Source organism: Streptomyces nojiriensis, from assembly GCF_017639205.1.
Classification (GTDB): domain Bacteria; phylum Actinomycetota; class Actinomycetes; order Streptomycetales; family Streptomycetaceae; genus Streptomyces; species Streptomyces nojiriensis.
Map to the genome: position 1 here is coordinate 6,283,551 of NZ_CP071139.1, position 57,443 is coordinate 6,340,993.

At 70.3% G+C, this 57,443-nt stretch carries 50 protein-coding genes, 5 tRNA genes and 2 pseudogenes (2 of these 57 cut by a window edge); 36 read left to right on the forward strand and 21 right to left on the reverse strand.

Going from position 1 to position 57,443, the window contains the following annotated elements; translation table 11 throughout:
* From JYK04_RS29370 to serA, 4 genes are all read left to right on the forward strand, one after another.
* Positions 1-1,136, forward strand: the 3' portion of a protein-coding gene (locus JYK04_RS29370; RefSeq protein ID WP_189742850.1) for an acetolactate synthase large subunit. It extends 751 nt beyond the left edge of the window; only the last 1,136 of its 1,887 coding nucleotides appear in the window; its start codon lies off the left edge, out of view; the stop codon is at positions 1,134-1,136.
* Positions 1,137-1,168: 32 nt separating this feature from the next.
* The gene (gene ilvN, locus JYK04_RS29375) at positions 1,169-1,693 is read left to right on the forward strand and encodes an acetolactate synthase small subunit (RefSeq protein ID WP_030010002.1); all 525 of its coding nucleotides are present in this window, start codon (positions 1,169-1,171) and stop codon (positions 1,691-1,693) included.
* Positions 1,694-1,825: 132 nt separating this feature from the next.
* Positions 1,826-2,827, forward strand: coding sequence for a ketol-acid reductoisomerase (gene ilvC / locus JYK04_RS29380; protein ID WP_189742848.1), 1,002 nt, complete (start codon positions 1,826-1,828; stop codon positions 2,825-2,827).
* A gap of 327 nt (positions 2,828-3,154) precedes the next feature.
* The gene (gene serA, locus JYK04_RS29385; RefSeq protein ID WP_189742846.1) at positions 3,155-4,744 is read left to right on the forward strand and encodes a phosphoglycerate dehydrogenase; all 1,590 of its coding nucleotides are present in this window, start codon (positions 3,155-3,157) and stop codon (positions 4,742-4,744) included.
* Between the two features lie 433 nt (positions 4,745-5,177).
* Here serA and JYK04_RS29390 read toward each other — a convergent pair whose 3' ends face one another.
* From JYK04_RS29390 to JYK04_RS29400, 4 genes and pseudogenes are all read right to left on the reverse strand, one after another.
* The gene (locus JYK04_RS29390; RefSeq protein WP_189742844.1) at positions 5,178-5,399 is read right to left on the reverse strand and encodes a hypothetical protein; all 222 of its coding nucleotides are present in this window, start codon (positions 5,397-5,399) and stop codon (positions 5,178-5,180) included.
* Between the two features lie 371 nt (positions 5,400-5,770).
* Positions 5,771-6,037: pseudogene (locus JYK04_RS41470) on the reverse strand (IS30 family transposase); the annotation flags it as partial.
* Between the two features lie 218 nt (positions 6,038-6,255).
* Positions 6,256-6,522 (reverse strand): annotated as a pseudogene (locus JYK04_RS42185) (IS30 family transposase); the annotation flags it as partial.
* Positions 6,523-6,699: 177 nt separating this feature from the next.
* Positions 6,700-8,256: an MFS transporter gene (locus tag JYK04_RS29400; RefSeq protein ID WP_189742842.1), complete on the reverse strand. Its 1,557-nt coding sequence runs from the start codon at positions 8,254-8,256 to the stop codon at positions 6,700-6,702.
* An 89-nt stretch (positions 8,257-8,345) separates the two neighbouring features.
* Between JYK04_RS29400 and JYK04_RS29405 the strand changes: the two genes are divergently transcribed.
* Complete coding sequence (locus JYK04_RS29405) at positions 8,346-8,924, forward strand: TetR/AcrR family transcriptional regulator (protein ID WP_189742840.1); 579 nt, start codon at positions 8,346-8,348, stop codon at positions 8,922-8,924.
* A 47-nt stretch (positions 8,925-8,971) separates the two neighbouring features.
* On the opposite strand, the gene JYK04_RS29410 is transcribed toward JYK04_RS29405, so the two are convergent.
* Positions 8,972-10,339 (reverse strand): PucR family transcriptional regulator, encoded by a 1,368-nt coding sequence (locus JYK04_RS29410; protein ID WP_189742838.1) that lies wholly within the window; start codon positions 10,337-10,339, stop codon positions 8,972-8,974.
* Positions 10,340-10,499: 160 nt separating this feature from the next.
* On the opposite strand from JYK04_RS29410, the gene JYK04_RS29415 reads away from it, so the two are divergent.
* The 4 genes from JYK04_RS29415 (at position 10,500) to JYK04_RS29430 (ending at position 14,453) form a co-directional block, all read left to right on the forward strand.
* Entirely contained in the window at positions 10,500-11,426 is a 927-nt protein-coding gene (locus JYK04_RS29415; RefSeq protein ID WP_189742836.1) for a proline dehydrogenase family protein, read from the forward strand.
* 32 nt (positions 11,427-11,458) lie between these two features.
* The gene (gene pruA / locus JYK04_RS29420; RefSeq protein ID WP_189742834.1) at positions 11,459-13,090 is read left to right on the forward strand and encodes an L-glutamate gamma-semialdehyde dehydrogenase; all 1,632 of its coding nucleotides are present in this window, start codon (positions 11,459-11,461) and stop codon (positions 13,088-13,090) included.
* A 251-nt stretch (positions 13,091-13,341) separates the two neighbouring features.
* Positions 13,342-14,235 carry a hypothetical protein gene (locus JYK04_RS29425; protein ID WP_189742832.1) on the forward strand — a complete coding sequence of 298 codons (894 nt, stop codon included), beginning with the start codon at positions 13,342-13,344 and terminating at the stop codon, positions 14,233-14,235.
* Positions 14,232-14,453 carry a hypothetical protein gene (locus tag JYK04_RS29430; RefSeq protein WP_189742830.1) on the forward strand — a complete coding sequence of 74 codons (222 nt, stop codon included), beginning with the start codon at positions 14,232-14,234 and terminating at the stop codon, positions 14,451-14,453. Before JYK04_RS29425 ends, JYK04_RS29430 begins: the two co-directional genes overlap by 4 nt.
* Here JYK04_RS29430 and JYK04_RS29435 read toward each other — a convergent pair.
* A complete protein-coding gene (locus tag JYK04_RS29435) occupies positions 14,437-15,138 on the reverse strand; it encodes a nitroreductase family protein (RefSeq protein WP_189742828.1) in 702 nt (233 codons plus the stop codon). The two genes, JYK04_RS29430 and JYK04_RS29435, sit on opposite strands and share 17 nt — an antisense overlap.
* Positions 15,139-15,222: 84 nt before the next feature.
* Between JYK04_RS29435 and JYK04_RS29440 the strand changes: the two genes are divergently transcribed.
* The gene (locus tag JYK04_RS29440) at positions 15,223-15,807 is read left to right on the forward strand and encodes a GNAT family N-acetyltransferase (RefSeq protein WP_373297474.1); all 585 of its coding nucleotides are present in this window, start codon (positions 15,223-15,225) and stop codon (positions 15,805-15,807) included.
* Positions 15,808-15,824: 17 nt separating this feature from the next.
* Here the strand turns inward: JYK04_RS29440 and JYK04_RS29445 are convergent, their stop codons facing one another.
* Both JYK04_RS29445 and JYK04_RS29450 read right to left on the reverse strand, forming a co-directional pair.
* Positions 15,825-17,855: a phosphocholine-specific phospholipase C gene (locus JYK04_RS29445; protein WP_189742824.1), complete on the reverse strand. Its 2,031-nt coding sequence runs from the start codon at positions 17,853-17,855 to the stop codon at positions 15,825-15,827.
* 119 nt (positions 17,856-17,974) lie between these two features.
* The gene (locus tag JYK04_RS29450; protein WP_189742822.1) at positions 17,975-18,988 is read right to left on the reverse strand and encodes an NADP-dependent oxidoreductase; all 1,014 of its coding nucleotides are present in this window, start codon (positions 18,986-18,988) and stop codon (positions 17,975-17,977) included.
* Between the two features lie 101 nt (positions 18,989-19,089).
* Between JYK04_RS29450 and JYK04_RS29455 the strand changes: the two genes are divergently transcribed.
* The 4 genes from JYK04_RS29455 (at position 19,090) to JYK04_RS29465 (ending at position 22,802) form a co-directional block, all read left to right on the forward strand.
* On the forward strand, positions 19,090-19,971 hold the full coding sequence (locus JYK04_RS29455; RefSeq protein ID WP_189742820.1) for a LysR family transcriptional regulator: 882 nt from the start codon (positions 19,090-19,092) through the stop codon (positions 19,969-19,971).
* A gap of 260 nt (positions 19,972-20,231) precedes the next feature.
* On the forward strand, positions 20,232-20,360 hold the full coding sequence (locus JYK04_RS41980; protein ID WP_266379422.1) for a hypothetical protein: 129 nt from the start codon (positions 20,232-20,234) through the stop codon (positions 20,358-20,360).
* Positions 20,361-20,450: 90 nt separating this feature from the next.
* Positions 20,451-21,491, forward strand: a complete 1,041-nt coding sequence (locus JYK04_RS29460) for a 3-isopropylmalate dehydrogenase (protein WP_189742818.1) — start codon at positions 20,451-20,453, stop codon at positions 21,489-21,491.
* 225 nt (positions 21,492-21,716) lie between these two features.
* Positions 21,717-22,802 (forward strand): branched-chain amino acid aminotransferase, encoded by a 1,086-nt coding sequence (locus JYK04_RS29465; protein ID WP_052872307.1) that lies wholly within the window; start codon positions 21,717-21,719, stop codon positions 22,800-22,802.
* A gap of 166 nt (positions 22,803-22,968) precedes the next feature.
* Here the strand turns inward: JYK04_RS29465 and JYK04_RS29470 are convergent, their stop codons facing one another.
* Together JYK04_RS29470 and JYK04_RS29475 are read right to left on the reverse strand one after the other, a co-directional pair.
* Complete coding sequence (locus JYK04_RS29470) at positions 22,969-23,739, reverse strand: cytochrome c biogenesis CcdA family protein (RefSeq protein WP_229876361.1); 771 nt, start codon at positions 23,737-23,739, stop codon at positions 22,969-22,971.
* 528 nt (positions 23,740-24,267) lie between these two features.
* Positions 24,268-25,707, reverse strand: a complete 1,440-nt coding sequence (locus tag JYK04_RS29475; RefSeq protein ID WP_189742816.1) for a cytosine permease — start codon at positions 25,705-25,707, stop codon at positions 24,268-24,270.
* A gap of 156 nt (positions 25,708-25,863) precedes the next feature.
* On the opposite strand from JYK04_RS29475, the gene ureA reads away from it, so the two are divergent.
* The 5 genes from ureA to JYK04_RS29500 all read left to right on the forward strand — a co-directional run bounded on the left by ureA (position 25,864) and on the right by JYK04_RS29500 (position 31,272).
* Positions 25,864-26,574, forward strand: coding sequence for an urease subunit gamma (ureA, locus tag JYK04_RS29480; protein WP_189742813.1), 711 nt, complete (start codon positions 25,864-25,866; stop codon positions 26,572-26,574).
* Between the two features lie 47 nt (positions 26,575-26,621).
* Entirely contained in the window at positions 26,622-28,304 is a 1,683-nt protein-coding gene (locus JYK04_RS29485; RefSeq protein WP_202185987.1) for an urease subunit alpha, read from the forward strand.
* A gap of 30 nt (positions 28,305-28,334) precedes the next feature.
* Entirely contained in the window at positions 28,335-29,384 is a 1,050-nt protein-coding gene (locus JYK04_RS29490; RefSeq protein WP_229876982.1) for an agmatine deiminase family protein, read from the forward strand.
* Between the two features lie 40 nt (positions 29,385-29,424).
* Positions 29,425-30,045, forward strand: coding sequence for a TetR/AcrR family transcriptional regulator (locus JYK04_RS29495; RefSeq protein WP_189748708.1), 621 nt, complete (start codon positions 29,425-29,427; stop codon positions 30,043-30,045).
* A gap of 273 nt (positions 30,046-30,318) precedes the next feature.
* On the forward strand, positions 30,319-31,272 hold the full coding sequence (locus tag JYK04_RS29500; RefSeq protein WP_189748766.1) for an IS481 family transposase: 954 nt from the start codon (positions 30,319-30,321) through the stop codon (positions 31,270-31,272).
* A gap of 27 nt (positions 31,273-31,299) precedes the next feature.
* Here JYK04_RS29500 and JYK04_RS29505 read toward each other — a convergent pair whose 3' ends face one another.
* A complete protein-coding gene (locus JYK04_RS29505; RefSeq protein WP_189748613.1) occupies positions 31,300-32,403 on the reverse strand; it encodes a right-handed parallel beta-helix repeat-containing protein in 1,104 nt (367 codons plus the stop codon).
* A gap of 541 nt (positions 32,404-32,944) precedes the next feature.
* Here JYK04_RS29505 and cimA point away from each other — a divergent pair.
* Entirely contained in the window at positions 32,945-34,573 is a 1,629-nt protein-coding gene (cimA, locus tag JYK04_RS29510) for a citramalate synthase (protein ID WP_189748610.1), read from the forward strand.
* A gap of 77 nt (positions 34,574-34,650) precedes the next feature.
* On the forward strand, positions 34,651-36,009 hold the full coding sequence (locus JYK04_RS29515) for a hypothetical protein (protein WP_189748608.1): 1,359 nt from the start codon (positions 34,651-34,653) through the stop codon (positions 36,007-36,009).
* Between the two features lie 40 nt (positions 36,010-36,049).
* Here the strand turns inward: JYK04_RS29515 and JYK04_RS29520 are convergent, their stop codons facing one another.
* Positions 36,050-36,667, reverse strand: coding sequence for a YceI family protein (locus JYK04_RS29520; RefSeq protein ID WP_189748606.1), 618 nt, complete (start codon positions 36,665-36,667; stop codon positions 36,050-36,052).
* Between the two features lie 272 nt (positions 36,668-36,939).
* Between JYK04_RS29520 and JYK04_RS29525 the strand changes: the two genes are divergently transcribed.
* Both JYK04_RS29525 and JYK04_RS29530 read left to right on the forward strand, forming a co-directional pair.
* Positions 36,940-38,523: an acyl-CoA carboxylase subunit beta gene (locus JYK04_RS29525; protein WP_202185915.1), complete on the forward strand. Its 1,584-nt coding sequence runs from the start codon at positions 36,940-36,942 to the stop codon at positions 38,521-38,523.
* Positions 38,524-38,546: 23 nt separating this feature from the next.
* Positions 38,547-38,747 (forward strand): acyl-CoA carboxylase subunit epsilon, encoded by a 201-nt coding sequence (locus JYK04_RS29530; RefSeq protein ID WP_189748744.1) that lies wholly within the window; start codon positions 38,547-38,549, stop codon positions 38,745-38,747.
* A gap of 186 nt (positions 38,748-38,933) precedes the next feature.
* Here JYK04_RS29530 and JYK04_RS29535 read toward each other — a convergent pair whose 3' ends face one another.
* The 8 genes from JYK04_RS29535 to JYK04_RS29570 form a co-directional block, all read right to left on the reverse strand.
* Positions 38,934-39,518, reverse strand: a complete 585-nt coding sequence (locus JYK04_RS29535) for a GTP-binding protein (protein WP_007266770.1) — start codon at positions 39,516-39,518, stop codon at positions 38,934-38,936.
* Positions 39,499-40,038 (reverse strand): DUF742 domain-containing protein, encoded by a 540-nt coding sequence (locus tag JYK04_RS29540; RefSeq protein WP_189748657.1) that lies wholly within the window; start codon positions 40,036-40,038, stop codon positions 39,499-39,501. The genes JYK04_RS29535 and JYK04_RS29540 overlap by 20 nt, the downstream gene beginning before the upstream one ends.
* 93 nt (positions 40,039-40,131) lie before the next feature.
* Positions 40,132-40,545 carry a roadblock/LC7 domain-containing protein gene (locus JYK04_RS29545; protein WP_030037347.1) on the reverse strand — a complete coding sequence of 138 codons (414 nt, stop codon included), beginning with the start codon at positions 40,543-40,545 and terminating at the stop codon, positions 40,132-40,134.
* 10 nt (positions 40,546-40,555) lie between these two features.
* Entirely contained in the window at positions 40,556-43,738 is a 3,183-nt protein-coding gene (locus JYK04_RS29550) for a sensor histidine kinase (RefSeq protein ID WP_189748659.1), read from the reverse strand.
* A gap of 293 nt (positions 43,739-44,031) precedes the next feature.
* Complete coding sequence (locus tag JYK04_RS29555; RefSeq protein ID WP_046776286.1) at positions 44,032-44,613, reverse strand: GTP-binding protein; 582 nt, start codon at positions 44,611-44,613, stop codon at positions 44,032-44,034.
* Entirely contained in the window at positions 44,594-44,986 is a 393-nt protein-coding gene (locus tag JYK04_RS29560) for a DUF742 domain-containing protein (protein ID WP_030014827.1), read from the reverse strand. The genes JYK04_RS29555 and JYK04_RS29560 overlap by 20 nt, the downstream gene beginning before the upstream one ends.
* 151 nt (positions 44,987-45,137) lie before the next feature.
* Entirely contained in the window at positions 45,138-45,551 is a 414-nt protein-coding gene (locus JYK04_RS29565; protein ID WP_030708442.1) for a roadblock/LC7 domain-containing protein, read from the reverse strand.
* A gap of 9 nt (positions 45,552-45,560) precedes the next feature.
* Positions 45,561-49,187: a sensor histidine kinase gene (locus JYK04_RS29570; RefSeq protein WP_189745460.1), complete on the reverse strand. Its 3,627-nt coding sequence runs from the start codon at positions 49,185-49,187 to the stop codon at positions 45,561-45,563.
* 579 nt (positions 49,188-49,766) lie between these two features.
* Between JYK04_RS29570 and JYK04_RS29575 the strand changes: the two genes are divergently transcribed.
* From JYK04_RS29575 to JYK04_RS29615, 9 genes are all read left to right on the forward strand, one after another.
* On the forward strand, positions 49,767-49,955 hold the full coding sequence (locus tag JYK04_RS29575; RefSeq protein ID WP_030009260.1) for a hypothetical protein: 189 nt from the start codon (positions 49,767-49,769) through the stop codon (positions 49,953-49,955).
* A 97-nt stretch (positions 49,956-50,052) separates the two neighbouring features.
* Entirely contained in the window at positions 50,053-50,859 is an 807-nt protein-coding gene (locus tag JYK04_RS29580) for a fumarylacetoacetate hydrolase family protein (RefSeq protein ID WP_189745462.1), read from the forward strand.
* Positions 50,852-52,327 carry a glutamate--tRNA ligase gene (gene gltX / locus JYK04_RS29585; protein ID WP_189745464.1) on the forward strand — a complete coding sequence of 492 codons (1,476 nt, stop codon included), beginning with the start codon at positions 50,852-50,854 and terminating at the stop codon, positions 52,325-52,327. Before JYK04_RS29580 ends, gltX begins: the two co-directional genes overlap by 8 nt.
* A 167-nt stretch (positions 52,328-52,494) precedes the next feature.
* Entirely contained in the window at positions 52,495-53,223 is a 729-nt protein-coding gene (locus JYK04_RS29590; protein ID WP_189745466.1) for an HAD family hydrolase, read from the forward strand.
* Between the two features lie 86 nt (positions 53,224-53,309).
* Positions 53,310-53,381: transfer RNA gene (locus JYK04_RS29595), tRNA-Gln, on the forward strand.
* 27 nt (positions 53,382-53,408) lie between these two features.
* Positions 53,409-53,481: transfer RNA gene (locus tag JYK04_RS29600), tRNA-Glu, on the forward strand.
* A gap of 61 nt (positions 53,482-53,542) precedes the next feature.
* Positions 53,543-53,615 (forward strand) — tRNA-Glu (locus JYK04_RS29605).
* 24 nt (positions 53,616-53,639) lie between these two features.
* A tRNA-Gln gene (locus tag JYK04_RS29610) sits at positions 53,640-53,711 on the forward strand.
* Positions 53,712-53,734: 23 nt separating this feature from the next.
* Positions 53,735-53,807 (forward strand) — tRNA-Glu (locus JYK04_RS29615).
* Between the two features lie 164 nt (positions 53,808-53,971).
* Here JYK04_RS29615 and ndgR read toward each other — a convergent pair.
* A complete protein-coding gene (ndgR, locus tag JYK04_RS29620; RefSeq protein ID WP_007266782.1) occupies positions 53,972-54,688 on the reverse strand; it encodes an IclR family transcriptional regulator NdgR in 717 nt (238 codons plus the stop codon).
* A 184-nt stretch (positions 54,689-54,872) separates the two neighbouring features.
* Between ndgR and leuC the strand changes: the two genes are divergently transcribed.
* The 4 genes from leuC to JYK04_RS29640 form a co-directional block, all read left to right on the forward strand.
* Positions 54,873-56,297 carry a 3-isopropylmalate dehydratase large subunit gene (gene leuC, locus JYK04_RS29625; RefSeq protein WP_189745468.1) on the forward strand — a complete coding sequence of 475 codons (1,425 nt, stop codon included), beginning with the start codon at positions 54,873-54,875 and terminating at the stop codon, positions 56,295-56,297.
* A 3-nt stretch (positions 56,298-56,300) separates the two neighbouring features.
* A complete protein-coding gene (gene leuD / locus JYK04_RS29630; RefSeq protein WP_189745470.1) occupies positions 56,301-56,894 on the forward strand; it encodes a 3-isopropylmalate dehydratase small subunit in 594 nt (197 codons plus the stop codon).
* A 137-nt stretch (positions 56,895-57,031) separates the two neighbouring features.
* Positions 57,032-57,259, forward strand: a complete 228-nt coding sequence (locus tag JYK04_RS29635) for an SCO5555 family protein (RefSeq protein WP_030009267.1) — start codon at positions 57,032-57,034, stop codon at positions 57,257-57,259.
* 144 nt (positions 57,260-57,403) lie between these two features.
* Positions 57,404-57,443: the start of an HU family DNA-binding protein gene (locus JYK04_RS29640; protein ID WP_189745472.1), read on the forward strand. It continues 644 nt past the right edge of the window; the window shows 40 of its 684 coding nt (coding positions 1-40); it begins with the start codon at positions 57,404-57,406; its stop codon lies off the right edge, out of view.

Consider the following 57,443-nt stretch of genomic DNA (forward strand, 5'->3'; position numbering starts at 1 on the left):
AGGTCCTCGCCGAGCTGACCGGCGTCCCCGTCTGCACCACCCTGATGGCGCTGGGCTCCTTCCCCGACAGCCACCCGCTGCACGTCGGCATGCCGGGCATGCACGGCAGCGTCACCGGCGTCACCGCGCTGCAGAAGTCGGACCTGCTGATCGCCCTCGGCACCCGCTTCGACGACCGCGTCACCGGCAAACTGGACAGCTTCGCCCCCTTCGCCAAGATCATCCACGCGGACATCGACCCCGCCGAGATCGGCAAGAACCGCGCGGTCGACGTCCCGATCGTCGGGGACGCCCGCGAGGTCATCGCCGACCTGATCCAGGCCGTCCAGGCCGAGCACACCGAGGGCAACGCCGGCGACTACACCGCCTGGTGGAACGACCTCAACCGCTGGCGCGACACCTACCCGCTGGGCTACGACCTGCCCGCCGACGGCAGCCTCTCCCCGCAGCAGGTCATCGAGCGGATCGGCGCGCTCGCGCCGAAGAGCACGATCTTCGCGGCGGGCGTCGGCCAGCACCAGATGTGGGCCTCGCACTTCGTCAAGTACGAGGAGCCGCGCACCTGGCTGAACTCCGGCGGCGCCGGAACCATGGGCTACGCGGTCCCGGCCGCGATGGGCGCCAAGGTCGGCATGCCCGAGCGCACGGTCTGGGCGATCGACGGTGACGGCTGCTTCCAGATGACCAATCAGGAACTGGTCACCTGCGCCCTGAACAACATCCCGATCAAGGTCGCGATCATCAACAACGGCGCGCTGGGCATGGTCCGCCAGTGGCAGACCCTGTTCTACAACCAGCGGTACTCCAACACCGTTCTGCACGCCGACGAGACCGGTCACGACACGGTCGGCTCCCAGCTCGGCGAGTCCATCGCGCCCCGCAAGGGCACGCGCGTCCCGGACTTCGTCAAGCTGTCGGAGGCCATGGGCTGCGTGGCGCTGCGCTGCGAGGACCCGGCCGATCTGGACAAGGTCATCGCCGAGGCCAACGCGATCAACGACCGTACCGTCGTGATCGACTTCATCGTCCACGAGGACGCCATGGTGTGGCCGATGGTCGCCGCCGGCACCTCCAACGACGAGGTCATGGCAGCCCGGGGCGTCCGTCCCGACTTCGGCGACAACGAAGACGACTGAGCCGAGAGAGCCCGAGAGAGAGAACGCCCCACATGTCCAAGCACACGCTCTCCGTCCTGGTCGAGAACACGCCCGGCATCCTCGCCCGGATCGCCGCCCTGTTCTCCCGCCGCGGGTTCAACATCGACTCCCTCGCGGTCGGCGTCACCGAGCATCCCGACATCTCCCGCATCACCATCGTCGTCAACGTCGAGGACCTCCCGCTGGAGCAGGTGACCAAGCAGCTGAACAAGCTGGTCAACGTGCTCAAGATCGTCGAGCTGGAGTCCCACAACGCCATCGAGCGTGAGCTCGTCCTGGTGAAGGTCCGCGCCGACAACGAGACCCGTTCACAGATCGTCGAGATCGTCCAGCTCTTCCGCGCCAAGACGGTCGACGTCTCCCCGGAGGCCGTCACCATCGAGGCCACCGGCGGCTCCGACAAGCTCGGCGCGATGCTCAAGATGCTGGAGCCCTTCGGCATCAAGGAGCTCGTCCAGTCCGGCACGATCGCCATAGGGCGTGGCGGCCGGTCCATCACGGACCGCAGTCTGCGCGCGCTCGACCGCAGCGCCTGACCGCCCGGCCCGGCACCGCGGACACGCGAGCCGGGTCGGACACGCTCTGCTCGCATAGCGAGACCAAGAAACTCAGATTCCGTTCCCCGCCGTACGGTGGGAGCAACACCAGCGCACCAAGGAGATATCCCAGTGGCCGAGCTGTTCTACGAGAACGACGCCGACCTGTCCATCATCCAGGGCCGCAAGGTCGCGGTCATCGGTTACGGCAGCCAGGGCCACGCCCACGCGCTGTCGCTCCGTGACTCCGGCGTCGACGTCGTCGTCGGTCTGAAGGAGGGCTCGAAGTCCAAGGCCAAGGCCGAGGAGCAGGGTCTGAAGGTCGTCCCCGTGGCCGAGGCCGCCGCCTGGGCGAACGTCATCATGATCCTCACCCCGGACCCGCTGCAGGCCGAGATCTACGAGGAGTCCATCAAGGAGCACCTCAAGGAGGGCGACGCGCTCTTCTTCGGCCACGGCTTCAACGTCCGGTACGGCTTCATCGAGCCCCCGGCCAACGTGGACGTCGCGCTCGTCGCCCCCAAGGGCCCGGGCCACCTGGTCCGCCGTCAGTACGAGGAGGGCCGCGGCGTTCCGTGCATCGCCGCCGTCGAGCAGGACTTCACCGGTTCCGCCTTCGCGCTCGCGCTCTCGTACGCGGCCGGCATCGGCGGCACCCGCGCCGGCGTCATCAAGACCACCTTCACCGAGGAGACCGAGACCGACCTGTTCGGTGAGCAGGCCGTCCTCTGCGGTGGCGCCTCCGCCCTGGTCAAGGCCGGTTTCGAGACCCTGACCGAGGCCGGCTACCAGCCGGAGATCGCGTACTTCGAGTGCCTGCACGAGCTGAAGCTCATCGTGGACCTCATGTACGAGGGCGGCCTGGAGAAGATGCGCTGGTCGGTCTCCGAGACCGCCGAGTGGGGCGACTACATCACCGGCCCGCGCGTCATCACCGACGCCACCAAGGCCGAGATGAAGAAGGTCCTCGCGGAGATCCAGAGCGGCGAGTTCGCCAACACCTGGATGGCCGAGTACAAGGCCGGTCTGCCGAAGTACAACGAGTACAAGAAGGCCGACGAGGAGCACCTGCTGGAGACCACCGGCAAGAAGCTGCGCAAGCTGATGAGCTGGGTCGACAGCGACGAGAGCTGATCTCGTGGCGGTGGGGCCGGGACGCGTGAAGTCCCGGCCCCGCCGTGCACCGGCGCAGGAACCCGGCCGTCCGGACGGCCGGGATGCAGGGGATCCGGGGGGTCCGGGATGCCGGGAATCCGGCCCTCGCGGGCGCGCCTTGTCCACCCCGGCCAACCACGGACGGGTGATCCTTCCGTACAGGCGGAAATCCGGCCCGTCAGCGCCACTACACTGCTCAACACATACGCGTCAGGCCCACAGTGTCGTGCGTCTTCCACGCGGCTACCCCCTCCACCGCCTGCGGCCGTCGGGACGGCCGTCCGCACTGGACTTGTGAGGACCCACGTGAGCTCGAAACCTGTCGTACTCATCGCCGAAGAGCTGTCGCCCGCCACCGTCGAGGCGCTGGGCCCGGACTTCGAGATCCGGCACTGCAACGGCGCGGACCGCGCCGAGCTGCTGCCCGCGATCGTCGACGTGGACGCGATCCTCGTCCGCTCCGCCACCAAGGTCGACGCCGAGGCCATCGCCGTGGCCAAGAAGCTGCGGGTCGTCGCGCGTGCCGGTGTCGGTCTGGACAACGTGGACGTCTCCGCCGCCACCAAGGCCGGCGTGATGGTCGTCAACGCGCCGACCTCGAACATCGTGACCGCGGCCGAGCTCGCCTGCGGCCTGCTCGTCGCCACCGCCCGCAACATTCCGCAGGCCAACACCGCCCTGAAGAACGGCGAGTGGAAGCGGAACAAGTACACGGGTGTCGAGCTCAGCGAGAAGACCCTCGGCGTCGTCGGCCTCGGCCGCATCGGCGTGCTGGTCGCCCAGCGCATGTCGGCCTTCGGTATGAAGATCGTCGCGTACGACCCGTACGTGCAGCCCGCGCGCGCCGCCCAGATGGGCGTCAAGATGCTGGCGCTGGACGAGCTTCTGGAGGTCGCCGACTTCATCACCGTGCACCTGCCCAAGACCCCCGAGACCCTCGGTCTCATCGGGGACGAGGCCCTGAACAAGGTGAAGCCGTCGGTCCGCATCGTCAACGCCGCCCGGGGCGGGATCGTCGACGAGGCCGCGCTGTACACGGCCATCAAGGAGGGCCGCGTCGCCGGCGCCGGCCTCGACGTGTACGCGAAGGAGCCCTGCACGGACTCCCCGCTGTTCGAGCTCGACCAGGTCGTCTGCACCCCGCACCTCGGCGCGTCCACGGACGAGGCCCAGGAGAAGGCCGGTGTCTCGGTCGCCAAGTCGGTGCGCCTCGCGCTCGCCGGCGAGCTCGTACCGGACGCGGTCAACGTCCAGGGCGGCGTCATCGCCGAGGACGTCCGTCCGGGCCTGCCGCTCGCCGAGAAGCTCGGCCGCATCTTCACCGCCCTCGCGGGCGAGGTCGCGGTCCGCCTCGACGTCGAGGTCTGCGGCGAGATCACCCAGCACGACGTCAAGGTGCTGGAACTCTCCGCCCTCAAGGGTGTCTTCGAGGACGTCGTCGACGAGACGGTCTCCTACGTCAACGCCCCGCTGTTCGCGCAGGAGCGCGGCGTCGAGGTCCGCCTGACCACCAGCTCGGAGTCCCCGGACCACCGCAACGTGGTGACCGTGCGCGGCACCCTGTCGGACGGTCAGGAGGTCTCGGTCTCCGGCACGCTCGCGGGCCCGAAGCACCTTCAGAAGATCGTCGGCATCGGCGAGTACGACGTCGACCTGGCACTCGCCGACCACATGGTCGTGCTGCGCTACACCGACCGCCCCGGTGTGGTCGGCGCCGTCGGCCGCGTCCTCGGCGAGGGCGGTCTGAACATCGCGGGCATGCAGGTCGCCCGGGCCGAGGAGCACGGTGAGGCGCTCGCCGTCCTCACCGTCGACGCCGCGGTTCCGGGGGACGTCCTCGCGGACATCGCCACCGAGATCGGCGCCGTCTCGGCGCGCACGGTCAGCCTCGCCTGAGCCCGTCAGGGTGACGACGTGAAGGAAGGGCCCGGGGGAGAGGCGAATTCCAGGGGTCGTTGCCACACGTGATCACCGACGTGTGGTGGCGAGCAGTTTGGACAGGCGCTCGGCTGGGGTTTCCCAGCCGAGCGTCTTGCGTGGGCGGCTGTTGAGTTCGGCAGCGACTGCGTCGAGGTGGTCCCGGGTGTGGCCGGACAGGCTGCTGCCCTAGAGACTGCCCGATTCGCGACCAGCGTACGGGCCCCAATCTCTCGCCCCATGGCAGCTCCAGCCAAAGCCGCTCCCGCCGACCTCATCTGGCCCGTGTGCGATCGTCACGCCTCCCAGGTACGTTGAAGCCGTCAGCCGAGGGAGAACGCTCGCGAGGGAGTCGCCCCGCAACGCGTGGCTGCGGGGCGACGATCCACTTTCGCAACGGGCCTAGTGGGGTTTAGTCGACCGTCTGCCCGTCGTACATACCGCCCCTGCAGGTCGGGAGCACGGGCGTCGACCGATCGATCGTTCCGCCGTTGTCCGTGCACTCACCCGGGGTGACGCTGGTCGGGGTGACGCTGCCGACGGTGGCGGCGGTGGCGGTGGCGGCGCCTGTGAGGCCGAGTCCGGCCAGGGCTGCCGTGGCGAAGACCGCGGCGAGGATTCGTCGAATGCGCATTTGGTTCGCCTTTCACAGATTGCCTCGGTTGGGGCACTAGCCAGCTTGATCTTCATCCATGTGGGTGGCACGTCGTGTTACGCCATTCGGGTGACAGTGTTGTCGGGTGCGGGGTCGGTGACGCGACCCGTCAGAGCGGATGGAAGCCCGTGCCACATCCGTGCCAGAAAGAGCGGATCCCAGCAGTCAAGAGCAGTCAAGCGCGACGCCTCGCGATTAATCACCAGAGGCCGTTTGCGCTGGTCAGCGTCAACCCCCTCCGTGTCGGCCCGGTGATTCCCAAGCTCAGAGCGCGGGTTCGATTCCCGTCACCCGCTCCACGGCGAAGGCCCAGCTCATAGGCGAATCCCAGGGGTCGTTGCCACACGTGATCACCGACGTGTGGTGGCGAGCAGTTTGGACAGGCGCTCGGCTGGGGTTTCCCAGCCGAGCGTCTTGCGTGGGCGGCTGTCGAGTTCGGCAGCGACTGCGTCGAGGTGGTCCCGGGTGTGGCAGGACAGGCTGCTGCCCTTAGGGAAGTACTGCCGCAGGAGGCCGTTGGTGTTCTCGTTCGAGCCTCGCTGCCAGGGGCTGCCGGGATCGCAGAACTAGACCGGCACGTCCGTGGCGACACTGAAGGCGTGGTGGGTGGCCATCTCTGCTCGGGACTCCAGCGCAGGGTCAGGTGATGCCGGACGAAGTCACGGAGCTCCGGGTTCTGGCCGATCTTGCCGACCTTCGGCCGAGGCCGTCGCCGAATTGCTCGCCGGTGGGCCGCATGCGGTCGGTAGTACCACTGGCTGCTGGGCAGGACCGTGCGGTTGCGGCGGATCTCCCGGCTGATGGTGGACGGGCTGCGTCCCAGCTCGGCAGCGATCGTGCGGACTGACGCCTCCTCCCGGAGGCGGTCGGCTATGTGGATCCGGTCCGCCTCGCGCAGGTAGCGCGAAGGAGCGTCGTCCTCGGGCTCCTGGGCGGCCGCCGGCTCTGGGGCCTCGGTGTACCGCCACGGCCCCGTTTCCACGAGAGGCGGTGCCGCCTTGTTCTTCCCGGACGTCTGCCGGCCGTTACGCCATCGCCTGCCTGTCCGGTCGTTGATGCCAACGATCCCGCAGGCGTCCAGGTGAGAAGTTCCCTGATCCACGAGCAGAAGGTATGTCTCCCGCTCGCGGCTCAACTTCGCGCGTCCCTGCGGCCGTCGATCCGCCCGAACCTCGAAGTCCGTCGCATCCCCTGAGCCGGGGTGTTGCGACGACCACTAGAACTCAAGAGACCCCCGGGCCCTTCCGCGTTCCGTCGGCCGCGTGCCGCGTCGGGCGGTTCAGTGGTACGTCGCCTCGTGGGCGCGGACTTCGGGACCCGTCGCGGGCTCCGCCGCGGGCGGGGCGGGCGCTTCGATCCCGCGCATCAGAGCCGCGGCGAGCACGGCCGCCCCGAGCAGCAGCGCCGTACCGCCCCAGGCCGCGTACTGCATTCCGTGGACGAAGGCCTCCCGGGCCAGCGCCAGCACCTGCTCCCCGGCGGGGCCGCCGATGTGGTGGGCGGTGGCGACGGCCCCGCCCAGGGTCTCCCGCACCGCGGGCTCGGCACCGGCCAGGTCGGCGCGGTAGACCGCGGTGCCCAGGCTGCCGAGGACCGCCATGCCCAGGGCGCCGCCGAACTCCGTCCCGGTCTCCAGCAGGGAGGCGGCGGAACCGGCCTTCTCGGCGGGGGCCGAGGCCAGCGCCATGTCGGACACCAGGGACAGCACGGTGACGATGCCCGCGGCCAGCACCCCGGCGCCGGTGAGGATCAGCCACAGGGAGTCGGTGCCCACCAGGCTGACGAGGACGAAGCCGGCGGCGGCGAGGGCGAACCCGCCGGCGAGGACGTAGGCCCGGTCCACCTTCCGGGCCAGGGCCGCGCCGACCGGGGCCGCGGCGACGACGAGGACCGAGGGGGCCAGGCTCCACAGGGCGGCCTCCAGGGTGCCCATCCCGAGTACCGACTGGAGGTACTGGGTGGTGAAGTAGGCCGAACCCATCATGGCGAAGGCGGCGACGGTGTTCAGGCCGATGCCCGCCCCGAAACCGCGGGCCCGGAACAGGGCCCGGCTCACCATGGCGTCGTCACGGGTGCGCTGGCGGCGGACGAAGACGTATCCGAAGGCCAGGCCGACGGCGAGGCAGCCCAGGTAGAGGGGTTCGCAGCCCTCGGCGGCGATCTCCTTGAGCCCGTAGACGACCGGCAGCACGGCGGCCATGGAGAGCGGGACGCTCAGCAGGTCGAAGCGGCCGGGGGCCGGGTCCTTGAACTCCGGTACCAGGGCCGGGACCAGGAGCAGCAGGAGCAGCATGGCGGGCACGTTGATGAGGAAGACGGAGCCCCAGTAGAAGTGGTTCAGCATCACCCCGCTGAGCACCGAGCCGAGGGCGATGCCGCCGGTCATGGCCCCGGACCAGATGGCGATGGCCTGCCCGCGCTGCTTGTCGTCCTGGAAGAGGTTCCGTACGAGGGCCAGGGTGGACGGCATCAGGGTCGCGCCGCCGATGCCGAGCAGGACGCGGGCCGCGATGAGCATCTCGGCGCTGGTGGCGCAGCCGGCCCCGATCGAGGCGAGGCCGAAGGCGGTCGCGCCGATCAACAGCAGTTTGCGGCGGCCGATCCGGTCGCCGAGCGAGCCCATCGTGATCAGCAGGCCGGAGAGGGCGAAGGCGTAGCTGTCGAAGATCCAGAGCTGCTGCGTGGAGCTCGGGTCGAGCTGGTCGGTGATGGCCGGGATGGCGAAGTAGAGGACGGAGACGTCCATCGAGACCAGGAGCAGGGGCAGCAGAAGGACGGTGAAGGCGGTCCATTCGCGGCGGCCGGCACGTCGCGCTGTGGCAGCGGGAGTTGTCATGAGCAGGAATATACATACGTCTTAAACGCTTGTCTATGACGACTGTATAGAACTGTTGTCTAGGACGTTTGTCTTGCTACCGTGTGGCCATGGGACATCGCGAAGATCTGCTCGAAGGTGCCAAGAAGTGCCTGGTCGAGAAGGGGTTCGTGCGCACGACCGCGCGCGACATCGTCAGCGCCTCGGGGACCAACCTGGCCTCCATCGGCTACCACTACGGCTCGAAGGACGCCCTCCTCGCCCAGGCCTTCATCGGCCTGATGGAGGAGTGGGGTGCGGTATTCCAGAACGGACTCGACGGCGAGGACGGATCGCTGGAGCGCTTCCGCGCCCTGTGGGAAGGCGTGCTGGAGCAGCACGAGAAGTCGGGCCCGATCTGGGCGGCCAGCCTGGAGGTGGCGCTCGGCCGGGACCAGCGGCCGGAGTTGAGGTCCATGCTCGCGGCCTCGCAGGCCGAGGGGCGCCGGGGGCTGATCTCGATGCTCACCGGGACCCCGGAGGACCAGCTCGACGAGCGGGACGTGCGGACGCTGGGCGGCTTCTACCAGGCCCTGCTGAACGGCCTGATGATCCAGTGGCTTTTCGACCCGGAATCGGCCGCAACCGCCGAGGAGTTCACCGAGGGCATGCGCCGGGCGGCCGAGGAGATGACCCGGACCCAGGGCTGACCGGAGCCGGCACCACCGCAGGTCGCACCGCCCGGGCCGGACTCGGCCTACGCCATGCGGGAGGCCTTGAGGGCCATGTGGAGCAGCAGGCGGTCCTCGCCCTCGTCCAGGTCGAGGCCGGTCAGCTGCTCCACCCGGGCCAGGCGGTAGTAGAGGGTCTGGCGGTGGATGCCCAGGGCGGCCGCCGCGCGGCCCGCCTGGCCCGCGCAGTCCAGGAAGACCTCGGCGGTGCGGGCGAGTTCGCGGTTGGCCGGGGTCAGCAGGGTGCGGGCCGCGGGGTCGTCCACCGGATCGGCGGCGAGCGTCGCCAGCAGCCGGTACGGGCCGATCGCCGACCACTGGGCGACCGGGCCGAAGCGGGGCTGGGCCGCGGCCGCCCGGGCCGCGGCGACGGCCTGCTCCCAGGCGGCCGGCAGGTCCGCGAGGCCCCGTACGGGGTCGGCGACGCCGGCGGTCACCCCGCGGGCGACGGCCGTGGTGGTGGCTCCGGCGCTCCCGCCCGTGCCCTTCCCGCCCGTGCCCTTCCCACTCGCGGCCTTTGCGCCCGCGGCCTTTGCGCCCGCGGCCTTTGCGCCCGCGGCCTTTCCGTCCGTGCCCTTCCCGCCCGGCTCCGTCGCCTCCGCCGCGCGCGGCAGCAGCCGGGCCACCGCCGCCAGGGCCGGAGCGAGCGCGTCCGTCGAGCGCAGCCGCAGCAGTACCGCCAGAGCCGGATCGCCCGCGGGCTCCGGCCCGGCTCCCGGCCCCGCCGCCGCCCCGGGCCCGCCGGCGCCGCCCGGCTCGCCCCCGCGCCGCCGCGGTACGACGCACACCGCCGCCGCGCCCGGTACCGACGCCGGAGCCTCCCCGGGCCACGGCGCCACGCAGACCGCCGCGTGCAGTCCGTCCCCGCCCGGCCCGAGGGCGGCCCGCAGTGCGGCCACCGCCATGTCCTGCTGCCAGCCCGGGCCGGCCGTGAGCACCGCCAGGAACTCCCGCGACAGGTCGGCCCCGGCCCGCGCCTCCTCGGCGAGCAGCACCCCGATGCGCTGGGCCACCTCCATGGCCGCGTCCAGCGCCGCCGGCCCCGGCCCGGGCTTGCCGGGCTCCTGGTCCAGCAGCCATACGTAGCCCTGCACGATGCCCCGGTACCGCACCGGCAGGCAGATCCGCCCCCGGAAGACCCCCGCGTCCGGCGCCGCCGGGATCCGGACCGGCCCGGTGGCGCGGGCGATGCCGAAGCCCTCGAACCAGGACCGGACGTCCGCCGTGGACTGCCGGGTCAGGATCGAGCGGGTCCGTACCGGGTCCATCGCCAGGTCGTCGTCGCTGTCGTGGGCGCCGAAGGCGATCAGCCGGAAGTCCCGGTTCTCCAGGGTCGCCGGGGCGCCGAGCAGCGCGGAGATCTCGTCCACCAGGTCCTGGTAATCGCCCTTCACGCGCACATTCTCCCACCTCGGCGCGGACCCTTCAGACAGATGTATGAGATCCGGGACACGGATGCGTGACAGCTGTCGATGGCAGAGGATCGAAGCGATCCTTAGGTTTCACGGTGGTTTTACTTGCGCTTTTCTTCTGCCACCCGCTGGAGGTGCCCCCGTGCTGGGTCCCGTGATCCTCGCCGCTTCGCGCAGCGACAAGATGCGTCGTATCGTCTCTGCCGCCCCGGTGACCAAGCCCGTGGTGAACCGGTTCATCCCCGGCGAGACCGTCGATCAGGTCATCCCGATCGTCGAGGAGCTCACGCGCAACGGCCTGGAGGTCACCCTCGACGTCGTCGGCGAGGACATCACCGAGGTCGAGCAGTCCTACGCGGCCCGGGACGCCTACCTCCTGCTCATCGAGCGCCTCGCGGAGCTCGGTCTCGGCGAGAAGGCCGAGATGTCCGTCAAGCTGTCGATGTTCGGCCAGGCCCTGGAGGGCGGCCACGAGCTGGCGCTCGCCAACGTCCGCCCGGTCGTCGAGGCCGCGGCCGCCATCGGTACCACCGTGACGCTCGACGCCGAGGACCACACCACCCTCGACTCGATGTTCGCCATCCACGAGGAGCTGCGCCGGGACTTCCCGCAGACCGGCTGCGTGATCCAGGCGTACCTCTTCCGCACGGAGGCCGACGCCCGCCGCCTGGCCGCCGCCGGCAGCCGCGTCCGCATCGTGAAGGGCGCCTACAAGGAGCCCGCCGAGGTCGCGTACCTGGACAAGGCGGAGATCGACAAGGCGTACGTCCGGATCCTGAAGATCCTCATGGACGGCGAGGGCTACCCGATGATCGGGTCGCACGACCCGCGCCTCATCGCCATCGGCCAGGAGCTCGCCCGCAAGGCCGGGCGCAAGCTGGACGAGTACGAGTTCCAGATGCTGTACGGCATCCGCAGCGAGGAGCACCTGCGGCTCGCCGCCGAGGGCCACCGGATGCGCGTCTACACCGCGTACGGGACGGACTGGTACGGCTACTTCATGCGCCGCCTCGCGGAGAAGCCGGCCAACCTCCTCTTCTTCGTCCGCTCGATGATCACCAAGAACTAGGCACCCCACTAGCTCAAGGAGTTACCAGCCCCATGGATGCTGTGACCCAGGTCCCCGCGCCGGTCAACGAGCCGGTCCACTCGTACGCCCCCGGCACCCCGGAGCGCACGCGGCTCGAAGCGCAGCTCAAGCAGCTGTCCGAGAACCCGATCGACCTCCCGATGACGATCAACGGCGTCAAGCGGATGGGTGGCGGCGAGCGCTTCGACGTGGTCCAGCCGCACGACCACAAGTCGGTGCTCGGCACCTACGCCAACGCCACCGAGGCCGACGCGCAGGAGGCGATCGACGCCGCCCTCGCCGCCGCCCCGGCCTGGCGTTCGATGTCCTTCGACGACCGTGCCGCGATCATCCTGCGCGCCGCCGAGCTGCTGTCCGGTCCGTGGCGCGAGAAGCTCGCCGCCTCCACCATGCTGGGCCAGTCGAAGACCGCGCAGCAGGCCGAGATCGACACCCCGTGCGAGCTCGTCGACTTCTGGCGCTTCAACGTCCACTTCGCCCGCCAGATCCTGGCCGAGCAGCCGGTCGCGAACTCCGCCGGCGTGTGGAACCGCAGCGACCACCGTCCGCTCGAGGGCTTCGTCTACGCGATCACGCCGTTCAACTTCACGGCCATCGCCGGCAACCTGCCGACCGCCCCGGCCCTCATGGGCAACGTGGTCCTGTGGAAGCCGTCCCCGACGCAGACCCACTCCGCGATCCTCCTCATGGAGCTCCTGGAGGAGGCCGGCCTGCCCAAGGGCGTCATCAACCTGGTGACCGGCGACGGCATCGCGGTGTCGGAGGTGGCCCTGAACCACCCCGAGCTGGCCGGCATCCACTTCACCGGCTCGACCAAGACCTTCCAGTACCTGTGGAAGACGGTCGGCAACAACATCGAGAAGTACAAGTCCTACCCGCGCCTGGTCGGCGAGACCGGTGGCAAGGACTTCGTCGTCGCGCACCCGTCCGCGGACCGCGCCGTCCTGAAGACCGCCCTGACCCGCGGTTCCTTCGAGTTCCAGGGCCAGAAGTGCTCGGCGTCCTCGCGCGCCTACGTCCCGGCCTCGATCTGGAACGACGGGTTCAAGGAGGCCTTCGCGGCCGAGGTCGACGGCATCACCATGGGTGACGTCCGCGACCTGACCAACTTCATCGGCGCCGTCATCGACGAGCGTTCCTTCGCGAAGAACAAGGCCGCGATCGACCGCGCCATCGCCGACCCGACCTGCGAGATCATCGCCGGCGGCACGTACGACGACTCGGAGGGCTACTTCGTCCGCCCGACCGTCATCGCGTGCACCGACCCGGAGAACGAGGTCTTCACGACCGAGTACTTCGGCCCGATCCTGGCGGTCCACGTCTACGAGGACGCCGACTTCGACGCGATGCTCGCGCAGATGGAGTCCGTCTCGGCGTACGCCCTGACCGGCTCGATCATCGCGGCGGACCGGTACGCGGCCGCGGACGCGATGGAGAAGCTCCGCTTCGCGGCGGGCAACTTCTACATCAACGACAAGTCCACCGGCGCCGTCGTCGGCCAGCAGCCCTTCGGTGGTGGCCGCGCCTCGGGTACGAACGACAAGGCGGGCGCCGCGAGCAACCTGCAGCGCTGGACCTCGACCCGCTCCATCAAGGAGACGCTGGTCGCGCCGACCGAGTACGCGTACCCCCACATGGGCTGATCCCGGCCCCAGTGACCCCGCCCCCGCTCCGGCACCCCCAAGTCCGGAGCGGGGGCGGTTTCCATTTCCCCGCCGGACAACTGCTGCTAGCCTGGCTGCAGTTGTCGTGTACGGCGACCAGCTCCGCTACCCGGGCCCGGTGACCCGGGGGAGCCAAGGGCTCTACCGAGTTCCCGTACGGGGTGGGACAGACTGCTGGGAGATACGCAACCTCTATGCGCCCGTACCGGGACCGGCGCCCGGGGAGACGTATGTCCAGGCGTACAGACAACCACCACCGTGCCGCGACCATCTGCCGCGCGGCCACCGGACTGCCGCACCGCACTTGCCTCGGCTGGGCCGAAGCGGGGCTGATCGACTACCGCCAACCGGTCCCGGACGCCGAGGACGACGGGCAGCGCCTCCTTGAGTCCCTTCTGGTGGCAGAGCTGGCCGACGGGCTCCGGGAGGGCGACCTCCGCGACGGGGCGCTCTTCGGCTTCACCTCCGCCCGGCCCGCCCGGGGCGCCCTGGCTCTCGAGCTGCACCCGGCCATGGCCGACCCGGTCCTCGCCACTGTGCTGCCGCGCATCGACCAGCACTACGGCGGAGTCCGCGGAGTACCGGGCCTGCGCATCGTCCCGACGGGGCGCAGCTGGGCACTGATCCACCTGCCGGGCCGGGCCGCCGTCCATCTGGTGCACCCCGACCCGGACTGGCGCCCGGTGCTGCCGGAGCACGGCGTGGGGCTGACGCAGCTGTGGCGGCGCAACCGCCACCGCCTGCACCCCGCCGAGGCGGCGGAGCTGAGGGGGCGCGCCGGGGCGGGGGCCCATCCCGGCTCGGCCGCGGCCCAGGACTGGCTGAACAGCAGGCTCCTGCGGCGGCCACGACTGCTGGGCGCGGCCGGTGCCGCCCACGGATCGGCGAACGTGTACACCCACGGCGGCGGGGACCTGGTCGTCGAGTGGTGCTGCGCCGTGGAAAGGGACGAACTCGAACGGAGGCTGCGCCGGAGCGGTCTGGCGCAGCGGCCGGGCCAGGTCCCCGAGCGGCTGCGGGACCAGGCGTGGTTCCCCGGCGAGATCGCCATGGGCGGAGCCTTCGTCACCCTGCGGCGCGGGCCCTGCTACGCCCCGGAGGCCTCGGCGCGGAGGTACGCGTGATGCTGACCGCGGCGATCGTGACGGCGGCCGTGCTCGGCGTGGCCAAGGTGGTGCGGGACTGGCTGATCCTGCGGCAGGTGCGCGCCGCCATGGACGCCGGTACGTCCGAGGACCGGGTGCGGATCGGGATGCGGCTCGCGGAAGCGCTGGGCGGCGGGCAGTCCGGGCCCGCCCCGGAGCCGCCCGCCGCCGGGGAGGCCGTCACACCTCCACGATGACCTGGTCCAGGGACTTGCGCAGGAGGTCCGGGACCTCGCAGTCGTCCGCCGGGTAGCCCACCGGGATGACGGCGAAGGCCTTCTCGTTCTCCGGGCGGTCCAGGACATGGCTGAGGAAGCGCATGGGACTGGGGGTGTGGATCAGCGCCGCCAGGCCGGACAGGTGGAGCGCGGACAGGAGCATGCCGACCGCGATGCCGACCGACTCGTCGACGTAGTAGTGCTTGCGCTTCGTGCCGTCCGGGCCCAGCCAGTAGCGCTGCTGGAAGACCACGATCAGCGCCGGGGCGTCCGTGAGGTGGGTCTTCACGGCGTCCGTGCCGATGGGACGCAGGGCGGCGAGCCATTCGTCGCCCAGCCGGCCGTCGTAGGAAAGCTGCTCCTCCTGCTCGGCGGCCGCGCGGATCTGCTGCCGGACGGCCGGGTCCTTGACCAGGACGAAGGTCCACGGCTGCTGGTGCGCCCCGGAGGGGGCGGTCGCGGCGCAGGCGATGGCGTCCCGGACCACCTGCGCGGGCACCGGATCGGGGGAGAAGTGGCGTACGGTCCGCCGCTCGTCCATCCGGGCCCGCAACTCGGCGGCGCGCGCGATCGATTCCGGCTGCGGCATCCGCTCGGGCCGGTATGCGGCGGGACGGTACGGCTGGCCGTGCGTGGGGGTCCACTGCTGGGTATCGGGCGACATGGGGCGAGTCTGCCGAGACATTGGTCCAGACCGCTAGTGCCGCTTCGGCCGATGGCGGCCGGTGTACGCGGTTCGGCGTCCGCAATGCGGTCCTTGGTACGGTCGCGGGATGACCGGACGGCTGGAGCAGTGATGGACACGCGGACCGCGCACACCTCGCAGCTGACCGCCGCCGAGCTGCGGGAGATCCGGGACCTGCTCGACGAGGCCTTCGAAGGGGACTTCGCCGACGAGGACTTCGAGCACGCGCTCGGCGGGATGCACGTCCTGATCGGCGCGGCCGGCCGGCTCGTCGCGCACGGCAGCGTCGTGCAGCGGCGGGTCCTGCACCGGGGACGGGCCCTGCGCACCGGATACGTGGAGGCCGTGGCCGTACGGGCCGGCCTGAGGCGCCGGGGCCTCGGCGGGCAGGTGATGGCACAGCTGGAGCAGTGCGTGGCGGGGGCCTACGTGCTGGGTGCCTTGTCCGCGTCCGAGGAAGGGGCCGGACTCTACCTCGCCCGTGGCTGGTCGGTGTGGCCGGGCCGGGTGGGGGCCCTCTCGCCGGACGGGCCGGTGCGGCTGCCCGAGGAGGAGGGTTCCACCTACGTGTGGACGCCGCCCGGCGGGGTCCGGCCGGACCCCGCCGGGCGGCTCGACTTCGACTGGCGGGACGGGGACGTCCTGTAGGGGGCGCCCCCGGTCGGCTACGACCCCGTGATGCTGGCCGAGCCCGTTTCGATGTGGCCCGTGTAGCGGCGCGACCAGGTGCCGTCGGAGTCGGCGAGGATCGTGAAGTCGTACCAGCCCTTGCTGTAGGCCACGGCGTTGAAGAAGTCCTCGCGCGAGGAGTTCGCCGGGACCGTGTAGGTCCACGGGCCGTCCGTGCGGTAGGCGTTCGCGCGGATCGTGAAGGTGACGGGCGAGCCGGAGGAGTTCTTCATCTTGAAGTAGACCGCCGGCTTGCCGGTGCCGGGCTCGACCGCGAACCGGGCCGCCACCTCGATGTCCTTGCCCGGCTTCGACGCGTCGCCGATGAAGCGGCGCAGGAAGCGGTTCGGGCCGTGCATCGAGATGTCGTACTTGCCCGAGCCGTTGCCGAGGCCGATGTGGAAGTAGTCGCCGCCGGTGCCGCCCGGGTCGACGGTGTACTGCCAGGCCGTCGTGTCCCGGTGCTGGTGCGGGTGGATCGAGAAGTGCGCCGCCCGCTTCGCCTCGGCACCCTGGTTGGTCATCGAGAACCAGGCCGTGATCTGGCCGGCCGGCCCGAACTCGAAGCGGTCGAGGTTGCCGTTCACCTGGTACGGCAGGGCCCGCGCCGGGCGGGTGCCGGGCTCCTGCGCCGGGAGGGCGTTGTCCTGCGGCGCCGGGTTGGGGAGCGGGGCGCAGGTCGCCTGGCCGATCACCTTGGCGGTGGACGGGAGGCCCGCGGGGACCCCGTAGACAGGGCGCTTGAAGTCGAAGACACCGGTCAGGTCGCCGACCACCTTGCGGCGCCAGGCGCTGATGTTCGGGCAGGTGGCGGGGGTGCCGAGGGCGGTCGTCCACTGCTCCATGAACCGCAGCACCGAGGTGTGGTCGAAGACCTCCGAGCTCACCCAGCCGCCGCGGGTCCAGGGGGACATCACGATCATCGGGACGCGGAAGCCGAGGCCGATGGGGAGGCCGTCGATGTACTCGCCGGGGGTGCCGGGCGGGGCGACCGGCGGCGGGACGTGGTCGAAGAATCCGTCGTTCTCGTCGTAGTTGAGGAAGAGGACCGTGGAGTCGAACACCTCGGGGTCGGCGGCCAGGGCGCGGTAGACCAGGTCCACGAAGTGGGCGCCGTCGCCGGGCGGGGCGTAGGGGTGCTCCGAGAAGGCCTCACTGGCCACGACCCAGGACACCTGGGGGAGGGTGCCCGCCACGACATCGGCGCGTATCGCGGCCGCGATGTCGTCCGGGGTGGAGCCGGTGACCTTGGGAACCGAGCCCATGCCCCGGTCCCACAGCGGATCGCCGGGGCCGGCGTCCGTGAACCGCTTGAAGTAGGCGAGCCCGTTGTCCCCGTAGTTGTCCTGGGCGTTCTGGTAGACCTTCCAGCTCATGCCGGCCCGCTGGAGGGCCTCCGCGTACGTCTCCCAGGTCAGCCCGGACTCGTCGCCGCCGTCCTTGCTGGTGGCGTCGACCTTGCCGCTCCACAGGAAGGTGCGGTTCGGGCCGGTCGCGCTGAGGGCGGAGCAGAAGTAGGCGTCGCAGATCGTGTAGTTGTCGGCGAGGCCGTAGTGGAAGGGGATGTCCCCCCGGTCGAGGTGGCCGAGGGTGCGGACGTTGCCGACGCCCGTGACCCAGTTGTCCATCCGGCCCTTGTTCCAGGCGGCGTGCTGCGAGGTCCAGCTGTGCGGGAGGTCGCCGGTGCACTGGGCCAGGGTCTCGCTGTCCGCGCCGCCCGCCGGCGGGGTGGCGGACAGCTTCCACGGGTACTGGCGGCCGCCCCAGTTGGGCTGGTTGAACATGCCCCAGCCGCCCGGGATGTTGCCGGCGGCGCGGTCGCCGAACCCGCGGACGCCCTTCAGCCTGCCGAAGTAGTGGTCGAAGCTGCGGTTCTCCTGCATCAGGATCACCACGTGCTTCACATCGGTGATGGTGCCGGTCGCGGCGGCCGCGGCCGCCGTCGTCGGTGTGACCGCGGGCAGGGTGGCGCCCGCCACGAGCCCGGCGCCGATTCCCACGAAACCTCTGCGGCTGATCGGTGTCACTGGCCTCTCGCCTCCAACTCAAGTGCCCCGTCGGCACATCGACGGCAAGAGTGGCGGCGCCGGGATCAAAGGTCTACATCCATGCGGTAAGAAATCGGTGAACATAAGGGTGGCTGGAATCAGCCGTCGGCCCGGACCAGCATCTTGCCCGTGTTGTCCCCGTGGAGCATGCCCAGGAAGGCCTCAACCGTCCGGTCAAAGCCCTGGACAACGGTGGTGTCGGTGCCGATCCGGCCGCTGCGCAGATGCGGGACGAGGAAGTCCTCCAACTCATCCTGCAGATTGGTGTGATTGCGAACCAATACACCTTCCAGGCGGAGGGACTTGTGTACGACCTCGAAGAGGTTGCGGGGCGCGGCCGGCGAACGGTCCCCGTTGTACATCGAGATCGCGCCCACCCAGGCGATCCGCCCGTACTCGCGCAGCGCGTCGATCGCCCCCTCCAGGTGGTCCCCGCCGACGTTGTCCACGTAGACGTCGATACCGTCCGGGGCGGCCTGCGCGAGCTGCTCGCCGACCGGCCCGTCGTGGTAGTCGAAGGCCGCGTCGAAGCCGAGCGCGCCGGTGAGGTGGCGGACCTTGGCCGCCGAGCCCGCGCTGCCGATGATCCGCCGGGCGCCCAGCAGCCGGGCGATGTGGCCGGTGGCCGTACCGACCCCGCCCGCGGCGGCGGAGACGAAGAGGTCCTCGCCGCTGCGCAGTGCCGCCGTCCGGGTGAGGGCCGCGTACGCGGTCAGGCCGGTGCCGCCCAGGACGGAGAGGTAGGCCTCCAGCGGGACGCCGTCGTGGCCCCGCAGGGTCCGCGTCCCGTCCACGCCGAGGGTGACCAGGGCGTGGGTCCGCCAGCCCGCGCGGTGGAAGACCAGGTCGCCCTCGCGCAGCCCCGGGTCGCGGGAGGCGAGCACCCGGCCCACCGAGCGGCCCTCCAGCGGGGTGTTCAGCTCGAAGCCGCCCTCGCCGCCGTCCATCATGCCCCGGTGGTACGGGTCCACGGAGAGCAGGAGGTTCTCGACGAGCGCGGTGCCGGGCGCCGGATCCGGGACCGGGAAGGCGGCGTAGGTGAAGTCCCCGGCGGTGGGGAAGCCGGTGGGGCGGGCGATCTGGTGGACGGCGCAAGCGGTGTTCGTGGTCATGGGCCCGACGCTAGGAAGGAATGGCCGGCCCGGGCAGGGGGTTGCGTTCATGGAACGCGCACATCCATGAACACCGCTCATAGAACGAGGTGGAAGCCCCCATGGCGGGAAGCACTGCCGACCTGCTGCCCCAGGAACTGCGGATCCTGGTCGCCGTCTGCGACCGGGGCGGCTTCTCCGCCGCCGCGGCCGCGCTCGGCCTCACCCAGTCGGCCGTCTCCCACTCCGTGCGCGGCAGCGAGGCCAAGGTCGGCGGGGTGCTCTTCGAGCGCGGCCGCGCCGGGGCCACCCCCACCCCGGCGGGGGAGCGGGCCGTCGCCCTCGCCCGCCGGATCCTGCGGATGTACGAGGTCCTCGGCGCGGAGGTCCGGGGCGCGGGCCGCGGCGCGGTGGAGGGGGTGCTGCGGATCGCGGCGTTCCGCAGTGCGGCCCTGCACCTGCTGCCGCCCGCGCTGGAGCGGCTCACGGCCCGGCACCCGGGCATCCGCCCCGAGGTCCGCGTCGTGCGCGAGATCGGCGCCGGAGCGGCCGGGGAAGTGGCGGCGGGCCGCGCCGACCTGGGCATCGCCACGCTGGGCGGCTCGCAGGAGGTGGCTCCCGGCCTGCTGACCGGGCTGCTGGCGCAGGAGGCGTACCGGCTGGTCCACCCGGCCGGGCACCCGGACCCGAAGGGCCTGCCGCTGATGGACTGGGACGAGAACTGCGGTTCCTACACCCGCTCCTGGTGGCGCGCCCAGGACTGGATCCCGCGGGCGACGGTCAAGGCGGAGGACGACGCGATGGTGCTGACCATGGTCGGCCGCGGGCTCGGCATGGCGATCATGCCCGAGCTGTCCCTGCGGGAGGCGACCGAGGCGGTGGACATCACCGATCTGGGCCCTGGGGGACCGGTGAGACAGGTGGGATACGTCACTACGGCGGAATCGGCCTCAACTCTCGCGGTAAGGGCTCTGATCAGGGAACTTCGTTCCGAGAAGGGCTGAAACGGACCCTCCGGACGAGGCTTTCCGGGGGGTTGGGCGTCTCAGATAGTAGGAAGCCCGAGTAATTGCCGAGACATACAACGGGACCTGGCCTAGCTTTGTAGAAGCCGAACGTCTCGCCGATCAGGCGAATGGCGGTCGAGAGCGCGCGCCCCTGGCAGGCAACCCCTGCGGCGCACCGCTCCCCGCCTCTTCCGGCGCCTTGAAGGAACCCCTCATCCGTGGCCCCGCCACGCCGTGATCTCAAGGAGTCGATCACCATGACCGCTTCCACCGCCACCCGCCGCGTCCGCCACACCTCCGCCTCGGCCGACGACCGCAAGAACGCCGCCGCCGCTCTCCAGCGCGCCCTCGACCGCCGTGACAACGGCGGGTCGACCGGTCACTGACCTGCGACGCCCAAGACATTCTGCGTCCATATGCGTCCACATGGTGGACGCGGAATGTCTGAGGGCTGGGACACGGAGTACGGTTCCGTCATGTCGACCAGCATCAATCTCGCAGTGATCCCCGGTGATGGCATCGGCCAGGAAGTCGTGGCTCAGGGACTCAAGGTCCTTACCGCGGTCCTGCCCCAGGATGTGAAGCTGGAGAGCAAGCAATACGATCTCGGCGCCCAGCGCTGGCACCGCACCGGTGAGACCCTCCCGGACGCGGAGCTCGAAGCCCTCAAGCACCACGACGCGATCCTGCTGGGTGCCATCGGCGACCCCTCGGTCCCGTCCGGCGTGCTGGAGCGCGGCCTGCTGCTGAAGCTCCGCTTCGCCTTCGACCACTTCATCAACCTGCGTCCGTCGAAGCTGTTCCCGAACACGGCCACCCCGCTGGCCGGCCGCCCGGAGATCGACTTCGTCGTGGTCCGCGAGGGCACCGAGGGCCCGTACACCGGCAACGGCGGCAGCCTGCGCACCGGCACCCCCGCCGAGGTGGCCACCGAGGTCAGCATCAACACCGCGTACGGCGTTGAGCGCGTCGTCCGTGACGCGTACGAGCGGGCGAACGCCCGCCCCCGCAAGAAGCTGACGCTGGTCCACAAGAACAACGTCCTCGTGTACGCGGGCCACATGTGGAAGAACATCTTCGACAAGGTCGGCCAGGAATACCCCGAGGTCACCACCGACTACCTGCACGTCGACGCCGCGACGATCTTCTTCGTCACCCAGCCGGAGCGCTTCGACGTCATCGTCACGGACAACCTCTTCGGTGACATCCTCACCGACCTGGCCGCCGCCGTGACCGGCGGAATCGGCCTCGCCGCCTCCGGGAACATCAACCCGACCGGCGCCTTCCCGTCCATGTTCGAGCCCGTCCACGGCTCTGCCCCGGACATCGCCGGCACCGGCAAGGCCGACCCGACCGCGACGATCCTCTCCGTCGCCCTCCTGCTGCGTCACCTCGGCTACGAGGCCCAGGCCGTCCGCATCGAGGACGCGGTCTCCGCCGACCTGGCGGAGCGCGACGGAACCTTCCGCTCCACCGACGCGATCGGCGACGCCCTCGCCGCTCGGGTAGCCGGCTGACCCGGTAGCTCCACCTCAGGAAGCCGCCGGGTCACAATGGGACCCGGCGGCTTCTCCTGTGCGGCCCCGGGTGCCACCATCTCCCCTGGGCCGCTTTCCCCGCTTCTCCGAAGCCTGCCCGCGCGCGATAATCGAACGCGAGGCCGCGGAATGCGGGGAAGCTCGGACGTCCTAGTACGCCGTGAGCGCGGTCCGCCATACACAACCGGTGAAGGACAAGCACTCATGACGACGCCCACGATCGAGCTCAAGCCCTCCTCGAACCCGCTGTCCGATGCGGAGCGCGAGGCGATCCTGGCCAGCCCCGGCTTCGGCCGCCACTTCACCGACCACATGGTGACGATCAAGTGGACCGAGGGTCGCGGCTGGCACGATGCCGAGCTGGTCCCGTACGCGCCGCTCGCGATCGACCCGGCGAACATGACGCTGCACTACGCGCAGACGATCTTCGAGGGCCTCAAGGCCTACCGCCAGCCCGACGGCACCGTGGCCACCTTCCGCCCCGAGGCCAACGCCGCGCGCTTCCAGTCCTCCGCGCGCCGCATGGCCATGCCGGAGCTGCCGACCGAGCTCTTCATCGAGGCCTGCGACGCGCTGATCAAGCAGGACCGCGCCTGGGTGCCGGACTCCGGCGAGGCCTCCCTGTACCTGCGCCCGTTCATGTTCGCCTCCGAGGTCGGCCTCGGCGTCCGCCCGGCGAACGAGTTCCTCTTCATCGTCATCGCCTCGCCCGCCGGCGCCTACTTCCCCGGTGGCGTCAAGCCCGTCTCCGTCTGGCTCTCCGAGGACTACGTCCGCGCGGTCAAGGGCGGCACCGGCGCCGCGAAGACCGGCGGCAACTACGCGGCCTCGCTGGTCGCGCAGGCCCAGGCGGCCTCGCACGGCTGCGACCAGGTGGTCTGGCTCGACGCCGTCGAGCACCGCTGGATCGAGGAGATGGGCGGGATGAACCTGTACTTCGTGTACGGCGACCGCATCGTCACCCCGGAGCTCACCGGCTCGCTCCTCCCCGGCATCACCCGCGACTCCCTCCTCACCATCGCCCGCGACCTCGGCTACACCGCCGAGGAGGGCCGCCTGACCACCGAGGACTGGCAGCGCGACAACGCCAACGGCACCCTCACCGAGGTGTTCGCCTGCGGCACCGCCGCCGTCATCACCCCGGTCGGCTCGGTCAAGTCCGAGCGCGCCAACTGGACCCAGGGCGACGGTGAGCCGGGCCAGGTCACCATGCGTCTGCGCAAGGCGCTGCTGGAACTCCAGACCGGCCACAGCGCCGACACCCACGGCTGGATGCACCCGCTGGGCTAGTCCGCCCGGCGGGCCGCCCCCGCAGGTGGCCCGGAAAACGGGAAGCGCCTCCGGCGAGCGGGAACGGGGACTGTCCAGGTCCTCGTTCCCGCCCCGTCGGAGGCGCTTTTTCAGGTGAACGGGCGTACGGGGGCTGTCCCCCGACCCGCCGGAGTCGTCGCCCCGCTCAGATCCCGACCGCGTTGGACGCGGGCAGCCAGATCTGCAGCTGGTAGACGAAGTCGCTCCAGAGCCCGGTGACGAGCAGTACTCCGACCGCGATCAGGAATCCGCCGCCGATCTTGAGCACCAGCGAGTAGTGCTTCTTGACCCATCCGAACGCCTTCATCGACCGGCGGAAAGCGACGGCCGCGAGGATGAAGGGAACGCCCAGCCCCAGGCAGAAGAAGGACACGAGCAGCGCGCCCCGGCCCGGGCTCTCCTGCCCCATGGACAGGCTCATCACAGCTCCGAGGGTCGGGCCCATGCACGGCGACCACCCGAGCCCGAACGTGAAGCCGAGAACCGGTGCGCCGAGCAGTCCGGCTCCGGGCTTCCGGTGGATCCGGAAGTCGCGCTGCGTGAAACCGGGGAGGAATCCCATGAAGGCGAGCCCGAAGAGGATCGTCAGGCTTCCCAGAACGATGTCGAGCGTGTCCTTGTATGCGGAAAGGGTGCTGCCGAAGTATCCGAAGAAGGCGCCCTGGGTGACGAATGGGGCCGAGAATCCGAGCACGAAGAGGAGTGCGCCCAGAAGCATCCGGCCACGCTTTTCCTCACGCGCCTCGGGGCTCAGTGTGGAGGCGGAAAGGCCCGTGACGTAGCCGAGGTATCCCGGGACGAGCGGCAGCACGCAGGGCGAGAAGAACGAGATGATGCCGGCCAGGAGGGCCACCGGCACGGCGGCGACCAGGGTGCCGCTCGTCACCACCGACGTAGTCGATGCCAGGACCACCAGGGCCTCCTTGTTCGCGGCCCGGTCGAGGCACGTGCGCAGACGGTAGGTGTTCCCAGTGTGGCACGCGGCGCCCGGGCGGCCGTGGTCAGGGTGCGCGGCCGGGCACCGGAGGATCGGGCACGATAACTGCCCCATGTCCGCATCGGTGTTGTTCCTGTCGATTGCCCGATTGAATTCCTGTGACCGACACGGGGGCGACCGGTGGCCTGGCCGGCCTTTGACCGAAAGAGCCCGGCCCGAGGCAAAGGGGAAAGAAATAAAGATCGGCAGGCGTGTCGTACGGCCCGTTTCTCTTGCCCTGATGGTTCCGGCTCCGGCTCTCGGAGCGGCGGCGAACGCATTCGCCGACGGCAATGTGTCCTGGCGCAACGCGGCCACCGGGAAATACCCGATGACCGCCCAGGGGCACCTTCGCAATGGTGCTGACCGGAAGTGACGGCAGCGCTGGTCCTGACCGGTGCGCCCCACATGCGCAGGCCCGCGTCCCGGAACCTCCGGGGCGCGGGCCTGCGCCCGTACGGGCGGACCTCAGGCGTTCGCCGGCTCCTCGGCGGCGGTGGCCGCCGGAGCCGGAGCCGGAGCCGGGGCGGGGGAGCGGCGGGCGGTGAGGGCGGTGTACACGAGCCCGCCCGTCAGGCCGGACAGGACGAAGGAGCAGTCCACGCCGCCGGTGAGCGAGAGCAGCGGGCCCTCGTAGAAGGGGGTGGTCACGGCGAGCAGGCCGATGCCCGCGCCGATCGCCCACGAGGCGGTGGCGGCGACGTTCCAGCCGGAGCGGTACCAGTAGATCCCGCCCACCGAGCGGCGGTTGAAGACCTGGAGCGCGTCGGCGTCGTAGCGTCCGCGGCAGCGCACGTACCCGATGAGGGTGATCACGGCCCACGGGGTGCCGATCGCGGTCAGCACCAGCACGAACGAGGTCATCGCGGACTGCACGTCCCACTCGAAGGAGCCGATGAAGACGAAGGCCGTGGAGACCGCCGCGGCGACCAGGGTGGCCGTGGTCCGGGTGGCCCTGGGCACGATGGCGTCGAGGTCGAGGCCCATCGAGTAGAGCATCAGCCCGGCGTTGCCGACCGAGCCGGCCGCGGCGGCGGCGAGCAGCGGGATCAGGTACCAGAAGGGCGAGGCCGCCACCAGCGGGCCGGCGTACTCGGCTCCGGCCCGGGCGGCGAGTGCCGTGTAGGTGCCGAAGAGCTGCGGGATCAGGAGGCCGAAGAGCAGTCCGAACCCGGTGGCCCACAGCACCTTGCGGGAGCTGTGCCGCCGCGGGGAGATGTAACGGGTGTAGTCGCCGAGCAGGGTGATGAAGGCGACCGGGCCGCTGAGCCCGGCGGCGACGGCGGCGAGGATCCAGGTCGGCCAGAAGGAGCCGAGCAGGTACGCCGTGTCCGGCGGGGCCGCGGTGGTGAAGTCCCCGGAGTAGGCGAAGACGCCGATGGCCAGCAGCACCACCATGCCGATGGCCAGGATCTTGCTCATGCGCAGCAGCAGCCGGTAGCCGAAGACGGCGGCGACGACGGTACACGCGGCCAGTACGCCGTACATCAGGCCGCGCGTGGCGCCGGTGTCCGGCAGCCCGGTGAGCCGCGAGAGGACGCCCACCATCACGTCGCCGCCGATCCACAGGGTCAGCGCGGTGTAGCCGAGTGAGAGCAGCAGGCCCACCACCGAGCCCACGAGCCGGCCGCGGACGCCGAACTGCGCGCCGCTGGAGGTCGAGAGATTGGTCGCGGTGCGCAGGGAGACGAGCGCCAGCGGCGCGGTGAAGGCGATGCCGACGAGCGTGCCGGTCACGATGGCGGTGACCGAGGGCCACAGGCCCAGTCCGAAGGACGGGGGCAGCCAGCCGAAGACGATCACACCGAGGCAGAGGTTGGAGCCGAGAAGGATCGAGATCAGGTCACGGGGACCGCTCGTCCGCTCGTCCTCGGGGATGGTGTCGACTCCGCGCTGTTCGATGGGCATGGGGGGACTCCCTTGGCAGGGCGGGGGGTGGTTGCGCTTGGTTTGAGCGACACTCAATGTGACTCAAGGCTTGCCTTCAGGTCAATGATTCCCTCCGAACAAATGAAGAGTTAGAGTGATGCTCTAACCCATCGACTCAAGAGGTGGTGGATCGGCGTGCGGCTGACCCCTACGGAGCGCGACCGGCTGCTGCTCCGCAGCGCTGCGGAGCTGGCCCGGGCCCGGCGGGCTCGTGGCCTGAAACTGAATGTCCCGGAGGCCACCGCGCTGATCGCGGACACGGTCTGCGAGGCGGCGCGCGACGGCAAGCGGCTCGCGGAGGCCATCGAGGAGGCCCGCAGCGTGCTGGGCCCGGGCGATGTCCTGCCGGGCGTCGCCGACGTGGTCGCCGAGGTGCACGTGGAGGCCGTCTTCGACGACGGATCCCGCCTCGCGGTGGTCTCGTCCCCCATCCAGGGCGCGGTCCCGCTCGGCGACGACGCCCCGGGCGCGGTCGTCCCCGGCCCCGGCGCCCCCCAGCCGGAGCCGGTCCTGTACCTGCACGTCCGCAACACCGCCGCCGTGCCGGTGAGTGTGACCTCGCACTTCCACTTCTTCGAGGCGAATCCGCGGCTCGACTTCGACCGCGCCGCGGCCTACGGGATGCGGCTGTGCGTGCCGGCGGGCTCGTCCGTCCGGTTCGACCCCCACGGCGAGGGCGGGGTCGGCCTCGTCCCCATCGGCGGGGACCGGATCGCGATCGGCTTCGCGGGCCTGGTCGACGGGCCCCTGGACGCACCCGGAGCCAAGGACGAGGCCCTGCGCCGCGCGGCGGCCTGCGGCTACCTCGGCGTCACCGCCGAACACGAGGACGGAGACCGGGCGTGAGCAAGAAGATCCCGCACAGCGATCACTGTGCGCCGGGCAGCCGGCACATCGACCCGCACGAGTACGCGTCCGTCTTCGGCCCCCGCGCCGGGGACCGGGTGCGCCTCGGTGACTCGGGGTTGACCGTCCGCGTCGAGCGCGACGCGCAGAGGCCGGGGGATGAGTTCCTGGCGGGTTTCGGGAAGACGGCCCGTGACGGGCTGCACCTGAAGGCCGCCGCGGTGCGTGAGACCTGCGATGTGGTGATCAGCAACGTGCTGGTCATCGACGCCGTGCTCGGGATCCGCAAGGTGTCGATCGGTATCCGCGAGGGCCGGATCCACGCGATCGGCCGGGCCGGCAACCCCGACACCCTCGACGGCGTCGACGTGGTCGTCGGCACCGGCACGACGATCGTGTCCGGCGAGGGCCTGATCGCGACCGCCGGAGCCGTCGACACCCACGTCCACCTGCTCTCCCCGCGGATCATGGAAGCCTCGCTCGCCGCGGGTGTCACCACGATCATCGGCCAGGAGTTCGGCCCCGTCTGGGGCGTCGGTGTCAACTCCCCGTGGGCGCTGAAGCACGCCTTCAACGCCTTCGACGCCTGGCCGGTCAACATCGGATTCCTCGCCCGCGGCTCCTCCTCGGACCCCGCCCCGCTGGTCGAAGCGCTCGCCGAGGGCGGCGCGTCCGGCTTCAAGGTCCACGAGGACATGGGCGCGCACACCCGGGCCCTGGATACGGCGCTGCGGGTGGCCGAGGAGCACGACGTGCAGGTGGCCCTGCACAGTGACGGTCTGAACGAGTGCCTGTCGGTCGAGGACACCCTGCGGGTGCTGGAGGGGCGGACCATCCACGCCTTCCACATCGAGGGCTGCGGCGGCGGGCACGTTCCCAACGTCCTGAAGATGGCGGGCGTCCCGAACGTCATCGGTTCCTCGACCAATCCCACGCTGCCGTTCGGCCGGGACGCGGTCGCCGAGCACTACGGCATGATCGTCTCCGTCCACGACCTCAAGCCCGACCTGCCCGGCGACGCCGCCATGGCCCGCGACCGCATCCGCGCCGGGACGATGGGTGCCGAGGACGTACTCCACGACCTCGGGGCCATCGGCATCACGTCCTCCGACGCGCAGGGCATGGGCCGGGCGGGCGAGACGATCCGCCGCACCTTCGCGATGGCCGCCAAGATGAAGGGCGAGCTCGGCCCGATGGACGGCGACGGCGAGGGCGACGACAACGCCCGCGTCCTGCGCTACATCGCCAAACTCACCATCAACCCGGCCATCGCCCACGGACTCGCCCACGAGATCGGCTCCATCGAAGTCGGCAAACTCGCCGACATCGTGCTCTGGCGCCCGCAGTTCTTCGGCGCCAAGCCCCAGCTCGTACTGAAGGCCGGCTTCCCCGCCTACGGCGTCACCGGCGACCCGAACGCCGCCACCGACACCTGCGAACCGCTGGTCCTCGGACCGCAGTTCGGCGCGCACGGAGCCACGGCCGCCGACATCTCCGTCGCCTTCGTCTCCGCCGCGGCCGCGGCCCTCGGCAGTGACGAGATGCCGACCCGGCGCCGCCGCGTCGCCGTCCGCGGTACCCGGGGGATCGGCCCCAAGGACCTCCTGCTCAACTCCCGGGTGGGCGCGGTCGATGTGGACGCGCGCAGCGGACTGGTCTCCCTCGACGGGGAACCGCTGCGCTCCGAAGCCGCCGAATCGGTCTCCCTCAACCGCCTGTACTTCCTGTAAGTCAGCACAGCCCGTAAGGACCTGCCTGCCATGACCGCCCATCAGCCCGCCAAGCCGGCCGACGCCGGATTCCGGATGCCCGCCGAGTGGACGCCCCACGAGCGCACCTGGATGGCCTGGCCCAGCCCCAACCCGACCTTCACCAACGCGCAGGAGCTCGCCGACGCCCGCGCCGCCTGGGGCGCCGTCGCCCGCGCGGTCCGCGCGTACGAGCCGGTGACCCTCGTGGTCTCGCCCGGCGACGCCGACAGCGCCCGGGCGATCGTCGGCGACGACGTACAGCTGGTCGAGCAGGAGCTCGACGACGCCTGGATGCGCGACATCGGCCCGACCTTCGTCACCAACGACGCCGGCCAGCTCGCCGCCGTCGACTGGACCTTCAACGGCTGGGGCGCCCAGGAGTGGGCCCGCTGGGACCACGACTCGAAGATCGCCCGGCACGTCTCGGACGTCGCCGGCACCCGCACGTACAGCACCGAGCTCGTCAACGAGGGCGGCGCCATCCACGTCGACGGCGAGGGCACCGTGCTGCTCACCGACACCGTTCAGCTGGGCGAGGGCCGCAACCCCGGCTGGACCCGCCAGCAGGTGGAGGCCGAGATCCACGCCCACCTCGGCACCACCAAGGCGATCTGGCTGCCGTACGGCCTGGCCGGCGACTACGGCACCTACGGCACCCAGGGCCACGTCGACATCGTCGCCGCCTTCGCCCGCCCCGGCGTCGTCATGGTCCACACCCAGCCCGACCCGGCCCACCCGGACCACGAGCGCTGCAAGACCATCGCCGCCGTCCTGCGCGCGTCCACCGACGCCCGCGGCCGGCGGCTGGAGGTCGTGGAGATCCCGGCGCCGACCGTGCTGGAGGAGGACGGGGAGTGGGTGGACTACTCGTACATCAACCACTATCTGTGCAACGGCGGTGTCGTGCTGTGCGCGTTCGACGACCCGCGAGACGAGGAGGCCGCCGAGATCTTCCGCGGACTGTTCCCCGAGCGGACCGTGACCCTCGTTGACGCACGTACGATTTTCGCCGGGGGTGGCGGTATCCACTGCATCACCCAGCAGCAGCCGAAGGTCTGATCCGCAGACGACCGGCAGCCGACCGACAAGGAGTGGGTCCATGGTGGCGGGTGGAGTACCGGTACGCGCGGCGCGGAAGAACGCGCCGCCGCGCGAGGACGTACTCGTCGCCGCCATGGCCACGATCGCCGAGCGCGGCCTGGAAGGCCTGACCATGGCCGGACTGGGCCGCGAGGTCGGCATGAGCAGCGGCCACCTCCTCTACTACTTCCGCAGCAAGGACGAGCTCCTGCTGCAGACCCTGGAGTGGAGCGAGGCGGAGCTGGGCGGCGAGCGGCGGGCCCTGCTCGCCCGCCGCGGTCCGGTGAGCGAGCGCCTGCAGGCGTACGTGGACCTGTACGTGCCCACGCGCGCCCGCGACCCGCACTGGACGCTCTGGCTGGAGGTCTGGAACCGCTCCCAGAACGCCGGCCCCCAGGAGCGCGACCGGCAGGCGGCCATCGAGGGCGCCTGGCACCGCGACCTGGTCGCGCTGCTCGCCGAGGGCATCTCGCGCGGGGAGTTCCGCCCGGTGGACGCCGACCGCGCGGCGACCCGGATCCGGGCCCTGCTCGACGGATTCAGCATCCAGCTGGCGGTGGGCCTGCCGACCCTGGACCGCCCGGCGATCCTCACCCACGTGAGGGAGTTCCTGACGGAGACCCTCTCCCCACGCTCCTAGGCCGTCTCTTCCGGATCTTGCCGGGCCCGCGACGCCCGGCACCGCACCTGGCCGCGTTGTCGGGGCACCCGAGTACGTCCAGTACACGGGCGCCCCTCCGCCTTGCCATCTACGGCACCGGACGCCGCGGGCTCGGCCGACAAGATCCGAAAGAGACGGCCTAGGTGTGTTGTCCCGGGACGTTGGTGACACGCGTGCTGGGTACTTGAAATGGGTGAGGGCCTCCGGGTTCGGTGTGGATTGCGACATCTGCACCGATCCGAGGAGGCCCTCGTGCCCCACCGTAACGCCCCGCTGACCGAGACCGGGCGACTGCGCCTGGCCCGCTGTGTCGTGGACGACGGCTGGCCGCTGCGGCGGGCAGCGGAACGTTTCCAGGTCAGCCACACCACCGCCGCCCGCTGGGCCACCCGCTACCGGCAGCTGGGCATCGCCGGAATGAGTGACCGCTCCAGCCGACCGCACCACCAGCCGCGCCGAACACCGGCCGAGGTGGAAGACCAGGTACTGCGTCTGCGGCGTGAACACCGGATCGGGCCGCTACGGCTCGCCGCGCGCTGCGGCATCACACCCTCGACCGCCCACCGCATCCTGATCCGTCACGGCCAGCCACCACTGGCCGCACTCGACCGGGCCACCGGCGAACCCATCCGCCGCTACGAACGCGCCCGCCCCGGCGAACTCGTCCACATCGACGTCAAGAAACTCGGCCGGATCCCCGACGGCGGCGGCCACAAGACCCTCGGCAGAGCCGAAGGACGCCGCAACAAGACCGGTACCGGCTGGGCCTACCTACACACCGCGCTCGACGACCACACCCGCCTCGCCTACACAGAAGACCTGCCCGACGAGACCGCCCCCACCTGCGCCGCGTTCCTGCAGCGGGCGACCGCCTGGTTCGCCTCCCTGGGCATCACCGTCGAGCGGGTCCTGACCGACAACGCCTGGGCCTACAGCAAGAACACCTGGCGCGATACTTGTCGTGACCTGGGGATCAGCCCCAGGCGGACTCGGCCCTGGCGTCCACAGACCAACGGCAAGGTCGAACGCTTCCACCGCACCCTGCTCGACGAATGGGCCTACCGGCAGCCCTACACCTCAGACCATGAGCGCATGGAAGCGTTTACCGACTGGCTGCACTGGTACAACTACCACCGACCCCACACCGGCATCGCAGGCCAAACACCCGCCAGCCGCGGCACCAACCTGTCCGAACAACACACCTAGGCCGTCTCTTCCGGGCCTGGGCCCGGCTCAGCGCCGGGTGGTCACCGTCGCCGTGAACCCGCAGCACTCGAACTTCCGGATCCGGTCTCCCGAGACCTTCGTGATCCGCACCTGGTCCAGCCGTGCGGTGGTGTCGACGGCCGAGGCGATGACCGCGACCCCGCCCCCGCCGCCCCGGACGGTGTCCCTCACCGCGGTGAACGTTCCGTCCTGGAGGGCCAGCCCGAAGTACGTGTTGTCGACCAGGGTGTTGTGGCTGGTCTCCATCGTGCCGAACCCGTAGATGCCGAGCTGGTTGCCGACGAGCCGGTTCTTGGTGACCACGACCCCCGTGTTGGCCAGGATGCCGGCGTGCTGGAACTCGGTGAAGAAATCGGGGCCGCACTCCGGATCCGGCTCGCGGCACGCGTTGTCGCTCACCGTGTTCTTCTCGACCCTGCCGGTCGCCTCGACGAACTCGATCCCGTCGGTGGAGATGGTCTTCTGGCCGGTGACGACGTTGCGGAGCAGCGTGGCCCGCGAGTCCGCGCCGAGGACGACGACGCCGGAGCCCTGATAGTCGGTGATCTCGGAATCCTGGATGGTCGCCGACCCGGCACCGGTGGGAAAGTCCCCGATGAGGATGGAATTGGCGCTCCGGAAGCACGGGGCCATGGGGGTGTCCTTGATATGGGACACCGCCGCGTGGCTCAGCTCCAGATGCGCTCCGCCCAGGACCCGGATGCCCGCTCCGAGGGCACCTGCGTCGCAGGTGCCGGACCCCGGCCCGCTCACCGCGAGCCGTGAGATCGTCACGGACGCCGCGTTGCCGAGGGAGACGATCGAGTTGAGGCCGTCGGAGCCCGTCACCAGGTGCTCGGGAGCCAGGATGGTCGTCTTCCCGGCCCCAGCCCCCGTGATGGTGAGGTCCTTGCCGATCACCACCTGCTCCCGGTAGACGCCGGGGCGCAGCGCGATGCGATCGCGGGGGTGCGCGGCGTCGACCGCGGACTGGACGGTCGGGTAGGCGGCCGAGGGAACCACCAGTTCGCGCGGCTGCGACGCAGCGGACGGGGGCGCGAGGGAGCCGATGGCCACCGAAGCGAGCAGCGTGCCCAGTGCCACCGCGCACCGTGTGCGTAGGGGGTTCATCGCGTTCTCCTCCGAAGGGAAGGCCGGCTGCGCGTGGCCGCTCGGCGCAGTGGGACACACAGCGGCACGACGGGAACAGCCGGTCCGCACGGCGCCACCCGAGCACAGGACGGGCGCCAGGGCCGGGGGCCGTGCCGCAGGCGTGGGCCGTCCGGAGCAGCGGGACCACACGGCCGGTCGTCGCGACGGGCCGGCCCTGATCCGAGCCCCGGGCGTTTCAGCGGTGGGCCGCCCGCGCGTGGGATGCCCGCATGCTGAGATGCCTGTCCATCCGCGGCGGGCGTTGTGGCACACTGCCAGCGTGCCTGCTCAGCTCATGATTATCGCCAGCAGCGCGCCGGTCCCCAGTGGCCGCTGAACCGTGGAAGAACTTCGCGGAAGCGGCCACCGTGCCTCGGACCCGCGCGCAGACCTCTCGCTACCCGCGAGGGGTTTTTTCGTTTCCCGGACCATCCCTGCCGGGACCGGACCGCGCGCGATGATGGGGGCAGTGGATGCCGGGCATATCCGGAACCACTCATCCGACAGGAGTCAGATCAGCATGACGACGACACCAGAGGCGGCAACTGTGCTGTCAGAAGGCCTGGACGACGGCTTCCACGTCTTCGACACCACCCTGCGCGACGGCGCCCAGCGCGAGGGCATCAACCTCACCGTCGCCGACAAGCTGACGATCGCCCGGCATCTGGACGACTTCGGAGTGGGCTTCATCGAGGGCGGCTGGCCCGGCGCCAACCCCCGTGACACCGAGTTCTTCTCCCGTGCCCGCGCGGAGATCACTTTCAAGAACGCCCAGCTGGTCGCCTTCGGCGCGACCCGGCGCGCGGGCGGAGCGGCCGCCCAGGACCCGCAGGTGCGGGCCCTGTTGGAATCCGGCGCCCCGGTCATCACGCTCGTCGCCAAGTCCCACGACCGGCACGTCGAGCTCGCCCTGCGCACCACCCTCGACGAGAACCTGGAGATGGTCCGCGACACCGTCTCCCACCTGGTCGCCCAGGGCCGCCGCGTCTTCGTCGACTGCGAGCACTTCTTCGACGGCTACCGGGCCAACCCGGAGTACGCCAAGTCCGTCGTACGCACCGCCCACGAGGCCGGCGCCGACGTGGTCATCCTCTGCGACACCAACGGCGGCATGCTGCCCGCCCAGGTGACCGCCACCGTCGCCACCGTCCTCGCCGACACCGGCGCCCGCCTGGGCATCCACGCCCAGGACGACACCGGCTGCGCCGTCGCCAACACCCTGGCCGCGGTGGACGCGGGCGCCACCCACGTCCAGTGCACGGCGAACGGGTACGGCGAGCGGGTCGGCAACGCCAACCTCTTCCCCGTCGTCGCCGCCCTGGAGATCAAGTACGGGCGCAAGGTGCTTCCCGACGGGGCGCTCGCCGAGATGACCCGGATCTCGCACGCGATCGCCGAGGTCGTGAACCTCACCCCCTCCACGCACCAGCCCTACGTCGGCGTCTCCGCCTTCGCGCACAAGGCGGGCCTGCACGCCTCGGCCATCAAGGTCGACCCGGACCTCTACCAGCACATCGACCCCGAGCGCGTCGGCAACACCATGCGGATGCTGGTCTCCGACATGGCCGGCCGCGCCTCCATCGAGCTCAAGGGCAAGGAGCTCGGCGTCGACCTCGGCGGGGACCGCGCGCTGATCTCCCGGGTCGTGGAGCGGGTCAAGGCGCGCGAGCTTCAGGGCTACACCTACGAGGCGGCCGACGCCTCCTTCGAGCTGCTGCTGCGCGCCGAGGCCGAGGGCCGCGCCCGCAAGTACTTCCGCATCGAGTCGTGGCGGGCCATCATCGAGGACCGCCCGGACGGCACCCACGCCAACGAGGCCACGGTCAAGCTGTGGGCCAAGGGCGAGCGGATCGTCGCCACGGCGGAGGGCAACGGCCCGGTCAACGCGCTGGACCGCGCGCTGCGGGTGGCGCTGGAGCGGTTCTACCCGCAGCTCGCCAAGTTCGAGCTCGTCGACTACAAGGTCCGCATCCTGGAGGGCACGCACGGCACGGAGTCCACGACCCGCGTGCTGGTCGCCACGACGGACGGCGAACGCGAGTGGTCCACGGTCGGCGTGGCCCCGAACGTGATCGCGGCGTCCTGGCAGGCCCTGGAGGACGCGTTCACCTACGGCCTGCTGCACGCGGGCGTCGAACCCGCCGAGTAGCCCGCCGGACTCCCGCCCGGCAAGGCCCTTATGTCCAGCTCACACGGGAAAGTATCGGTTCCGGTAGCGTCATGGATATGAGGACCAGGCTGATATCCGTGCGCTTCGGACCGCTGCTCTCCGGTCTGCTGCTGGCGCTGGCGACGACCGCCCTCGTCGCCGCGCCGCCGGCTTCGGCGGCCGAGGGGGTCGCCGCCGTGGGGGAGGCCCTCGAGAAGGGCCCGGTCTACGTCGCCCCCGGGGCCGAGGCGCAGTTGTCCACGGTCCAGGCGGACGCGCTCGCGAAGAAGATCAAGGACGCCGGGAAGCCGGTGTTCGTGGCCGTGCTGCCGGCCACCGCCGAGTTCCCCGCCGACAAGGTGCTCGGCGCGGTCCGGGCCGAGACCGGGATCACCGGGCTCTACGCGATCCGGCTCGGTGACGGCTTCGACGCCGGCGCCGACAAGGCGGTCATGCCGCGCAACGCCGTACGCAACCTCACCGAGGCCGTGAAGACCGGCGCACCGGTGAACGCGAACACGCAGCTCAACAACTTCGTGGACCAGGCCCTGACCCAGGTCGGGGGCAGCGCCCCCGCCTCCTGGGGCACGACCGGAGCCGACCGGAGCGCCCCGGTCGGCGGACTGATCGCCCTCGGCGCGGTGGCCGTGGTGGGCGGCGGCGGTGCGTACGCGCTGGTCCGCCGCAACCGGAAGAAGAAGGAGGAGGCCCGGCGCGAGGCCATCGCCCGGCTGAGCGTGGTCGTCGACGAGGACATCACGGCCTTCGGTGAGGAGCTCGAACGGCTCGACTTCCACCCCGGCGAGCCCGGCGCCGACGACGCCATGCGGGGGGACTACGAGCAGGGGCTCGACTCGTACGAGAAGGCCAAGCAGATCATGGCCTCGGTCCAGCGGCCCGACGAGGTCAAGGGCGTCACCCAGGCGCTGGAGGACGGCCGCTTCGCGTTGGCCACCCTCGACGCGCGCCGGCAGGGCAGGCCGCTTCCCGAACGCCGCTCGCCCTGCTTCTTCGACCCGCGCCACGGGCCGAGCACCGAGGACGCCGCCTGGGCTCCGGCCGGCGGGGCGGCTCGTACCGTGCCGGTCTGCACGGCGGACGCCGTACGGCTGCGCGACGGCCTGGACCCGGCGGTCCGCACGGTCGATACCGAGCGCGGGCCGCGGCCGTACTACGACGCCGGCCCGGCGTACGGTCCCTGGGCCGGCGGGTACTTCGGCGGCGGCATCCTGCCCGGCCTGCTGGTGGGCACGATGCTCGGTTCGATGATGTCCAGCCCCGCCTACGCCTCGGACTTCGGCGGCGGCATGGGCAGCGGCTTCGAGGGCGGGGACGTCTCCGGGGCCGGCTTCGACCCGTCCGACTTCGGCGGCGGGGACTTCGGCGGCGGAGGGTTCGACGGGGGCGGCGGCTTCGACGGCGGGGGCGGCTTCTAGGGGGCCGCCCCCGGTTCCGGGAGTCCGGGGAGCCCGTCCGTCAGGCCTGCTTGATGGCCGAGATGTCGAAGGTCAGCTTCACCTTGTCGCTGACCATCACACCGCCGGCCTCCAGGGCGGCGTTCCACGTCAGGCCCCAGTCGGAGCGCAGGATCTCGGTGGATCCCTCGAAGCCGACGCGCTCGTTGCCGTACGGGTCGGTGGCCGAGCCGTTGAACTCCAGGTCGATGGAGAGCGGGCGGGTGACGTCCTTGATGGTCAGCTCACCGGTGATGCGGTAGGTGTCCCCGCCGAGCTGACGCGCCTCGGTGGAGCGGAAGGTCATCAGCGGGAAGGCCTCGGCGTCGAAGAAGTCCCCGCTGCGCAGGTGGCCGTCGCGGTCGGCGATGCCGGTGTCGACGGAGGCGATCTTCACGTCGATGGAGGCGGTGGAGCGGGACGGGTCGGCGCCGTCCAGGTGCAGGCTCCCCTCGTGCTCGGTGAAGGCTCCGCGGACGTTGGTGACCATGGCGTGGCGGACGGTGAAGCCGATGCTGCTGTGGGCGGGGTCGATGACGTAGTCCCCGGTGAGCGCGGCGAGCGCCGGGTCCACTTCCAGGGTGGCGACGGCGCCGTCCCGGACGTTCACGTTCTGGCTGCGGCGGGTGAAGAGACCCATGACTTGCTCCTCGGTGGTGTACTGCTCGGTCTGAAGAATCTGTTGAATCTTCAACGACTTCAACGGGAACGACGCTAGACCTATTCCGTTCAAATTTCAACATCTAGGCGGGGTGTCAGGTCATTTTGTGAAGGTCCCACAACGGGCGAGCGCCTCGTCTGGCGGAGTCCCTACATCCACTGGGCGTACTGTGCGGGCCGGACAGCGGAAGTCTTCCGAGACTGTGAGGAATGAACGGAGGTTTTTCATCGCGATCTTCGTAAGGTCGGTACATGACCGTTGTGGACCAGACCCCGAGCGAGCCGACGGACGCCCGTGGGCGCGTGGCCGAGCTGCACTCCCTGCGCGAGCAGGCGAGGCGCGGCCCCAGCGACCGCGCGACCGAGACCCAGCACGCCAAGGGCAAGCTGACCGCCCGTGAGCGCATCGCGCTGCTGCTCGACGAAGGTTCCTTCCGGGAGGTCGAGCAGCTCCGCCGCCACCGGGCGACCGGGTTCGGCCTGGAGAACAAGAAGCCCTACACCGACGGTGTCATCACCGGCTGGGGCACGGTCGAGGGCCGCACGGTCTTCGTCTACGCGCACGACTTCCGCATCTTCGGCGGCGCCCTGGGCGAGGCCCACGCCACGAAGATCCACAAGATCATGGACATGGCCATCGCGGCCGGTGCCCCGCTGGTCTCCCTGAACGACGGCGCCGGCGCCCGTATCCAGGAGGGCGTCTCGGCGCTGGCCGGCTACGGCGGCATCTTCCAGCGCAACACCAAGGCCTCGGGCGTCATCCCGCAGATCTCGGTCATGCTGGGCCCCTGCGCCGGTGGCGCCGCCTACTCCCCGGCCCTCACGGACTTCGTGTTCATGGTCCGGGAGACCTCGCAGATGTTCATCACCGGCCCGGACGTGGTCCGCGCGGTGACCGGCGAGGAGATCACCCAGAACGGCCTCGGCGGCGCCGACGTGCACGCCGAGACCTCCGGCGTCGCGCACTTCGCGTACGACGACGAGGAGACCTGCATCTCCGAGGTCCGGTACCTCATCTCGATGCTGCCCTCCAACAACCGCGAGAACCCGCCCGTCCACGAGACGAGCGACCCCGCGGACCGCCGCAGCGAAGTCCTGCTGGACCTGGTCCCCGCGGACGGCAACCGCCCGTACGACATGCTCAAGGTCATCGAGGAGCTCGTCGACGACGGCGACGTCCTGGAGATCCACGAGCGGTGGGCCCGCAACATCATCTGCGCCCTGGCCCGGCTGAACGGCCAGGTCGTCGGCATCGTCGCCAACCAGCCCGGCCACCTCGCCGGTGTCCTGGACATCGAGGCCTCCGAGAAGGCCGCGCGCTTCGTCCAGATGTGCGACGCCTTCAACATCCCGATCATCACCCTGCTGGACGTCCCCGGCTTCCTGCCGGGCGTCGACCAGGAGCACGGCGGCATCATCCGCCACGGCGCCAAGCTGCTGTACGCGTACTGCAACGCCACCGTCCCGCGGATCTCGCTGATCCTGCGCAAGGCCTACGGCGGCGCGTACATCGTCATGGACTCCCAGTCCATCGGTGCCGACATCACCTACGCCTGGCCGACCAACGAGATCGCCGTGATGGGCGCCGAGGGCGCGGCCAACGTCATCTTCCGCAAGCAGATCGCGGACGCCGAGGACCCCGAGGCCATGCGCGTCCGCATGGTCAAGGAGTACAAGGCCGAACTGATGCACCCGTACTACGCGGCCGAGCGCGGCCTCGTCGACGACGTCATCGACCCCGCCGAGACCCGCGAGGTGCTCGTCAGCGCCCTCGCGATGCTCCGCAACAAGCACGCCGATCTGCCGTCCCGCAAGCACGGCAACCCGCCGCAGTAACCGCGAAGGAGACCTGCCACCACATGACCACCGCCACTGACACCCTGCTGCGCGTCGAAAAGGGCAACGCCCGGCCCGAGGAGCTGGCCGCGATCACTGCGATCCTGCTCGCCCGCGCCGCAGCCACGCCCGAGGAGACCCCGGCGCGCGTGCCCGGCCAGGCCGGCTGGCGCCGCCTGGAGCGCACGCCCGGCTTCCGCGCCCCGCACAGCTGGCAGGGCTGAGTTCCCGAGCCCAGAAGGCCCCGCACCCATCAGGGTGCGGGGCCTTCCTCGTACCACCGCCCAGGACGGCGGCCGCACGGGGCCCCTGAGGCGCGCGGGAGGCCGAGAAGCCGTCCCCGGGACCCCGCCCATGGCGAAGGCCCCCGCGTCGTGTGACACAGGGGCCTGTCGGGTGCGGCGGGGCTGCTACCGCAGGCGCGCCATCAGCGCGTGCTCGACGAGCGTGATGAGCGCGCTCTTGGCGTCCGCGCGGTGGCGGGCGTCGGTGGTGATGATCGGGGCGTCCGGGCCGATCTGCAGGGCCTCGCGGACTTCCTCCGGCGTGTAGGGCTGGTGTCCGTCGAAGCCGTTGAGGGCGATGACGAACGGCAGGCCGCTGTTCTCGAAGTAGTCGACGGCGGGGAAGCAGTCGGCGAGACGGCGGGTGTCCACGAGCACGACGGCGCCGATGGCGCCGCGGACGAGGTCGTCCCACATGAACCAGAAGCGGTCCTGGCCCGGGGTACCGAAGAGGTACAGGATCAGGTCCTGGTCGAGCGTGATGCGGCCGAAGTCCATGGCGACCGTGGTCGTCGTCTTGTCACCGGTGTGGGTGAGGTCGTCGATCCCGGCCGAGGCGCTGGTCATCACGGCTTCGGTGCGCAGCGGGTTGATCTCGGAGACCGCGCCGACGAACGTGGTCTTGCCCACGCCGAAGCCGCCCGCCACCACGATCTTCGCGGAGGTGGTGGAGCGGGGAGCCGCTCCGCCGTTAGAGCTTGCGAAGTCCACTGAGCACCCTTTCGAGCAGTGTCACGTCTGGCTGGCCACCGGCAGACTCGTCGCCGCCGGGCTGGTGAATGGCGACAAGGCCCGCCTCCGCCAGGTCGGCGACGAGGATGCGGGCGACACCAAGAGGAATGGAGAGAAGTGCCGAGATCTCCGCTACGGATTTGATCTCCTGGCACAGGCGGCAGATGCGCTGGTGCTCGGGCAACTGCCCTTGCAGACGCGCGGGATCCGCCGTGGTACTGACCAGCGCCTCGATGGCGAGCTGGTAGCGCGGCCGAGTACGGCCGCCGGTCATCGCGTACGGACGCACCAGTGGGTTGTGAGCCTTCGGAGCAGGCTGGCGCGCGGCGCGCGGCGGCTGCTGCGGAGGCATCTGGGGCTGTCCGTACTGCTGCTGCTGGTAGGGATTCTGCTCCGGCACGGGCCGGCTCGGTGCCGAGGGAAAGTTGAAGCGGTTCTGGTCGTGCCCACCCTGCGGCTGCTGCGCGCCGCCATAAGGATGTCCTCCGGGTGTTGTCACGTTTCCTCCTCCGACTCCAAGAACGCAGTACTCCCTGTGGAACCGCGCCACCGCACCCTATGGTGCGATGGCGCGAAACGCACTGCCTGTCTGCTAGTTGAGAAGACTTCCTTGCAGCTCGGCACGCAGATCCGGAGTGAGGACACTGCCCGCGCGATCCACCAGAAGAGCCATCTCGTAGCCCACGAGGCCGATGTCGCACTCCGGGTGCGCGAGCACCGCGAGGGACGATCCGTCGGAGACGGACATGAGGAAGAGGAATCCCCGGTCCATCTCGACCACGGTCTGGTTGACGGCGCCACCCTCGAAGATGCGAGAGGCACCGGCGGTCAGCGAGGTCAGTCCGGAGGCCACGGCCGCCAGCTGATCGGCGCGGTCGCGCGGAAATCCGTCGGACATCGCCAGAAGAAGGCCGTCGGCGGAGACCACCACCGTGTGCGACACCCCAGGGGTGTTGTCCACGAAGTTGGTGATCAACCAGTTCAGGTTCTGTGCCGCCTGGCTCATCGGGCTCACACTAACGCTCCTGGTCATAGCTGTTACTTGACTGCTCAGAACCCGCGCTGCGTCCTTGCTGGACACCGCGCCGCAGGTTGCTCAACCTGCCGCGGACGTCCTCCGGAGCGCGGGAGACCTGGGGGCCGCCCTGCGGGGTCGTCTCCGCTGCGCCCTCGACCAGGTTGGCCTTGGGCACTCGCCGAGGGAGACCGGACGGGGTGATCCCGCCCGCCTTCGGCTCACGGAGCTTTCCGGCCTGCTGCCAGCGTTCGTCGTTGCGCGAACGCCAGGCGGCGGTGCCTTCAGTTTCCTCCGGCGCCTGCTCCGTCACGGCGGGCTGCTGCTGACGCGGCGACCGCTGTTCGAAGAGGGATCCGGTGGACTCCGCTTCCTGCTTCCCGGACGGCCACTGCTGCTGGCTGCCGCGTCGCGGCAGGCCCGCTCCGGTCATCGCGTGACCGGTGTCGGCAGCGGCACCCGGACGGTCGAAGCCTACGCGCTCCGGAGCCGGTTCGGGGACGGCCTGGGATTCCGATTCAGTCCCGTAATCCTGCTGGTAGGCAGCCGGATACGTGTTCTGTTCGGGCCATTCGGCCTGCGCCTGCCCGGCTTCGAAACCATTGTCGTAGCCCTGGGTGGCCGGCTGCTGGTCCGGGTAACCGTCTTCCGTATAGCCGTAGTCCTGCTGCGGGTACGCCTCGTAGCCCTGCTGCGCCTGCTGTGCCTCGTAGGAGGTGTCGTAGGCCTGCTCGGACTGCTGCTCGTAGCCCTGGTACTCCTGGTACCCGTGCTCCGGCTGAGGTTCCGGATAGTCCTGGGCGGGGTACTGCTGCTGTTCCTGCGGGTAACCCACCTGGGCCGCCAGCGCGGCCCGGCGCTCCTGCTGGCCCAGGGACCGGCCGACCGGGTCGGCAGGGGGGCCGTCAGGGCTCTGCTGGTCGTACCGCGAGTCGTCGAAGCCGAGCTCGGCGGCCGTGCGCAGCGGGGCGGCCTGCTGGGCCTGCTGCTCCGGGATGATCTGCGAGACCGTGAAGTCGTCGTCCGGGATGCCCTCGCCACCGCCACCGTGGGTGATGGCGTCGGGGAGCATGACCAGCGAGGTGGTGCCGGCGGCCTCGCCCGAGGGGCGCAGCTGGACGCGGATGCTGTGGCGGTCCGCCAGCCGGCCGACCACGAACAGACCCATGCGCTGCGAGATCGCGGCGTCCACGGTCGGCGGGTTGGCCAGCTTGTGGTTGATGTCCGCGAAGTCCTCGGCGGTGAGGCCGATGCCCTTGTCGTGGATCTCGACCATCACGCGGCCGTCGGGCAGACGCGTGGCGTTGACGCGGACCTTGGTCTGCGGGGAGGAGAACGTGGTGGCGTTCTCCAGGAGCTCGGCGAGCAGGTGCACGAGGTCGGTCACGGCCTGGCCGTGGATCTCGGCCTCCGAGACGCCGGAGAGCTCGATGCGCTCGTACTGCTCCACCTCGGAGGAGGCGGCGCGCAGCACGTCGACCAGCGGGACCGGCTGGTCCCAGCGGCGGCCCGGCTCCTCGCCCGCGAGGATGAGGAGGTTCTCGCCGTTGCGGCGCATACGGGTGGCCAGGTGGTCCAGGCGGAAGAGGTTCTCCAGCTGGTCCGGGTCCGCCTCGTTGTTCTCCAGGTCGGTGATGAGGGTCAGCTGGCCCTCGATCAGCGACTGGTTGCGCATGGAGAGGTTGGTGAAGATCGCGTTGACGTTCCCTCGCAGGAGCGCCTGCTCGGCCGCGAGCCGTACCGCTTCCCGGTGGACCTGGTCGAAGGCGCGGGCGACCTCGCCGATCTCGTCCTGGGAGTCGATGGGGATCGGGAGGACACGGGTGTCCACCTTGCCGGGATCGGTGCGCGAGAGCTGGTCGACGAGCATCGGCAGGCGCTGCTCGGCGATGTCGAAGGCGGCGGTGCGCAGGCGGGCCATCGCGCGGCCCATCTGGCGGGCCATCATGCCGGCGAGGATGAAGGCGGCGAGCAGGGCCACGACGACGATGGCGCCGTTGACGATCGCGTCGGTGCGGGCGTCGTCGGAGACCGCGACGGCGTCCTTGACGGCCTTGTCGAGGAGTTCCTTCTCGACCTCGTCGTACCCGTCGAACTTCGCGGTGGCGGCGGCCTGCCAGAAGGCGGGGGTCGCGCCGGTCTCGGAAAGCTTCTTCTTGCTCTCGCTGTTGGCGATCGCCTCGGTCATGCCGAGGAGCGGCGAGTTGTTGACCGTGGGCGGCGGCTGGAAGCGGACACCGGCCTGCTCGGCCTGGTGCTTCGCGTCGGCGATCTTGGCCTGGCCCTCTTCGGACTTCTTGGCCATGACCGCCTTGAGGCGGTTCACGTCGTCCTCGGTACCCGCCGCGACGTACTCGCCGATGGCGATCTCTTCGAGGTAGGCGTAGGAGGAGAAGGCGACGAGCTGGGCCTTGCGGGTGTTCTCGTCGTTGCTCGGGCGCACCAGCAGGTGCGTACCGACGGCGCGCTGCAGCGAGTTCGCCGCCTTGGCCAGCTGGATCGCGTAGACCATGCGGCCGTACGAGGTCACGTTGCCGGTGCCGAGGCCGAGCTCGTTGGCGAACTGCATGAGGTAGTGCTGGACCAGCACATAGCCCTCTTCGGTCGGGATGGGGCCGGCCGTCCTGGGCAGATCCTTCTTCGGGCTCTCCAGCGCCGCCACGTACGCCTTCTCGCGTACGGCGTCCAGCTTGGGCTCCTCCGCGCGGAAGAGGTCCAGGCGCCGCTCCAGGCCGAGGTTCTTCGGCATGTCCTTGACGGCCTTGTCGAACCTCTCCTTGGCCGCGGTGGTGTCCGCGTAGGCCTTGAGAACCTTCGGGTCCTTCGTCTGGCCGTTCAGGAGGGGCTCGGCGGTCAGGTCACGCTCGTTGAGCAGTGCCTGGCTGTAGCCCGAGGCCGCCTGGACGACCGTGGCTATCTTCTCGGCGTCCTTGGCCTCGTTCCAGGTGTCGATCGAGCCCTTCACCTGGAAGCCGCCCATGACCAGGCCCACGAGGGCCGGCACGAGCAGGATGGCGTTCAGACGGGTCGGCACACGCCAGTTGCGGGGCGAGAACCTGCTGCTGCTCCCGCTGCTCGCGGGCGGGTCCACGGGCACGTCGACGGGCGACGCGGCCGCTCGCGGCGGCGGGGTGAAGTTGCCGCGCGCGGGTTCATCCGCGGGGCTTGCGATGCTTCGCCTCACTCGACCAACAACCTCTCGGCGGTGCTACTAGCTAGTTCGTTGAATTCCAGCACGGTTAACGGCCGTGTTCCAAACAGTTGAAACCGGCCACACCCAGAAGCTTATGCCCTACATAAACCGGACATAAAGAGCGTCCTGCGGCAAAAACGGGGGCAGTTGTGCGCGTAGTGGTACCAGGCGACCGCACCCCGTTGCCAAGTGGCTGCAATTCTCTGTCGAAACGTTATGAACGACAGGGGCGGGCCGTGTCGTAGGACACAGCCCGCCCCTCCCGCGCGACAACTGAAACCGTGTTACTTGAGCCGCGCCATCAGCGCGTGCTCGACGAGCGTGATGAGCGCGCTCTTGGCGTCCGCGCGGTGGCGGGCGTCGGTGGTGATGATCGGAGCACCGGGGCCGATCTGCAGCGCCTCGCGGACCTCCTCCGGCGTGTAGGGCTGGTGCCCCTCGAAGCCGTTGAGGGCCACGACGAACGGCAGGCCGCTGTTCTCGAAGTAGTCGACCGCGGGGAAGCAGTCGGCGAGACGGCGGGTGTCCACGAGCACGATCGCACCGATGGCGCCGCGGACGAGGTCGTCCCACATGAACCAGAAGCGGTCCTGGCCCGGGGTACCGAAGAGGTACAGGATCAGGTCCTGGTCCAGCGTGATGCGGCCGAAGTCCATGGCGACCGTGGTCGTCGTCTTGTCACCGGTGTGGGTGAGGTCGTCGATCCCGGCCGAGGCGCTGGTCATCACGGCTTCGGTGCGCAGCGGGTTGATCTCCGACACGGCTCCGACGAACGTGGTCTTGCCCACGCCGAAGCCGCCCGCCACCACGATCTTCGCGGAGGTGGTGGAGCGGGGAGCCGCTCCGCTAGATGTTCCGAAGGCCACTGAGCACCCTTTCGAGCAGCGTTACATCCGGCGTGCCGCCGGCCTCTCCATTGCCCGGCTGGTGGATGGCCACCATTCCGGCCTCCGCCAGGTCGGCGACGAGGATCCGGGCGACACCGAGCGGCATCGACAGCAGTGCGGAGACCTCGGCGACCGACTTGACCTCGCGGCACAGCGTGCAGATGCGCTGGTGCTCCGGGAGCAGGCCGGACAGGTGCATCGGATCGGCGGTGGTGCTGACCAGCGCCTCGATGGCGAGCTGGTAGCGGGGCCGGGTCCGGCCGCCGGTCATCGCGTACGGACGCACCAGCGGCTGATCGCCTTCCGAGTACGAGTCTCCGTACGAATCGGAGTAGGCGGGGGGCGGGGTCATTGATCCTCCGGGCTGGACAGCAGTGGTCAGCGTGCCGTCTTACGGGGCGGCCGGTGGGGGGACGGGATGACGGCCTGGCGGGAGTACTGGATTCCGGGGCGGGGCCCCGATCTCCCGGCCGGTAGTACCGTCCGGCCGGGAGAGTGGGAAGTCAGCCGAGCAGACTTCCCTGCAGTTCGGCACGCAGGTCCGGAGTGAGGACACTGCCCGCGCGATCCACCAGAAGAGCCATCTCGTAGCCCACGAGGCCGATGTCGCACTCGGGGTGCGCCAGTACGGCCAGCGAGGATCCGTCCGAGACGGACATGAGGAAGAGGAATCCCCGGTCCATCTCGACCACGGTCTGGTTGACGGCGCCACCCTCGAAGATACGGGAGGCACCGGCGGTCAGCGAGGTCAGTCCGGAGGCCACGGCCGCCAGCTGATCGGCGCGGTCGCGGGGGAATCCTTCGGACATCGCCAGAAGGAGTCCGTCGGCGGAGACCACCACCGTGTGCGACACCCCAGGGGTGTTGTCCACGAAGTTGGTGATCAACCAGTTCAGGTTCTGTGCCGCCTGGCTCATCGAACTCAACTAACGCTCCTGCTGGTAAGTGGGGTCGATGTGGTAACTGCCGGTCGCCGGTCCGTTGTTGCCGGCCTGACGGCCCTGCTGGATACCGCGTCGGAGGTTGGTCAGACGGCCACGGACGTCGTCCGGCGCCCGCGAGACCTGCGGACCCGACTGCGCCTCGGCCTGCTGCTGCGCGGTGCCGGCCACGAGGTTCGCCCGCGGGACCCGGCGGGGCAGCCCCGAGGTCGTGATGCCGCCGGCGGCGGGCTGGCGCACGCGCTCCGCCTGCCGCATCAGCTCGTCGTTCGGCGAGGACTTCCAGCTGACGGTCGGCATGGCGCCGGTCGCCGTGGCCGCGGACTCGGCCGCCTGCTCCTGGCCGCGCTGCGGCAGCGGCTGCTGCTGCGGCGCCGGAGCGGACTGCTGCGACTGCTGGCCCTGCTGGGGGATCGCCGCGCCCGGTCCCTGCGCGGGGGGCTGCTGCCCCTCCTCGCGGAACCAGTTCGACTCCAGGGTGTCGAAGATCGGGCTGCGGGCCTCGCCGGGGCTCTGGGCCGGGGGCAGCGCCTCCGGCCGGTGGGCCTGCGGCAGCCGCGGGGTCTCGGGCCGCGCGGGCGGTACGGGTGCGTACCCGTTGCCGGCCTGCGGAGCCTGGGCCTGGGGCTGCTGCGGGGCGTAGCCGCCGACACCGGGGCCGCCCGGACGCTGGGGCTGGTAGCCCGGGCGCTCGAACTGTCCGGTGGTGGACGGGTTCATGGGGCCCCGCACGTCCGGACGCTCGAACTGTCCGGTCGTGCTGTTGCCGCCGTCCGCCTGGGGCATCGGGGCGTTGAAGTCCGGGCGGGCGAACTCGGCGGTCGAGCCGGGGCCCGAGAGCTCGTCGTGACCGCGCGCCTGGTCGCTGCCCCAGCTGGTGGTCTGCGGCCCGGGGAGCTCCGCACGGGGAGCGCCACCGCGCGGCGGCAGCTGCGGCCGGGGGCCGTTCGAAGCCGGTGCCGCGGGAGCGGCCGGCTGCTGGGGCTGCTGCTGCGCCTGCTGCGGCTGGGGCTGCTGGGGTCGCTCGAAGCCGTTGCCCTGCGGGTAGCCGGTCGGACCGGAGGCCGGACGGGCCTGCGGGCCACCACCGAATCCGGGACTGGGGACCGGGCCGCGGGCCGGCAGCGGCGCACCGGAACCGAAGGCGCCCTGGCCCTGGCCCGCGGTGGTCGGACCCTGCTGCGGACGGCCACCGGGAGCACCGGGACCACCCTGCTGCGGGCGACCGCCCTGCGGACGCTGGCCGGCGGCGCCGTCGCGGCCCGGCAGAGCGGCGCGCTGGCCGCCACCGGCGACCTGACCGCGCTGCGGGCCCGAGCCCACGGACGGACGTGCGGCCGGGCCACCCACGGCACCCTGCGCACCGGGAGCACCCGGAGCACCGCCGGGGCCACCCTGGCCCGGCATCGGAGCCGGCTTCTTGCCGCCCTGGGCGACGTCCACCGGCAGCATGACGAGGGCCGTCGTACCGCCCGAGTCGGAGGGGCGCAGCTGGATGCGGATGCCGTGTCGCAGGGACAGGCGGCCGACCACGAACAGACCCATGCGGCGGGAGACGGAGACGTCCACGGTCGGCGGCGACGCGAGTCGCTCGTTGATCGCGGCGAGGTCCTCGGGGGAGAGGCCGATACCGGTGTCGTGGATCTCGACGAGCACGCGGCCGTCGGGCAGCGCGTGACCGGTGACCTTGACCTTGGTCTGCGGGGAGGAGAACGAGGTGGCGTTCTCCAGCAGCTCGGCGAGGACGTGCACGAGGTCGTTGACCACGCGGCCGGCGACATCGGTGCCGGGCACCGAGGCCAGCTCGACGCGCTCGTACTGCTCCACCTCGGAGGCGGCGGCACGGAGCACGTCGACCAGCGGGACGGGGCGGGTCCACCGGCGGCCCGGCTCCTCGCCCGCGAGGACGAGGAGGTTTTCGCCGTTACGGCGCATGCGGGTCGCGAGGTGGTCGAGCTTGAAGAGCGAGGACAGCTGGTCCGGGTCGGCCTCGCGCGACTCCAGTTCGGAGATGAGCGAGAGCTGACGCTGGATGAGGCCCTGCGAGCGGCGCGAGAGGTTGGTGAACATCGCGTTGACGTTGCCTCGCAGGAGGGCCTGCTCGGCAGCGAGTCGGACGGCCTCGCGGTGCACGTCGTCGAATGCCGCGGCCACCTGGCCGATCTCGTCGCGGGTGTGCACACCGACCGACTCCACGGACGTGTCCACGTCCTGCGGGTCGGACTCGGACAGCTGCTTGACGAGCTCGGGCAGCCGGTCCTGCGCGACGCGCGTCGCGGTGTCCTGCAGACGGCGCAGGGAGCGGATCATCGAGCGGGCCATGACGAAGGCGCCGACGAGGGAGACACCGAGGACGAGGAGGATCAGGGCACCGTTGATGATGGCGTCCTGCTGGGCCTCGTTCTTCAGCTCACGGGCCTTCTGCTCCATCTCCTCGAGCAGGGTCAGCTCGATGACCTTCATGGCCTGGAGCTTGGTGCCGTCGGCGTCGTACCAGTCGAGCCAGGAGCGGTTCTTCTCCCGGAGGAACGCGTCCTGGCTGGCCAGGACGCGGCGGGAGTAGCCGTCGGCGGTGGAGATCTCGGAGTTGCTGTCGCCCAGACCGGCGAGGAGCTCCTCGGTCCGGCCCTGGTAGACGAGTCCGAAGGTCGTCTTCGCCTGCTGCTCGCCCTTCTGGGCGGAGAGGGCGTAGAGCCGGTCGTTCTCCTTCAGCTCACCCTGGCGCTCATTGGTGTCGGGGAGCGAGGCGGCGATGATCGCGCGCTGGATGGAGGCGTACTCCTTGGCGGCGGAGAACGCGGCCAGGGCACGGGTACGCTTGATCATCTCCGGGTTGGACGTGGCCTGCGCCATGTCCTGGGAGAGCGAGAGCAGCGAGACGATGACCGCGTTGTACTCACTGACGGTCTGCTGGGCGCCGTTGACGTACGCCCGGCTGCGGATCGTCTCGATGTTGGTGAGCTGGCGGCCGATCTGCAGGACGTTGTTGCGGATCGAGCGGAGCGTGTCGTCCTTCTCGCCCGTGCTGTCGACCTTGTCGGTCGCCGCGGCGAAGGCCTTGGCGGCGGTGTCGGTCTGCTGCCGGACCACGTCGACACTGCTGGTGGTCTTGCCCTTGGAGAGGGACAGCGGACCCGCGGAGAGGTCGCGCTCCTCCTGGAGCATGGCGGCCAGGTTGGTGGCCTGTCGCGTCATCGTCGTCAGCAGCTGCATGTGCTCCAGCTGCGCGATGTCGTTGAGCGAGTCGTTGATACGGAAACCACCGAGCGTGGTGGCGGCGACGACCGGCAGGGTCAGCAGCGACACGAGTCGCGTGCTGATGCGCCAGTTCTGCATGGCGAGACGAGAACCGGGCCCGTTGGGGGCCTTCGGTATCGCCTCGTCCTGCTCAGCCGGTCCGGCAGGCACGGCGGGTCCGGCTTTCGCCTTGACCCTGGCCTTCACGGACTTCCCACGGCCCTTCGCCTTCACCGCGGCGGAGGTGTCGGGGCCTGCGCCTTCGACAGCCGGCCCGCGGTTCTGGGCGTGCTGGGGCGAGGAGCCACGGTCGGTCCCGCCGCGCGGCTCCTGCTCCGCCGCAGCGCTGCCATCCCTCTTGAATCGTCCCTGCACTAGCGTCGCAACCTCTGGACCAGGCGTCCCGCCGGGCGACCGGTGGGACGGTGTCGAGTCGTGGGGCACTTGCCGCCCCATGGTGGTCGTCGGTGACCGGCGCGTCTTCCTCTCCTTGCCACCGCGCTCGGCGCGGTGTCGCGCCACCTGCGCGCCGGCTCATTCCCGCGGCGGTCCCGCGAATTCCAGCACAGTGGCGGATCTCCAACAAGGTGCGAGTGTCGGCCCGGAGAGTCGGTTACGGCTTGTGACAGATGGGCTACGCGATGTGCGACTGCATTCGGTAGAAATCGGACTTACGCCATCCAAACAACGCGGCTGTCAAGGTGTCCCAGTCGAGATGATCAGGAGCGGAATGCAGCATTCAGTGGCGCAATGTCCGTTTCGGGGGTTGGAATTGACTGTCCATTATGCCGGTAATGTCGGGTCAAGGGTGAGCAAACTCACACAGCCGTGGCCATTACTTCCCGGTTCGCCGGGGGATTCAGATGTTTAGCCTTGCCCCTTAAAGGGTTGGCGCCAGGGTTGGTGCATGCGACAGCCGACACTCACAGATCGAACCGAGGACCCCGAACTCCGATGAAGACGACGACGATGTTCCGCAACATAGCCAACCCCCGCCGCACGACCCTCGCGCACCTCAAGGACGCCGAGGACCTGCAGGCGGCCCCGGCCACCCCGGAGCACGCCGTCGAGCTGCCGACGCAGACCGCGAACCCGCGCCGCACCGTCCTGATGAACGTGCCGGTCGCCGCCGCCGCGGAGTAGCCACCCCGCAAAGGAACGTGAAGCGCCGCTGCCCGCCGCGTTAGCCTGGGGTCCGCAGACTCCAGCCAGCGGAAATACAGAGGGGCAGACGCAACAGGTGCGCATCGCCAGGTTCTCGATCGACGGCAACGTCGCGTTCGGCGCGGTCGAGGGCGACGGCGCCCCCGGCGACGACTCCACGCTCGTGCTCGACATCATCAAGGGCATCCCCTTCGCGGACTTCGAGCTCTCGGGCACGAAGGTCCCGATGAGCAAGGTCCGACTGCTGCCGCCCGTGCTCCCGAACAAGGTCGTGGCCATCGGCCGCAACTACGCGGAGCACGCGGCGGAGCTCGGCAACGCCATCTTTGACGATCAAGGCCGTCCCGACGCCCCGATCACCTTCTTCAAGCCCTCCACCTCGGTGGTCGGCCCGGGCGACCCGATCACGTACCCCTCCTTCTCCCAGGACCTCCACCACGAGGCTGAGCTCGCCGTGGTCATCGGCCGTATGTGCCGCGAGGTCCCGAAGGAGCGCGTCAAGGACGTCATCCTCGGCTACACCTGCGCCAACGACGTCACCGCGCGCGACGTCCAGCAGCGGGAGAAGCAGTGGGCCCGGGCCAAGGGCTTCGACAGTGCCTGCCCCCTCGGCCCCTGGATCGAGACCGACCTGGACCCGAGCGACCTGACCATCCAGTGCACGGTCAACGGCGAACAGCGCCAGCTCGGCCGCACCAGTGACATGGTCCGCTCCATCGAGGACCTGATCGTCCACATCTCCGAGGCCATGACCCTGCTGCCCGGCGACGTCATCCTCACGGGGACCCCGGCCGGAGTCGGCCCCCTCAACGTCGGCGACGAGGTCGCCGTCACCATCGAAGGCATCGGCACTCTCACCAACAAGGTGATCAAGCGTGGTTAACGGACCTGTCCGCGTACGTTTCTGTCCCTCCCCGACCGGCAACCCCCACGTGGGCCTGGTCCGGACCGCACTCTTCAACTGGGCGTTCGCCCGCCACCACGGCGGCACGTTCGTCTTCCGCATCGAGGACACCGACGCGGCCCGTGACTCCGAGGAGTCCTACGACCAGCTGCTCGCCTCGCTGCGCTGGCTCGGCTTCACCTGGGACGAGGGCCCCGAGGTCGGCGGGCCGCACGCCCCGTACCGCCAGTCCGAGCGCATGGACATCTACGCGGACGTCGCGAAGAAGCTGCTCGACGGCGGCTACGCGTACCACTGCTACTGCTCCACCGAGGAGCTCGACGCCCGCCGCGCGGCCGCCCGCGCCGCCGGCAAGCCCTCCGGGTACGACGGCCACTGCCGCGAGCTCACCCCCGTGCAGGTCGAGGCGTACCAGGGCGAGCACCGCCCGGCGATCGTCCGCTTCCGGATGCCCGACGCGCCGATCACCTTCACCGACCTCGTCCGCGGCGAGCTGACCTTCACCCCGGAGAACGTGCCGGACTTCGGCATCGTCCGGGCCAACGGTGCCCCGCTGTACACGCTGGTCAACCCGGTCGACGACGCGCTGATGGAGATCACGCACGTCCTGCGAGGCGAGGACCTGCTGTCCTCGACCCCCCGCCAGATCGCCCTCTACGCCGCACTGATCGAGCTGGGCGTCGCCAAGAGCACCCCCGCCTTCGGCCACCTGCCGTACGTGATGGGCGAGGGCAACAAGAAGCTTTCCAAGCGCGACCCCGAGGCCTCGCTCAACCTGTACCGCGAGCGCGGCTTCCTCCCCGAGGGCCTGCTGAACTACCTCTCGCTCCTCGGCTGGTCCTTCTCCAAGGACCAGGACGTCTTCTCGATCGAGGAGATGGTGTCGAAGTTCGACATCGACGGCGTGAACGCCAACCCGGCCCGCTTCGACCTGAAGAAGGCCGAGTCGATCAACGGCGACCACATCCGCCTGCTGGACCCGAAGGCCTTTGCGGACGCCTGCGCCCCGTGGCTGCAGGCCCCGCACGCCAACTGGGCCCCCGAGGACTTCGACGCCGAGGCCTGGGCGCGGATCGCCCCGCACGCCCAGACCCGGGTGACCGTCCTGTCGGACATCACGGCCAACGTCGACTTCCTGTTCCTGAAGGAGCCGGTGGAGGACCAGGCCTCGTGGGACAAGGCGATGAAGGGGGAGCCGGCCGCGCTGCTCACCACGGTGCGCGCGGGCCTGGAGTCGGCGGACTGGGCCGACCCCGAGTCCCTCAAGCAGGCCGTCCTGACCGCCGGTGAGGCCCACGGCCTCAAGCTCGGCAAGGCCCAGGCCCCGGTCCGCGTGGCCGTGACCGGCCGCACGGTCGGCCTGCCGCTCTTCGAGTCCCTGGAGATCCTGGGCAAGGAGCGCTCGCTGGCCCGTATCGACGCGGCACTGGCCAAGCTCGCCGCCTAGGCCGGCAGCACCCGTCCGTCCCGCAGGGGGCGGCGCCCGGACCTCCGGGCGCCGCCCCCTGCGGCGTCCCGCCCGCCACACGGGCCGCTGCCGGCCGGCCACCTGGTTCCGCACGGACTTCTTCGTCCCGCCCCCGCAGGAGGGCGCTTCGGCATAGGCTCGGGCGCATGCCGATCCGCGCCGTGCTGTGGGACATCGACGACACCCTCTTCGACTACACGGGTGCCGACGCCGCCGGGCTGGCGCGGCAGGTGGAAGTCACGGGCCTGGCGGGCCGGTACGGGACCCCCGCGCAGGCGCTCGCGCTGTGGCGGGAGATCACCGACCGGCACTGGGCGCGCTTCGCGGCCGGCGAGGGCACCTTCCAGGGGCAGCGGCAGGAGCGGGTACGCGAGTTCCTGGAAGAGCCCGGGATGACCGCAGGCGAGGCCGACGCCTGGTTCGACCAGTACGTGGAGCACTACAAGGCCGCCTGGACCGTCTTCCCCGACGTGGTGCCCGCCCTGGACGCCCTCGCGGCCGACTACCGGCACGGGGTGCTCTCCAACTCCTCCACCGCCAACCAGGACCCGAAGCTCCGCGACCTCGGACTGCGCGACCGCTTCGAGGTGCTGGTCTGCGCCGTCGAACTCGGGGTCAGCAAGCCCGAGGCGGGGGCCTTCCTGGCCGCGTGCGAGGCGCTCGGGCTGCCGCCCGCCGAGGTGGCGTACGTGGGGGACCAGCCGGAGATCGACGCGCGGGGAGCGCGTGACGCCGGATTGACGGCCGTCTGGATCGACCGCGACGGCGGCCGGGGCCCCGGGCCCGACGGCGCGCACCGCATCGAGGACCTCGACCAGCTCCCGCAGCTGCTGGCACGGGATACCCGTTTTGGAGCACGGTCAGGCATCCGGTAATGTTCTTTCTGCGCCGCCGGAGCGGGCCGAAAGGCCGGACGGAGGCGCCACCCGAAGAAAAGCCCCGGTAAGGGGTTGACTTTTGGTGGGGTATAGTGTAATTGGCAACACGAGGGTTTCTGGTTCCCTTATTCTAGGTTCGAGTCCTGGTACCCCAGCGCAGTGCAGCAGTAACGCAGTGCTTTGCCCCCGTTGTGTAGCGGCCTAGCACGCCGCCCTCTCAAGGCGGTAGCGCCGGTTCGAATCCGGTCGGGGGTACAGATCCTTCCCGCGAGATCTCCAGGGTCGCACCCGGACGTCTTGATGCAGGATCGCTAGGGCCCCCGTTGTGTAGCGGCCTAGCACGCCGCCCTCTCAAGGCGGTAGCGCCGGTTCGAATCCGGTCGGGGGTACTGTTGGTCTGGTCTAGACCACTTTGGGCTATAGTGTAATTGGCAACACGAGGGTTTCTGGTTCCCTTATTCTAGGTTCGAGTCCTGGTAGCCCAGCGCAGTAACAGCAGCACCAGCTAGCCCCCGTTGTGTAGCGGCCTAGCACGCCGCCCTCTCAAGGCGGTAGCGCCGGTTCGAATCCGGTCGGGGGTACGCATGGAAGAGGCCCTCCGCGTTCATCGCGGAGGGCCTCTTTCGTATGTCGGCGCGCAGGTAAGTACGGGCCCGAAGGCGCGTGTTAGGACGTGTGCGGCGTCGTACGCGCCCCCGGGCCCGGAGGGTGGGCGGGGGAGTGGCCCCGTGGGCCGGGGGAGGGCTCAGCCGGAGCGGCGCAGGGCCTCGGTGAGCCGTGCGGCCGCGTCGATGACGGCCTGGGCGTGCATCCGGCCCGGGTGGCGGGTCAGTCGCTCGATCGGTCCGGAGACCGAGACGGAGGCCACCACGCGGTTCGACGGCCCGCGCACCGGCGCCGAGACGGACGCCACACCGGGCTCCCGCTCGCCGATCGACTGCGCCCAGCCGCGACGCCGTACGCCCGAGAGGGCCGTCGCCGTGAAGCGCGCGCCCTGAAGGCCGCGGTGGAGCCGCTCGGGCTCCTCCCAGGCCATCAGGATCTGCGCGGCCGAACCGGCCTTCATCGGGAGCGTCGAGCCCACCGGAACGGTGTCCCGAAGACCCGAGAGCCGCTCCGCGGCCGCCACGCAGATGCGCATGTCTCCCTGACGGCGGTAGAGCTGCGCGCTCTCTCCCGTCACGTCACGGAGGTGGGTGAGTACCGGTCCCGCCGTGGCCAGCAGGCGGTCCTCGCCGGCCGCGGCGGCGAGCTCCGCCAGCCGCGGTCCGAGGATGAACCGGCCCTGCATGTCCCTCGCCACCATCCGGTGGTGTTCCAGTGCCACGGCAAGGCGATGTGCCGTGGGTCGTGCGAGCCCTGTCGCCGCGACCAGCCCGGCGAGGGTGGCCGGACCGGACTCCAGTGCGCTCAATACCAGAGCTGCCTTGTCGAGAACGCCGACGCCGCTAGAGTTGTCCATGAAACGATATTCGCGTCTCACACTGTGAAACGCAAGTTCAATTTTTCCAAGAACCAGCGAGTCTGTATGTGCGGGTCCACGAACCACTGGGTCCGAGCCGTCGTCCGGGACGTGGGGTACGGACGGCACGGCGCACAAGATCTCTATGAAGCGCCGGCACAACCGGCCGGCCGGAGGGAAAGCGATGGGTAGGACACTCGCGGAGAAGGTCTGGGACGACCATGTCGTCCGGCGCGCCGAAGGCGAGCCCGACCTCCTCTTCATCGATCTGCACCTGCTGCACGAGGTGACCAGCCCGCAGGCCTTCGAAGGACTGCGCCAGGCCGGCCGCAAGGTCCGACGCCTCGACCTCACCATCGCGACCGAGGACCACAACACCCCCACCCTCGACATCGACAAGCCGATCGCCGACCCGGTCTCCCGCGCCCAGCTGGAGACGCTGCGTGCGAACTGCGCCGAGTTCGGCGTGCGCCTGCACTCGCTGGGTGACGTCGAGCAGGGCGTCGTCCACGTCGTGGGACCGCAGCTGGGACTGACCCAGCCCGGCACCACCGTGGTCTGCGGCGACTCGCACACCTCCACGCACGGCGCCTTCGGGGCGCTGGCCTTCGGTATCGGTACGAGCCAGGTCGAGCACGTGCTGGCCACCCAGACGCTCCCGCTGGCCCGCCCGAAGACGATGGCGATCACCGTCACCGGCGCGCTGGCCGAGGGCGTCACCGCGAAGGACCTGATCCTGGCGATCATCGCCAAGATCGGCACCGGCGGCGGCCAGGGCTACATCCTGGAGTACCGGGGCGAGGCCGTCGAGAAGCTGTCGATGGAAGCCCGCATGACCATCTGCAACATGTCGATCGAGGCCGGTGCCCGCGCGGGCATGATCGCCCCCGACCAGACCACCTTCGACTACCTGCAGGGCCGTGACCACGCCCCCACGGGCAAGGACTGGGACGCGGCGGTCGAGTACTGGAAGACCCTGCGCACGGACGACGACGCGGTCTTCGACGCGGAGGTCGTCATCGACGGCGCCGCGCTGTCCCCCTTCGTCACCTGGGGCACCAACCCGGGCCAGGGCGCGCCGCTGTCCGCGAACGTCCCCGACCCGGCTTCGTACGAGGACGCTTCGGAGCGCCTGGCAGCCGAAAAGGCCCTGGAGTACATGGGGTTGACCGCCGGACAGCCGCTGCGGGACATCAAGGTCGACACCGTCTTCGTAGGTTCCTGCACCAACGGCCGCATCGAGGACCTGCGCGCCGTCGCCGGCATCGTCGAGGGCCGCAAAGTCGCCGACGGCGTACGGATGCTGGTCGTCCCGGGCTCGGTCCGGGTCGCCCTGCAGGCCGTGGAAGAGGGTCTGGACAAGGTCTTCAAGGAGGCCGGCGCCGAGTGGCGGCACGCGGGCTGTTCGATGTGCCTGGGCATGAACCCCGACCAACTGGCGCCCGGTGAACGCTCCGCGTCCACCTCCAACCGCAACTTCGAGGGCCGGCAGGGCAAGGGCGGGCGCACCCACCTGGTATCCCCGCAGGTGGCCGCCGCCACCGCGGTGCTGGGCCATCTGGCCTCGCCCGCCGACCTGTCCGCCGCCGACGCGACCGCCGGAGTCTGAACCATGGAAGCCTTCACCACCCACACCGGCCGGGCCGTCCCGCTGCGCCGCAGCAACGTCGACACCGACCAGATCATCCCGGCCCACTGGCTGAAGAAGATCACGCGCGACGGGTTCGAGGACGGGCTCTTCGAGGCCTGGCGCAAGGACCCGGAGTTCATCACGAACCGCCCGGAGCGCGCAGGCGCGACCGTACTGGTCGCCGGCCCCGACTTCGGTACGGGTTCCTCGCGCGAGCACGCCGTCTGGGCCCTGCAGAACTTCGGCTTCAAGACGGTCATCTCCTCCCGCTTCGCCGACATCTTCCGCGGGAACTCGCTGAAGAACGGTCTGCTGACCGTCGTCCTCCCGCAGGAGACCGTCGAGCGGCTGTGGAAGCTGACGGAGGCCGACCCGACCGCCGAGATCACGGTCGACCTGGTCGACCGCCAGGTGCGGGCGGAAGGCGTCGTCGCGGAGTTCGAACTCGACGACAACGCGCGCTGGCGTCTGCTGGAGGGCCTGGACGACATCTCGCTCACCCTTCAGAACGAAGCGGACATCGCCGCGTACGAAAGCGCCCGGCCCACCTACAAGCCGCGCACGATTCAGGCCTGATTCCTGCCTGATCAGCGCTTATTCACCTTCGGGTGATCACATCGACAACACTGTGCCCCCCGCCCTCCGGCGGGGGGCACAGCCGTTTGTTGAGGCCCCGTGAGGCGACAACTCGCCCCAGATGGCACAATCTGTGCATGGAACGCGACAGTCAACTCGAGCTCTACGAACTCGTCGCGGACCGGTTGAAAGAAGCACACACACGGGTGCGCTCACTGCAAGTCCCGGAGGGCGTAAGGATGGCGCTGTCCCGGAAGCTGTTGGTCGTCACGGCCGCGGCGAAGCATGATCTCGCCGATGCGGCAAGGCGCCTGGACAGGTTGATGAAGGACCTCGACGAGGGTCGATTCCCTGAAGGCGACTGATGCGAAGGAACTCCGTAACGGCCTACAGCGTTGCGGCACTAGGGTGATTAGCCCGTTTCGTGTTTGATTTGCGGTATATATCCGCCTAACGTGCGAAATAAGCTTGAACACATTCGTTCTGGCGAAGTCTCCGAAGGGGAAGACGTGAACAAGGCGCAGCTCGTAGAAGCGATTGCCGACAAGC

Coding starts and splice junctions, on each gene's coding strand:
- JYK04_RS29475 (WP_189742816.1), bottom strand. CDS start 25,707: ATGCCCATCGAACAGCGCGGAGTCGACACCATCCCCGAGGACGAGCGG.
- leuC (WP_189745468.1), top strand. CDS start 54,873: ATGGGTAGGACACTCGCGGAGAAGGTCTGGGACGACCATGTCGTCCGG.
- JYK04_RS29495 (WP_189748708.1), top strand. CDS start 29,425: ATGGTGGCGGGTGGAGTACCGGTACGCGCGGCGCGGAAGAACGCGCCG.
- JYK04_RS29435 (WP_189742828.1), bottom strand. CDS start 15,138: ATGTCGCCCGATACCCAGCAGTGGACCCCCACGCACGGCCAGCCGTAC.
- JYK04_RS29545 (WP_030037347.1), bottom strand. CDS start 40,545: ATGAGCCAGGCGGCACAGAACCTGAACTGGTTGATCACCAACTTCGTG.
- JYK04_RS29450 (WP_189742822.1), bottom strand. CDS start 18,988: ATGACCACGAACACCGCTTGCGCCGTCCACCAGATCGCCCGCCCCACC.
- ndgR (WP_007266782.1), bottom strand. CDS start 54,688: ATGGACAACTCTAGCGGCGTCGGCGTTCTCGACAAGGCAGCTCTGGTA.
- JYK04_RS29575 (WP_030009260.1), top strand. CDS start 49,767: ATGAAGACGACGACGATGTTCCGCAACATAGCCAACCCCCGCCGCACG.
- JYK04_RS29590 (WP_189745466.1), top strand. CDS start 52,495: ATGCCGATCCGCGCCGTGCTGTGGGACATCGACGACACCCTCTTCGAC.
- leuD (WP_189745470.1), top strand. CDS start 56,301: ATGGAAGCCTTCACCACCCACACCGGCCGGGCCGTCCCGCTGCGCCGC.
- ilvN (WP_030010002.1), top strand. CDS start 1,169: ATGTCCAAGCACACGCTCTCCGTCCTGGTCGAGAACACGCCCGGCATC.
- JYK04_RS29425 (WP_189742832.1), top strand. CDS start 13,342: ATGTCCAGGCGTACAGACAACCACCACCGTGCCGCGACCATCTGCCGC.
- JYK04_RS29440 (WP_373297474.1), top strand. CDS start 15,223: ATGCGGTCCTTGGTACGGTCGCGGGATGACCGGACGGCTGGAGCAGTG.
- cimA (WP_189748610.1), top strand. CDS start 32,945: ATGACGACGACACCAGAGGCGGCAACTGTGCTGTCAGAAGGCCTGGAC.
- JYK04_RS29465 (WP_052872307.1), top strand. CDS start 21,717: ATGACGACGCCCACGATCGAGCTCAAGCCCTCCTCGAACCCGCTGTCC.
- JYK04_RS29530 (WP_189748744.1), top strand. CDS start 38,547: ATGACCACCGCCACTGACACCCTGCTGCGCGTCGAAAAGGGCAACGCC.
- JYK04_RS29390 (WP_189742844.1), bottom strand. CDS start 5,399: ATGCGCATTCGACGAATCCTCGCCGCGGTCTTCGCCACGGCAGCCCTG.
- JYK04_RS41980 (WP_266379422.1), top strand. CDS start 20,232: ATGACCGCTTCCACCGCCACCCGCCGCGTCCGCCACACCTCCGCCTCG.
- JYK04_RS29635 (WP_030009267.1), top strand. CDS start 57,032: ATGGAACGCGACAGTCAACTCGAGCTCTACGAACTCGTCGCGGACCGG.
- JYK04_RS29400 (WP_189742842.1), bottom strand. CDS start 8,256: ATGACAACTCCCGCTGCCACAGCGCGACGTGCCGGCCGCCGCGAATGG.
- JYK04_RS29490 (WP_229876982.1), top strand. CDS start 28,335: ATGACCGCCCATCAGCCCGCCAAGCCGGCCGACGCCGGATTCCGGATG.
- pruA (WP_189742834.1), top strand. CDS start 11,459: ATGGATGCTGTGACCCAGGTCCCCGCGCCGGTCAACGAGCCGGTCCAC.
- JYK04_RS29560 (WP_030014827.1), bottom strand. CDS start 44,986: ATGACCCCGCCCCCCGCCTACTCCGATTCGTACGGAGACTCGTACTCG.
- JYK04_RS29460 (WP_189742818.1), top strand. CDS start 20,451: ATGTCGACCAGCATCAATCTCGCAGTGATCCCCGGTGATGGCATCGGC.
- JYK04_RS29505 (WP_189748613.1), bottom strand. CDS start 32,403: ATGAACCCCCTACGCACACGGTGCGCGGTGGCACTGGGCACGCTGCTC.
- JYK04_RS29565 (WP_030708442.1), bottom strand. CDS start 45,551: ATGAGCCAGGCGGCACAGAACCTGAACTGGTTGATCACCAACTTCGTG.
- JYK04_RS29405 (WP_189742840.1), top strand. CDS start 8,346: ATGGGACATCGCGAAGATCTGCTCGAAGGTGCCAAGAAGTGCCTGGTC.
- JYK04_RS29525 (WP_202185915.1), top strand. CDS start 36,940: ATGACCGTTGTGGACCAGACCCCGAGCGAGCCGACGGACGCCCGTGGG.
- JYK04_RS29455 (WP_189742820.1), top strand. CDS start 19,090: ATGGCGGGAAGCACTGCCGACCTGCTGCCCCAGGAACTGCGGATCCTG.
- JYK04_RS29520 (WP_189748606.1), bottom strand. CDS start 36,667: ATGGGTCTCTTCACCCGCCGCAGCCAGAACGTGAACGTCCGGGACGGC.
- JYK04_RS29515 (WP_189748608.1), top strand. CDS start 34,651: ATGAGGACCAGGCTGATATCCGTGCGCTTCGGACCGCTGCTCTCCGGT.